This window comes from Ferrovibrio terrae, assembly GCF_007197755.1.
Taxonomy (GTDB): Bacteria; Pseudomonadota; Alphaproteobacteria; order Ferrovibrionales; family Ferrovibrionaceae; genus Ferrovibrio; species Ferrovibrio terrae.
Map to the genome: position 1 here is coordinate 1 of NZ_CP041636.1, position 56,242 is coordinate 56,242.

The 56,242-nt window shown below is 64.0% G+C and carries 53 protein-coding genes (1 of these 53 cut by a window edge); 25 read left to right on the forward strand and 28 right to left on the reverse strand.

Annotation, left to right across the window (positions count from 1 at the left end):
- From FNB15_RS00005 to FNB15_RS00015, 3 genes are all read left to right on the forward strand, one after another.
- Positions 1-3,495, forward strand: a complete 3,495-nt coding sequence (locus tag FNB15_RS00005; protein ID WP_144066744.1) for an indolepyruvate ferredoxin oxidoreductase family protein — start codon at positions 1-3, stop codon at positions 3,493-3,495.
- Between the two features lie 114 nt (positions 3,496-3,609).
- On the forward strand, positions 3,610-4,470 hold the full coding sequence (locus FNB15_RS00010) for an alpha/beta hydrolase family protein (RefSeq protein WP_144066745.1): 861 nt from the start codon (positions 3,610-3,612) through the stop codon (positions 4,468-4,470).
- Positions 4,471-4,509: 39 nt separating this feature from the next.
- Entirely contained in the window at positions 4,510-4,998 is a 489-nt protein-coding gene (locus tag FNB15_RS00015) for a GNAT family N-acetyltransferase (RefSeq protein ID WP_144066746.1), read from the forward strand.
- A gap of 9 nt (positions 4,999-5,007) precedes the next feature.
- Here the strand turns inward: FNB15_RS00015 and FNB15_RS00020 are convergent, their stop codons facing one another.
- From FNB15_RS00020 to FNB15_RS00040, 5 genes are all read right to left on the reverse strand, one after another.
- Positions 5,008-5,397: a hypothetical protein gene (locus tag FNB15_RS00020; protein ID WP_144066747.1), complete on the reverse strand. Its 390-nt coding sequence runs from the start codon at positions 5,395-5,397 to the stop codon at positions 5,008-5,010.
- A 2-nt stretch (positions 5,398-5,399) separates the two neighbouring features.
- On the reverse strand, positions 5,400-5,678 hold the full coding sequence (locus FNB15_RS00025) for a DUF2312 domain-containing protein (RefSeq protein ID WP_144066748.1): 279 nt from the start codon (positions 5,676-5,678) through the stop codon (positions 5,400-5,402).
- 125 nt (positions 5,679-5,803) lie between these two features.
- Entirely contained in the window at positions 5,804-6,118 is a 315-nt protein-coding gene (locus FNB15_RS00030) for a DUF1244 domain-containing protein (RefSeq protein WP_144066749.1), read from the reverse strand.
- A 9-nt stretch (positions 6,119-6,127) separates the two neighbouring features.
- Positions 6,128-7,264: a carboxylate-amine ligase gene (locus FNB15_RS00035; protein WP_246068750.1), complete on the reverse strand. Its 1,137-nt coding sequence runs from the start codon at positions 7,262-7,264 to the stop codon at positions 6,128-6,130.
- 23 nt (positions 7,265-7,287) lie between these two features.
- Positions 7,288-8,076, reverse strand: a complete 789-nt coding sequence (locus FNB15_RS00040) for an N-formylglutamate amidohydrolase (protein ID WP_144066751.1) — start codon at positions 8,074-8,076, stop codon at positions 7,288-7,290.
- A gap of 95 nt (positions 8,077-8,171) precedes the next feature.
- On the opposite strand from FNB15_RS00040, the gene FNB15_RS00045 reads away from it, so the two are divergent.
- Positions 8,172-9,464: an NAD(P)-binding protein gene (locus FNB15_RS00045; protein WP_221932705.1), complete on the forward strand. Its 1,293-nt coding sequence runs from the start codon at positions 8,172-8,174 to the stop codon at positions 9,462-9,464.
- A gap of 19 nt (positions 9,465-9,483) precedes the next feature.
- Positions 9,484-10,131, forward strand: coding sequence for a glutathione S-transferase family protein (locus FNB15_RS00050; protein ID WP_144066752.1), 648 nt, complete (start codon positions 9,484-9,486; stop codon positions 10,129-10,131).
- Positions 10,132-10,134: 3 nt separating this feature from the next.
- Here FNB15_RS00050 and FNB15_RS00055 read toward each other — a convergent pair whose 3' ends face one another.
- Positions 10,135-11,016 carry a hypothetical protein gene (locus tag FNB15_RS00055; RefSeq protein WP_144066753.1) on the reverse strand — a complete coding sequence of 294 codons (882 nt, stop codon included), beginning with the start codon at positions 11,014-11,016 and terminating at the stop codon, positions 10,135-10,137.
- 109 nt (positions 11,017-11,125) lie between these two features.
- On the opposite strand from FNB15_RS00055, the gene FNB15_RS00060 reads away from it, so the two are divergent.
- From FNB15_RS00060 to FNB15_RS00070, 3 genes are read left to right on the forward strand one after another with little or no spacing between them, the layout of a single operon-like run.
- A complete protein-coding gene (locus tag FNB15_RS00060; protein ID WP_144066754.1) occupies positions 11,126-13,228 on the forward strand; it encodes a 3-hydroxyacyl-CoA dehydrogenase NAD-binding domain-containing protein in 2,103 nt (700 codons plus the stop codon).
- Positions 13,229-13,267: 39 nt separating this feature from the next.
- Complete coding sequence (locus tag FNB15_RS00065) at positions 13,268-14,878, forward strand: peptide chain release factor 3 (RefSeq protein WP_144066755.1); 1,611 nt, start codon at positions 13,268-13,270, stop codon at positions 14,876-14,878.
- On the forward strand, positions 14,856-15,338 hold the full coding sequence (locus tag FNB15_RS00070; RefSeq protein ID WP_144066756.1) for a hypothetical protein: 483 nt from the start codon (positions 14,856-14,858) through the stop codon (positions 15,336-15,338). The genes FNB15_RS00065 and FNB15_RS00070 overlap by 23 nt, the downstream gene beginning before the upstream one ends.
- Positions 15,339-15,341: 3 nt before the next feature.
- Here the strand turns inward: FNB15_RS00070 and FNB15_RS00075 are convergent, their stop codons facing one another.
- The 9 genes from FNB15_RS00075 to FNB15_RS00115 are packed head-to-tail and all read right to left on the reverse strand — an operon-like array spanning position 15,342 to position 24,276.
- Complete coding sequence (locus FNB15_RS00075; RefSeq protein WP_144066757.1) at positions 15,342-15,818, reverse strand: PLP-dependent decarboxylase; 477 nt, start codon at positions 15,816-15,818, stop codon at positions 15,342-15,344.
- Between the two features lie 15 nt (positions 15,819-15,833).
- Positions 15,834-16,613: an aldo/keto reductase gene (locus FNB15_RS00080; RefSeq protein ID WP_144066758.1), complete on the reverse strand. Its 780-nt coding sequence runs from the start codon at positions 16,611-16,613 to the stop codon at positions 15,834-15,836.
- Complete coding sequence (locus FNB15_RS00085) at positions 16,589-17,746, reverse strand: FAD-dependent oxidoreductase (RefSeq protein ID WP_144066759.1); 1,158 nt, start codon at positions 17,744-17,746, stop codon at positions 16,589-16,591. Before FNB15_RS00085 ends, FNB15_RS00080 begins: the two co-directional genes overlap by 25 nt.
- Positions 17,747-17,753: 7 nt before the next feature.
- On the reverse strand, positions 17,754-19,211 hold the full coding sequence (hldE, locus tag FNB15_RS00090; protein WP_144066760.1) for a bifunctional D-glycero-beta-D-manno-heptose-7-phosphate kinase/D-glycero-beta-D-manno-heptose 1-phosphate adenylyltransferase HldE: 1,458 nt from the start codon (positions 19,209-19,211) through the stop codon (positions 17,754-17,756).
- Between the two features lie 51 nt (positions 19,212-19,262).
- On the reverse strand, positions 19,263-19,994 hold the full coding sequence (locus FNB15_RS00095; RefSeq protein WP_144066761.1) for a metallophosphoesterase family protein: 732 nt from the start codon (positions 19,992-19,994) through the stop codon (positions 19,263-19,265).
- Between the two features lie 3 nt (positions 19,995-19,997).
- A complete protein-coding gene (locus FNB15_RS00100) occupies positions 19,998-20,525 on the reverse strand; it encodes an ActR/PrrA/RegA family redox response regulator transcription factor (protein ID WP_144066762.1) in 528 nt (175 codons plus the stop codon).
- A 45-nt stretch (positions 20,526-20,570) separates the two neighbouring features.
- Positions 20,571-21,878, reverse strand: a complete 1,308-nt coding sequence (locus FNB15_RS00105) for an ActS/PrrB/RegB family redox-sensitive histidine kinase (protein ID WP_144066763.1) — start codon at positions 21,876-21,878, stop codon at positions 20,571-20,573.
- 33 nt (positions 21,879-21,911) lie between these two features.
- The gene (gene zwf, locus FNB15_RS00110; protein WP_144066764.1) at positions 21,912-23,384 is read right to left on the reverse strand and encodes a glucose-6-phosphate dehydrogenase; all 1,473 of its coding nucleotides are present in this window, start codon (positions 23,382-23,384) and stop codon (positions 21,912-21,914) included.
- Between the two features lie 40 nt (positions 23,385-23,424).
- Complete coding sequence (locus FNB15_RS00115) at positions 23,425-24,276, reverse strand: phytanoyl-CoA dioxygenase family protein (protein WP_144066765.1); 852 nt, start codon at positions 24,274-24,276, stop codon at positions 23,425-23,427.
- A gap of 215 nt (positions 24,277-24,491) precedes the next feature.
- On the opposite strand from FNB15_RS00115, the gene FNB15_RS00120 reads away from it, so the two are divergent.
- Positions 24,492-25,022 carry a GcrA family cell cycle regulator gene (locus FNB15_RS00120; RefSeq protein WP_144066766.1) on the forward strand — a complete coding sequence of 177 codons (531 nt, stop codon included), beginning with the start codon at positions 24,492-24,494 and terminating at the stop codon, positions 25,020-25,022.
- A gap of 78 nt (positions 25,023-25,100) precedes the next feature.
- On the opposite strand, the gene FNB15_RS00125 is transcribed toward FNB15_RS00120, so the two are convergent.
- Both FNB15_RS00125 and FNB15_RS00130 read right to left on the reverse strand, forming a co-directional pair.
- Positions 25,101-25,565, reverse strand: a complete 465-nt coding sequence (locus FNB15_RS00125) for a VOC family protein (RefSeq protein ID WP_144066767.1) — start codon at positions 25,563-25,565, stop codon at positions 25,101-25,103.
- A 75-nt stretch (positions 25,566-25,640) separates the two neighbouring features.
- Positions 25,641-26,105: a MarR family winged helix-turn-helix transcriptional regulator gene (locus tag FNB15_RS00130; RefSeq protein WP_144066768.1), complete on the reverse strand. Its 465-nt coding sequence runs from the start codon at positions 26,103-26,105 to the stop codon at positions 25,641-25,643.
- Between the two features lie 49 nt (positions 26,106-26,154).
- Between FNB15_RS00130 and FNB15_RS00135 the strand changes: the two genes are divergently transcribed.
- The 3 genes from FNB15_RS00135 to FNB15_RS00145 are packed head-to-tail and all read left to right on the forward strand — an operon-like array spanning position 26,155 to position 28,150.
- Positions 26,155-26,940: an SDR family NAD(P)-dependent oxidoreductase gene (locus tag FNB15_RS00135; RefSeq protein ID WP_221932706.1), complete on the forward strand. Its 786-nt coding sequence runs from the start codon at positions 26,155-26,157 to the stop codon at positions 26,938-26,940.
- Positions 26,941-26,960: 20 nt separating this feature from the next.
- Entirely contained in the window at positions 26,961-27,764 is an 804-nt protein-coding gene (locus tag FNB15_RS00140) for a DUF899 domain-containing protein (RefSeq protein WP_144066769.1), read from the forward strand.
- A 23-nt stretch (positions 27,765-27,787) separates the two neighbouring features.
- Positions 27,788-28,150 carry a DUF1428 domain-containing protein gene (locus FNB15_RS00145; protein ID WP_144066770.1) on the forward strand — a complete coding sequence of 121 codons (363 nt, stop codon included), beginning with the start codon at positions 27,788-27,790 and terminating at the stop codon, positions 28,148-28,150.
- A gap of 55 nt (positions 28,151-28,205) precedes the next feature.
- On the opposite strand, the gene FNB15_RS00150 is transcribed toward FNB15_RS00145, so the two are convergent.
- The 4 genes from FNB15_RS00150 to FNB15_RS00165 are packed head-to-tail and all read right to left on the reverse strand — an operon-like array spanning position 28,206 to position 32,275.
- Positions 28,206-29,006 (reverse strand): phosphodiesterase, encoded by an 801-nt coding sequence (locus tag FNB15_RS00150; RefSeq protein ID WP_144066771.1) that lies wholly within the window; start codon positions 29,004-29,006, stop codon positions 28,206-28,208.
- A gap of 33 nt (positions 29,007-29,039) precedes the next feature.
- Positions 29,040-29,897 carry a phytanoyl-CoA dioxygenase family protein gene (locus FNB15_RS00155; protein ID WP_144066772.1) on the reverse strand — a complete coding sequence of 286 codons (858 nt, stop codon included), beginning with the start codon at positions 29,895-29,897 and terminating at the stop codon, positions 29,040-29,042.
- 24 nt (positions 29,898-29,921) lie between these two features.
- Positions 29,922-31,049, reverse strand: coding sequence for an acyl-CoA dehydrogenase family protein (locus FNB15_RS00160; RefSeq protein WP_144066773.1), 1,128 nt, complete (start codon positions 31,047-31,049; stop codon positions 29,922-29,924).
- Between the two features lie 35 nt (positions 31,050-31,084).
- Positions 31,085-32,275 carry an acyl-CoA dehydrogenase family protein gene (locus FNB15_RS00165; RefSeq protein WP_144066774.1) on the reverse strand — a complete coding sequence of 397 codons (1,191 nt, stop codon included), beginning with the start codon at positions 32,273-32,275 and terminating at the stop codon, positions 31,085-31,087.
- Positions 32,276-32,405: 130 nt separating this feature from the next.
- On the opposite strand from FNB15_RS00165, the gene FNB15_RS00170 reads away from it, so the two are divergent.
- Positions 32,406-32,828, forward strand: coding sequence for a PaaI family thioesterase (locus FNB15_RS00170; protein WP_144066775.1), 423 nt, complete (start codon positions 32,406-32,408; stop codon positions 32,826-32,828).
- An 18-nt stretch (positions 32,829-32,846) separates the two neighbouring features.
- Here the strand turns inward: FNB15_RS00170 and FNB15_RS00175 are convergent, their stop codons facing one another.
- A complete protein-coding gene (locus FNB15_RS00175) occupies positions 32,847-33,698 on the reverse strand; it encodes a crotonase/enoyl-CoA hydratase family protein (protein WP_144066776.1) in 852 nt (283 codons plus the stop codon).
- A 102-nt stretch (positions 33,699-33,800) separates the two neighbouring features.
- Between FNB15_RS00175 and FNB15_RS00180 the strand changes: the two genes are divergently transcribed.
- A complete protein-coding gene (locus FNB15_RS00180) occupies positions 33,801-34,667 on the forward strand; it encodes a MaoC/PaaZ C-terminal domain-containing protein (protein WP_144066777.1) in 867 nt (288 codons plus the stop codon).
- Here FNB15_RS00180 and FNB15_RS00185 read toward each other — a convergent pair.
- The gene (locus FNB15_RS00185; RefSeq protein ID WP_144066778.1) at positions 34,664-36,394 is read right to left on the reverse strand and encodes an EAL domain-containing protein; all 1,731 of its coding nucleotides are present in this window, start codon (positions 36,392-36,394) and stop codon (positions 34,664-34,666) included. The genes FNB15_RS00180 and FNB15_RS00185 overlap by 4 nt on opposite strands.
- 203 nt (positions 36,395-36,597) lie before the next feature.
- On the opposite strand from FNB15_RS00185, the gene FNB15_RS00190 reads away from it, so the two are divergent.
- On the forward strand, positions 36,598-38,301 hold the full coding sequence (locus FNB15_RS00190) for an AMP-binding protein (protein WP_144066779.1): 1,704 nt from the start codon (positions 36,598-36,600) through the stop codon (positions 38,299-38,301).
- An 80-nt stretch (positions 38,302-38,381) separates the two neighbouring features.
- On the opposite strand, the gene FNB15_RS00195 is transcribed toward FNB15_RS00190, so the two are convergent.
- On the reverse strand, positions 38,382-39,323 hold the full coding sequence (locus FNB15_RS00195) for a dihydrodipicolinate synthase family protein (protein WP_144066780.1): 942 nt from the start codon (positions 39,321-39,323) through the stop codon (positions 38,382-38,384).
- 13 nt (positions 39,324-39,336) lie between these two features.
- Positions 39,337-40,122 (reverse strand): HpcH/HpaI aldolase family protein, encoded by a 786-nt coding sequence (locus tag FNB15_RS00200; protein WP_144066781.1) that lies wholly within the window; start codon positions 40,120-40,122, stop codon positions 39,337-39,339.
- A 137-nt stretch (positions 40,123-40,259) separates the two neighbouring features.
- Here FNB15_RS00200 and FNB15_RS00205 point away from each other — a divergent pair, with 137 nt between their 5' ends.
- The 7 genes from FNB15_RS00205 (at position 40,260) to FNB15_RS00235 (ending at position 50,135) form a co-directional block, all read left to right on the forward strand.
- Complete coding sequence (locus tag FNB15_RS00205) at positions 40,260-40,850, forward strand: chemotaxis protein CheW (protein WP_144066782.1); 591 nt, start codon at positions 40,260-40,262, stop codon at positions 40,848-40,850.
- A 140-nt stretch (positions 40,851-40,990) separates the two neighbouring features.
- Positions 40,991-43,495, forward strand: a complete 2,505-nt coding sequence (locus FNB15_RS00210; protein ID WP_144066783.1) for a methyl-accepting chemotaxis protein — start codon at positions 40,991-40,993, stop codon at positions 43,493-43,495.
- A 109-nt stretch (positions 43,496-43,604) separates the two neighbouring features.
- On the forward strand, positions 43,605-45,617 hold the full coding sequence (gene tkt, locus FNB15_RS00215; protein ID WP_144066784.1) for a transketolase: 2,013 nt from the start codon (positions 43,605-43,607) through the stop codon (positions 45,615-45,617).
- Positions 45,618-45,730: 113 nt separating this feature from the next.
- Positions 45,731-47,509 (forward strand): lipid A export permease/ATP-binding protein MsbA, encoded by a 1,779-nt coding sequence (gene msbA / locus FNB15_RS00220; RefSeq protein WP_246068751.1) that lies wholly within the window; start codon positions 45,731-45,733, stop codon positions 47,507-47,509.
- A 2-nt stretch (positions 47,510-47,511) separates the two neighbouring features.
- On the forward strand, positions 47,512-48,249 hold the full coding sequence (locus FNB15_RS00225; RefSeq protein WP_144066785.1) for a lysophospholipid acyltransferase family protein: 738 nt from the start codon (positions 47,512-47,514) through the stop codon (positions 48,247-48,249).
- A complete protein-coding gene (lpxK, locus tag FNB15_RS00230) occupies positions 48,242-49,240 on the forward strand; it encodes a tetraacyldisaccharide 4'-kinase (RefSeq protein ID WP_144066786.1) in 999 nt (332 codons plus the stop codon). The genes FNB15_RS00225 and lpxK overlap by 8 nt, the downstream gene beginning before the upstream one ends.
- Positions 49,233-50,135: a lysophospholipid acyltransferase family protein gene (locus FNB15_RS00235; protein ID WP_246068752.1), complete on the forward strand. Its 903-nt coding sequence runs from the start codon at positions 49,233-49,235 to the stop codon at positions 50,133-50,135. The genes lpxK and FNB15_RS00235 overlap by 8 nt, the downstream gene beginning before the upstream one ends.
- Position 50,136: 1 nt before the next feature.
- On the opposite strand, the gene FNB15_RS00240 is transcribed toward FNB15_RS00235, so the two are convergent.
- From FNB15_RS00240 to xseA, 3 genes are read right to left on the reverse strand one after another with little or no spacing between them, the layout of a single operon-like run.
- Positions 50,137-50,964, reverse strand: coding sequence for a M23 family metallopeptidase (locus FNB15_RS00240; RefSeq protein ID WP_144066788.1), 828 nt, complete (start codon positions 50,962-50,964; stop codon positions 50,137-50,139).
- Positions 50,961-51,182: a DUF2093 domain-containing protein gene (locus FNB15_RS00245; RefSeq protein ID WP_144066789.1), complete on the reverse strand. Its 222-nt coding sequence runs from the start codon at positions 51,180-51,182 to the stop codon at positions 50,961-50,963. The genes FNB15_RS00240 and FNB15_RS00245 overlap by 4 nt, the downstream gene beginning before the upstream one ends.
- Positions 51,182-52,654, reverse strand: coding sequence for an exodeoxyribonuclease VII large subunit (gene xseA, locus FNB15_RS00250; RefSeq protein WP_144066790.1), 1,473 nt, complete (start codon positions 52,652-52,654; stop codon positions 51,182-51,184). Before xseA ends, FNB15_RS00245 begins: the two co-directional genes overlap by 1 nt.
- Positions 52,655-52,749: 95 nt before the next feature.
- Between xseA and purD the strand changes: the two genes are divergently transcribed.
- The 3 genes from purD to FNB15_RS00265 form a co-directional block, all read left to right on the forward strand.
- Positions 52,750-54,018, forward strand: a complete 1,269-nt coding sequence (gene purD / locus FNB15_RS00255; protein WP_144066791.1) for a phosphoribosylamine--glycine ligase — start codon at positions 52,750-52,752, stop codon at positions 54,016-54,018.
- A 192-nt stretch (positions 54,019-54,210) separates the two neighbouring features.
- Entirely contained in the window at positions 54,211-55,278 is a 1,068-nt protein-coding gene (locus FNB15_RS00260; protein ID WP_144066792.1) for a phosphotransferase, read from the forward strand.
- Between the two features lie 3 nt (positions 55,279-55,281).
- Positions 55,282-56,242, forward strand: the 5' portion of a protein-coding gene (locus FNB15_RS00265) for a phosphotransferase (protein WP_144066793.1). 101 nt of this gene lie beyond the right edge of the window; the window shows 961 of its 1,062 coding nt (coding positions 1-961); the start codon lies at positions 55,282-55,284; its stop codon lies beyond the right edge, outside the window.

The following is a 56,242-nucleotide window of genomic DNA, read 5'->3' on the forward strand; positions in this document are numbered from 1 at the left end:
ATGCTGGCGAATGTCACGCTGGACGACAAGTACACCCTCGAGCGCGGCCGGGTTTTCCTGACCGGCACGCAGGCGCTGGTGCGCCTGCCGATGCTGCAGCGAAAGCGCGACCTGGCCGCGGGCCTCAACACCGCTGCTTTCATTTCCGGCTATCGCGGTTCGCCGCTCGGGCTGTTCGACCAACAGCTCTGGAAAGCCCGCAAATTCCTCAAAGAGAACCACATCCAGTTCCAGCCCGGCGTGAACGAGGATCTGGCCGCCACTGCTGTCTGGGGCAGCCAGCAGCTCAATCTCTTCCCTAAAGCGAAATACGACGGCGTCTTCTCGATCTGGTACGGCAAGGGCCCCGGCGTCGACCGTTCGATGGACGTGTTCAAGCATGCCAATTCGGCAGGCACCTCGCCGCATGGCGGCGTGCTGGCGCTGTGCGGCGACGACCATGGTGCGGCCTCGTCCACCGTGGCGCACCAGTCTGAGCACATGATGATGGCCGCGATGATGCCGATGCTGCATCCGGCCAACGTGCAGGAGTTTATCGATTACGGCCTCCTGGGCTGGGCGATGTCGCGCTATGCCGGCATCTGGGTCGGCTTCAAATGCCAGACCGAAACGGTGGAAAGCTCGGCCAGCGTGTCGATCGATCCCGACCGCCTGCAGATTGCCTATCCCACCGATTTCCAGATGCCGCCGGGCGGACTGAATATCCGCTGGCCCGATGCGATCCTGGAACAGGAAGACCGGCTCCAGCGCCACAAGGCCTATGCCGCACTGGCCTTCGCGCGTGCCAACAAAATCGACCGTATCGTGATCGACAGCCCGCGTCCGCGGCTGGGCATCATCACCACCGGCAAGTCGTATCTGGACGTGCGTCAGGCGCTGGAAGACCTGGGTATTACCGAAGAGATGGCTGCCGACATGGGTATCCGCCTCTACAAGGTCGGCATGGTCTGGCCGCTGGAGCGCGAAGGCGCCCGCCACTTCGCCGAGGGCCTGGAGGAAGTGATCGTCGTCGAGGAAAAGCGCGCGGTCATCGAAAACCAGCTGAAGGAACAGCTGTATAACTGGCGCGAAGACGTGCGTCCGCGCGTGATCGGCAAGTTCGATGCCGAGGGCAAGTGGCTGCTGCCGTCGTCCGGCGAGATTTCTCCGGCGATTGTCGCCAAGGCGCTCTACACCTGGCTCAAGCGTTACGGCACCAACCCGCGCATCGAGGAGCGCATCGCCTTCATCGAGCAGAAAGAGCGCGAGGCCGCGGCCAGCAGCATCGGCAAGACACAGCGCACGCCGTATTTCTGCTCGGGCTGCCCGCACAACACCTCCACCCGCGTGCCGGAAGGCAGCCGCGCAGTGGCCGGCATCGGCTGCCATTTCATGTCGCTGTGGATGGACCGTTCGACCGCGACCTTCACCCAGATGGGCGGCGAAGGCACGCCGTGGATCGGCCAGGCGCCGTTCACCGAAGACAATCACATTTTCGCCAATCTGGGCGATGGCACCTATTTCCATTCCGGCCTGCTGGCCCTGCGCGCCAGCATCGCCGCCAAGGTGAACATCACTTACAAGATCCTGTTCAACGACGCAGTCGCCATGACCGGCGGCCAGCCGCATGATGGCCAGCTAACCCCGCAGCAGATTTCGCTGCAGGTCTATGGCGAGGGCGTGCGCCGCATCGCGCTGGTCAGCGACGAGCCGGACAAGTATCCGGTCGGCACCGAATGGGCGCCGGGCACCACCTTCCACCATCGCGACGATCTGGATGCCGTGCAGAAGGAACTGCGCGAGATCGAAGGCTGTACCGTGCTGATCTACGACCAGACCTGCGCAGCCGAGAAGCGCCGCCGCCGCAAGCGCGGCACCTTCCCCGATCCCGATCGCCGCATCTTCATCAATGAAGCGGTCTGCGAGGGCTGCGGCGACTGCTCGGTGAAATCCAACTGCGTCTCGGTCGAGCCGCAGGAAACCGAACTCGGCCGCAAGCGCAAGATCAACCAGTCGTCCTGCAACAAGGACTTCTCCTGCGTGAACGGCTTCTGCCCCAGCTTCGTCTCGGTGCAGGGCGGCAAAGTGAAGCGCGCCAAGGTGAAGCTGCAGCAGAATCCGGCCGACAAGACCGATGGGCTTTTCGCAAGCCTGAAGGCTCCTGAGATCGCGCCGCTGGACCAGCCCTACAACATCCTGATCACCGGCATCGGCGGCACCGGCGTTGTCACCATCGGGCAGATCCTCGGTATGGCGGCCCATATTCAGGGCTACGGCACCAGCGTGCTCGACTTCACCGGTCTGGCGCAGAAGAACGGCGCCGTGCTGAGCCATGTGCGCATCGCGATGAATCCGGACGACATCCACGCCGTGCGCGTGGCGGCCGGCGGCGCCAATCTGGTGCTGGGCTGCGACATGGTCGTGGCCGCGGGCGATGCCGCGCTGGAGAAGATGCAGAAGGGCCATACGCGCGCCCTGATCAACACGCATCTGACCCCGACGGCTGCATTCCAGCTCAATCCCAATCTGGTGCTGGATGACAACCAGATGGCGCAGGCGATCCGCAATTCGGCCGGCGACAACCTGTCGGAATTCGTCGAGGCCACCCGCATCGCCACGGCGCTGATGGGCGATGCCATCGCCACCAACATGTTCATGCTGGGCTACGCCGTGCAGCGCGGCCTGATCCCGGTCTCGCTGGATGCCCTGCTGCAGGCCATCGAGCTGAACGGCACGGCGATTGAGAGCAACAAGACGGCGCTGAACTGGGGCCGCCTGTACGCGCAGGATGCCAAGGCGGTGGAAGACATCGCCCGGCCGAGCGTCGCCACTTTCGAGCCGAAGGCGTTTGCCAAGACCACCGACGAACTGCTGGCCGACCGCGCGCCGCGTCTGGTGCAGTACCAGAACCAGGCTTATGCCGAACGCTACAAATCGCTGGTGGAACGGGCGCGTACCGCCGAGCAGAAAGCCAGAGGCATGACCGGTTTCGCTGAAGCGGTTGCGCGCTATGCCTACAAGCTGATGGCCTACAAGGACGAGTATGAGGTCGCGCGGCTCTACACCGATGGCGATTTCCTCAAGAAGCTGAACACCCAGTTCGAGGGCGATTTCACGCTCAGCTTCCATCTTGCGCCGCCGCTGCTCAATCCGCCTGATCCGGAAACCGGCATCGCGAAGAAGAAGCAGTTCGGTCCGTGGATGTTCAAGGCGTTCCAGCTGCTGGCCAGGTTCAAGGGCCTGCGCGGCACGAAGCTGGATGTGTTCGGCTATACGCATGAGCGTCAGACCGAACGCCAGCTGATCGTGGACTACTTCGGGCTGATCGAGGAGCTCTGCACCAGGATGACCCCGGAGAACCATGCGCTGGCCGTGCAGCTGGCGAAAATCCCGGAAGATATCCGCGGCTACGGCCATGTGAAGGTGAAGCACCTGAAGGCGGCGAAGGAGAAGGAAGCCAAGCTGCTGGCGACCTTCCGCGACCCGACCGCTCCGCTGGCGACAGCGGCGGAGTAAGGGGGCGGAGTAAGGGGGCGGAGTAACCGCCGTCACAGTGCCGCAGCGGCATGCCGCTGCGTTACGACCATAAAGGTAATTGCGGACGGCTGAGCGTCATGGCTTGATCGCGCCATGACACTGTCGGCCGCAACACCTGAAATCATCCGCCTGCAGAGAAGCGAAGGCACCAGCTTCGCGCTGCAGGTTTATCCTGCTGCTGATCCGGCAGCCGCCGCCATCCTGATCCAGCCGGCGATGGGCGTGAAGGCCGGCTACTACGCGCCGCTGGCCACTGCGTTGCGCGAGGCCGGGTACAACATCGCCGTGGCCGAACTGCGCGGCCATGAGGACAGCGGCGGGCGCAAGCCGGGCCGCGACTATGACTTCGGCTATCATGAATTGCTGACTGAAGACTGGCCGCAGGCGGTGGCGGCCGTGAAGGCGCGCTTTCCCGCTGCGCCGTTTTATCTCTACGGCCATTCGCTCGGCGGCCAGGTCAGCGCGATCTATGCAGCCCACCATCCGCAGCAGCTCGATGGTCTGATCCTCACCGCTGTGAGTTCAGTGCACTGGAAACTCTGGCCGCTGCCCTTCTGGCCTTATAGCCAGACAGCCGTGCTGGTGTCGAAACTGCTCGGGCATTTCCCCGGCGAAAAATTCAAATTCGCCGGCCGCGAGGCGCGCAGCGTGATCGCCGACTGGGGCCGCCAGGCCCGCACAGGTCGTTTTTACTTCGGCAAGCCCGCACGCACCGACCATGATGCCGTGCTGGCGACGATGGCCATTCCTGTTCTGGCGATTTCGCTGCAGGGCGATTTCTTTGCGCCCAAACACGCGATGAACGACATCGTGCGGCGTTTCCCCAAAGCGACACTGACACGCCAGCATCTCGATCCCAGGGCCATGGGGATCGAGGGCATCGACCATTTCCGCTGGGTGCGCAAACCGCAGGTGGTGCTGCCCACCCTGCTGGACTGGCTCAAAAGCCGCTGAGGCCTTGCGCAACCGGGCGGGATCGGCCAAACCCGCAACATGCTCACGCTCAAACCGCTCTACACGCCGTATCTCGAAAGCCTGGTCGCCAATCCGCTGGCGGTTCTGGCCGAGCATCCGAACCATGCCGAGGTGGCAGACCTCGCCGCCGAAGTGGCGACCGCCACGCTCGATCTCTATGCGCAGACCGGCGCGACCGAACCCTGGCTGAGCTATTTCGCTTTCCGCGAGACCGACAATGCCCTGCTCGGCACCTGCGCCTTCAAGTCACCGCCGGTGCAGGGCCTGGTCGAAATCGCCTATTTCACCTTCCCGGGCTACGAAGGCCAGGGCGTGGCGAGCGTGATGGCGCGCGAGCTGCTGAAGATCGCCTTCAACGAATACGAGATAAAGGCCGTGCTGGCGCATACCCTGCCGGAGGAAAATGCCTCGACGGCGATCCTGCAGAAACGCGGTTTCACATTGGTGGAAGCCGTGGACGATCCCGACGACGGTCCGGTCTGGCGCTGGGCGCTGCTGCGGCCGTAAGACGACGGATTACCGTCCCCCGTAGCATTTCACCCGGGTGACTTCGCCGCTGTCGGTCTCGGTGCTTTTCTCGCGGTAGATTTCCATCGTGCCGCGGTTTTTCAGCTCGCATTCCCCCAGCGGGAACCAGCTCGATTTGAGCTGCACGCGAATATACTCGTCGGCGCCGAGCCGGTCGGGCGCGCAATAGCGGTTCACCTCGCGCGGCTTGGCGATCACGGTGGAATTGACCCGGCCCTCGCGGCGGATGCCGATCGGCCAGTTGTATTCGGTGAGATTGGCGATGGTGACGCAGGCCTGTGCGTCATCGGTGACCGGACGCTGCGGCTGCGCCGCTGCCGCCCCGCACAAAAGAAGCGCGGCCAGACCTGCGAGGATGCCGGACTGGCCGCTGCGCATGCTTACTCCGCCGCGGCGCTGTGGTCGGTATCCATGCCGAGCGCCTCCATATAGACCTGCAGCAGGGTTTCCTGCTCGGCCAGATCGGCCTTGTCGAGCTTGCGCAGGCGGATCACCTGGCGAAGGATCTTGATATCGAAACCATGCGCCTTCGCTTCGGCATAGACTTCCTTGATGTCGTCGGCGAGCGCCTTCTTCTCTTCCTCCAGCCGCTCGATGCGGGCGACGAGCTGGTTGAGCTGCTCGGTCGAGAAGTTGCCGGAGTTGAGTTTCTTGGCCATGACTGCCTCTGCAAGGGAATGGGCTGGGGATTGGCGCGGATTATAGCCGCCACAACACTGTCGCCTATGCCTGCCCGCCACTTATCCACAGGAATGCGCCGCCTGTGGACAGATACCTGTTTTCCTCAGTGTTTATGGTTTTTCTGCGACTCGGCGAATGCCTTCTGCTGTTCCGGCGAGGCGTCCTTCTGATATTTCGCCTGCCACTCGGGATAGGGCATGCCGTAGATCTCTTCGCGCGCCGCCATTTTATCGATGGCGATTCCCTTACCTGTGGCCGCCTCCTGATACCAGTTCGACAGGCAGTTGCGGCAGAAGCCGGCGAGATTCATCAAATCGATATTCTGCACATCGGTGCGGGTACGCAGATGCTCGAGCAGCCGGCGGAACGCGGCGGCTTCGAGTTCGGTTTGCGTCTTGTCGTCGATCTTGTCGGCCATAGCAGCCTCCTAATTCGGAACCTGGAAATTGACGGTCTCGGCGATCAGCCAGTCGACCACGGCGCGCAATGCCGCAGGCTTGTCCGCTCCTGACTCTAGGGCGGCGCGGTAGACTTGCAACTGCCGCTGGGCCGATGTGCCGCGCGACAGGATGCCACGCGCCCGCTCGACCTCGGCCAGGCAGCCCAGTTGCACGGCCTCCTCGCGCACCAGTTCGATCAGTTCCTCGACCAGGGCCGCGTAAGGCACGGCCTGGCCCTTGCCGAAGTCGACCAGCTTGCCCTCGGCGCCATAACGTTGCGCCAGCCAGCGGTTTTCGTCGATCAGCGTATTGGCATAGATGCGCCAGCGCTGGTTCTTCTGTTTCAGCCGCAACAGCGCCGCGAGCAGGCAGCGGAACAGCGCCGCCACCGTGATGCTGTCATCCACCCGCGTACACACATCGGTGATGCGCAGTTCCAGCGTGGGATAACGCGCCGAGGGCCGGATGTCCCACCACAGCTTGGTGGCATCCTCGATCAGGCCGGCCTGCAGCAGGCGGTTGACCAGCCGCTGGTATTCGCCCCAGGTCTCCAGCCGTTCGGGGAGACCCGTGCGCGGCAGGCTGTCGAAGACCGACAGGCGATAGGAATGCAGCCCGCTTTCCTCGCCCTGCCAGAAGGGCGACGAGGTGCTGAGCGCCAGCAGATGCGGCAGGAAATAGCTGACCTGGTTCATCAGGTCGATGCGCAGATCTTCATCCGCGATGCCGACATGCACATGCAGGCCGCAGATGATCAGGCGGCGGGCCACACCGGCCAGATCCTTGGCCAGCCGATCATAGCGTTCGCGGTCGGTGTGCTTCTGCTCGCTCCATTTCGCAAACGGATGCGTCGAGGCGGCAATCGGCGCGAGATTATGCTTGCCGGCCACATCGGCAATGGCGGAGCGCAGGCGTACCAGATCGGCGCGCGCCTCACCCATGTCGCGGCAGACCCCGGTCACGATCTCGATCTGGCATTTGAGGAATTCGGGGTTGATCTGACCAACGGCCAGCGTATCGCATTCCTCCAGCAGAGCGGCCGGCGGATCAATCGCCAGTGCGCCCGTGGCGCGATCCACCAGCAGATGCTCTTCCTCAATGCCGATCGTGAAATCTTCGGCCACGCTTCCCCCTGACAAAAAACTCGTTACGCAGCCGTCGCGGCCGGCGCCAGCACACCGGATTCCACCAGCATGCGGCGGAAGCAGCGTTCCAGCCGTTCGACCCATTCATCCACGCCGGCATCATGCGAGACCAGATCCTGTCGGACCTCGATCATCACATGATGCAGCCCGCGATTCTGGCCATGCTCGAAGATCGAATAGCCCGAATGATCCTTGCCGCTATAGGGCAGATTGTCGCCCACCACCAGATCGCCTTCATCGCGCAACGCCTGCAGCAGCGGCTGGGCCAGCCGGCCGTCGCGATCCCAGACCACGCCGATATGCCAGGGCCGCGCCTCGTCCTTGGCGCGCAGTTTCGGCGTGAAGCTGTGGATCGACAGCAGCGCCGGCTGCGGGCTGCGCTGGCGCGCCGCCTCCAGCGTATCCGACACAGCAGCGTGATAGGGACGGAAATAGCGTGCCAGCCGGCGCTCGCGTTCGGCTTCGGGCAGATCTCGATTCCCCGGTACAATCGTGCCGTCGCTCACTTCGCAGATCAGGGTCGGATCGTCGGGCCGGCGGTTGCAGTCGACCACCAGCCGAGACACGCCTGAAAAGACCGCCGGGGCATCCAGCCGATGCGCCAGTTGTTCGGCGATCGCCGCCGTGCCGGGATCCCAGCCGATATGCCGCAGCAGTTCGTCATCCGGCAGGCCAAGATTGTTCAGCGCCGGCGGCACGGCACGGCTGGCATGGTCGCAGATCAGCACCGCAGGTGAGCGGCCCTGCGGATTCAGCACGCGAAAACTTGGAGGTTCTGACGGCTCAGTCATGGGCAGACAGGTTTTTCAGCCGGTCTGACCGTGCGGAAATCGGGGCGGCAGGTTTGCATAACCAAGGCAGGCTGCACTAAGGTTGCGGCGACAATTTGTCCAATCATAGCCGAAACGAAGCCGTGCTGCACCATATCGCCATAGTTGGCAGCGGTCCCTCCGGGCTGTTTTGTGCCGACGCCCTGCTCCGCCAGCGTCCCGACCTGAAAATCGACGTGTTCGACCGCCTGCCCACGCCATTTGGCCTGGTGCGATTCGGCGTCGCCCCCGACCATCAGGGCACCAAGGCGGTGACGCGGCAGTTCGACCGGCTGTTCGCCGGCGGCAACTTGCGCTTCCTTGGCCATGTGCAGGTCGGCCGCGACCTGCCGCTTGCCGACCTGCGCAACCATTACGACGCCGTGGTGCTGGCGGTGGGCGCCCATGCCGACCGGCCGCTCGGCCTGCCGGGCGAGGACCTGCCGGGCCGCTACGGCTCGATGGCCTTCGTCGGCTGGTATAACGGCCATCCTGATTTCCGCGATCTCGAACCTCTGCTCGACAGACCCGGCGCGGCCGTGATCGGCATGGGCAATGTCGCCATCGACATCGTCCGGGTGCTGGGCAAAACCAAAGCCGAAATGGCGAGCAGCGACCTGACGGCGCATGCAACTGAGGCAATCGCCGCCGCGAATTTCACTGATCTCTACATCCTCGGCCGCCGTGGCCCGGTGGAAGCCAGCTTCACCAGCACGGAGCTGGCCGAACTCGGCAGGCTGGAACGCGTGCGTCCCGTCGTGAAAAAAAGCGACCTGCCGGATGTCCTGCCCGCTGGCCTCGACGTGAACGAAGCGCGGGTGAAGGAAAAGAACTTGTCGATCCTGCATGAGTTTGCGGATCGCACGGACGACAGGCCGATCAAGCTGCACTTCCTGTTCAACACCTCGCCCGAGGCGATCATCGGCAACGGCCGCGTGGAAGGCCTGAAGATCAAGGGTGGCGCCACGCTGGACGTTGGCACGGTGATCAGCGCCATCGGCTATCGCACGGCGGCCGACGGCGACCTGCCGCAAAGCGATGCCCAGGGCGTGATTGCCAACACCGATGGCCGCATCGAGCCGGGCCTCTATGTGGTGGGCTGGGCCAAGCGCGGTCCTTCGGGCACCATCCCGACCAACCGCGCCGAGGCGAAGACCGTCGCCGACCTGCTGCTGGCCGATTACGCCAGTGACACCGCGCCACCGAAGGAAGGCTCGGCTGCGCTGGATGCCTGGCTGACCGGCCGTGGCGTCCACGTCATGGACTGGGCCTGCTGGAAGCGTATCGAGGCGGCGGAAATCGCCGCCGCAGTGCCTGGCAGCCCGCGCGCCAAACTCGCGGCCTGGGACGAGTTGAGAAAACACAAATAATCATAAAAGGCGGGGAAACATGAAGCTCTACAACAACGACGGATCGCCCTTTGCCGCGCGCGTCCGCATGCTGCTGCGTGCGAAGAATGCCGCACCCATCGAAATGCTGAAGCCCGGCGCCGATTACAAGACCATCGCGCCGATCGGCAAGATTCCGGCGCTGTTGCTGGATGACGGCACGCTGCTGCCGGAATCGGAAGTGATCTGCGGCTATCTCGATGCCACGCTGCCTGGTCCGTCGCTGTATCTCGACACACCGGAAGCGCGCGCCCGCGTCACCCTGATGGTGCGGCTGTCGGATCTTTATCTGGCGCCGGCGCTGCATGATTTCTTCGTGCTGCTGTTCACCCAACCGGGCAACCGGGAGGCCATCGAAGCTCTGGCCCCTGCTTTTGCGCGCGGGCTGAAATTCCTCGATATCTACGTGGCGAAAGATGGCTGTGCTGCCGAGGCGCGCTTCAGCCAGGCCGACTGTACGCTCAGCCCCATGCTGTTCTATGTCGACGAGGTGCTGCCCGGCCTGATCGGCCAGAACCTTTTGGAAAAGCGTCCCGCGCTCAACACTTACTGGCAGCGCATCAAGTCGCATCCCACGGCGGCGCCGGTGCTGGATGAAGTCCGCAAGAGCTGGAGCCGCTATCAGCAGAAACTGCAGGCGTCGCAGTAGCGACTACAGATCACCCACACGGAAGTTGAGTTCCAGCACCTTCGGATAGCCTTCCGCATTTGGCGGCATCTTCAGCGGCTGTGCCAAGCGCATGGCGCGCAGGAAGGTTTCCACCGCTGTACGGAAGGCCGCGGCCTCAGGCCGCGGATCGTTGGCGATGCGGTCCCAGTTCTCCACCATCTTCCTCATATCCCAGGGATCGTCCTTGCCGAATGGCGGCGCCAGCATACCGTCGGCCAGCACGCGATAGCGGCCGAAAATGCGGATATCGGCAAAGCGCGGCGCGTCGAAATCGAGCACCCAGGCGCGCTGGATCTGACTGAGGAAAAAATCGCTTTCCGACTGCGTCATCGACGCGCCGGTCTCTCCGGCGGCTGCACCCGGTGCGCCGCGCTGGCGGTTGCCGGTGGTCTGCTGCGAGGGCAGCGTGCGCTGCGCCTGTTGTGGCGGCGCCGGCGTCGTGGTGGGACCCGACTGACCCAGCATCGGCGCGGGCTGCGGCCGGTCGCTAGCCTGCGGACGCGCGCGCTGGCCAGAGCTGGGCGGTGCGCGCGACGGGTCCTGCGTCACCGGCGCCTGCTGCAGCTGCGGCACCGATGGCGGCGGCACGTCTTTCAGTTCCTCCACCACGCGCGGCTGCGTGGGGGGTGTCGGTGCGGGTGGTGGCGGCGCAGCTTGGGGCGCGGGCGGCGGTGCCGGTTTCGGCGCTGGCGGCATCACGAACTCGGCCAGCACCGGGGGCGGCTCGGGCTGAACCCGCCAGGTCCAGGGCTCGATCAGCAGCAGGATGGCCACCAGTCCGTGCAGCAACAGGGACAGCGCCAGCGCCACCCAGAGGCGACGATTGTCCCAATCTTGCGAGCGATATTCTAAAAAGCTGGCCATACCCAAAGACTTAGCGCTGACGTAGCGGCAGGCCAAGGCTTTTGCCCGCGCAAATCGCCTCGGCTATAACCGATTGTCCGACAAACTATAAGACCAAGCGGAGAGAAACGTGTCCGAACCAGTCGCCGTTACCCCAAACGCCGTCAGCTATGCTGTCCGGGATGGCATCGCCGTCCTCACCATCGAAAACCCGCCGGTCAACGCACTGGGCCAGGCGGTGCGCGCCGGGATCATCGCAGGCCTGGATCAGGCCGATGCCGATGCAAGTGTGCAGGCCGCGGTGATCATCGGCGGCGGACGCACCTTCATTGCCGGTGCCGACATCAAGGAATTCGGCAAACCGCCGACACAGCCCTATCTGCCCGACGTGCTGAAGCGCATCGAGGCGATGACCAAGCCGGTCGTGGCTGCGCTGCATGGCACGGCACTGGGTGGCGGCTTTGAAGTGGCGCTGACCTGCCATTGGCGTGTCGGCATCGACAGCGGCCAGGTCGGCCTGCCGGAAGTGAAGCTAGGCCTGCTGCCCGGTTCAGGCGGCACGCAGCGCCTGCCGCGCGTGGTTGGGCCGAAGGTGGCGCTCGACATGATCGTGTCGGGCAATCCGATCCCGAACAAAAAAGCCGCCGAGCTTGGCGCCATCGACGAGATCGTGAACGGCGACCTGCTGGACGGTGCGCTGGCCTTTGCCAAAAAGGTCGTGGCCGAGAAGCGCCCGCTGCGGCTGGTGCGCGACATGAACGACAAGGTCAGCAATGTCGATCCCGCGCTCTTTGCCGACTACCGCAAGAGCATCGAGAAGAAGGCCAAGGGCTTCCTCGGTCCCTGGCGTTGCATCGACGCGGTGGAAATCGCCACCAAACTACCGATCGACGACGGACTGCTGAAGGAGCGCGAGTTCTTCTTTGAATGCATGGCCAGCCCGCAGCGCGCCGCGCAGATCCACGCCTTCTTCTCCGAACGCGAGGCCACCAAGATTCCCGGCCTGTCCGAAGACGTGAAGCCCAAGCCGATCAAGTCGGCGGCGGTCCTCGGTGCCGGCACGATGGGCGGCGGCATTGCGATGAACTTCGCCAATGCTGGCATTCCGGTGAAGCTGCTGGACGTCTCTCAGGAAGCGCTCAGCAAGGGTCTGGGCACGATCGAGAAGAATTACGCGACGTCTGTTGCCCGCGGCAGCATGAAACAGGAGGCGATGGATCGGGCGATGAAGCTGATCTCCGCCACCCAGCATTTCGAGGATATCGGTGACGCCGATATCGTGGTGGAAGCCGTGTTCGAGGAAATGGGCGTCAAGAAAGACGTGTTCGGCAAGCTCGACAAGGTGATGAAGCCCGGTGCCGTGCTGGCCACCAATACCTCGACGCTGGATATCGACGAGATCGCAACCAGTACCAAACGGCCGCAGGACGTGATCGGCACGCATTTCTTCAGCCCGGCCAATGTGATGAAGCTGCTGGAAAACGTGCGCGGCGCGAAATCCTCGCCCGAGACCATCGCGACCGTAATGGCGCTGGGCAAGCAGCTGAAGAAGGTCTCGGTGCTGGCCGGCAACTGCGACGGCTTCATCGGCAACCGCATGCTGCACGGCTATCTGCGTGAGGCAAATTTCCTGCTGGAAGAAGGCTGCAGCCCTGAGCAGATCGACCGCGCGCTGGAGGAATTCGGCCTCGCCATGGGTCCCTTCCGTATGGGCGATCTGGCCGGCCTTGATGTCGGCTGGCGCATCCGCAAGGGCAAGGCACATCTGCGGCCCAAGGACGAGCGCTATTCCAGGGTGGCCGACCGGCTCTGCGAGCTTGGCCGCTTCGGCCAGAAGACCGGCGCCGGCTTCTATACATACGAAGGCCGCGATGCCCGTCCCGATCCGGTGGTAAAAGACATCATCCTGGAGGAATCCAAAGCGCAAGGCATTGAACGGCGGGAGATTTCCGACGAGGAAATCGTGCAGCGCTGCATGTATCCTCTGGTCAACGAGGGCGCGAAAATCCTCGAGGAAGGCATCGCCATCCGGTCCAGCGATATCGACATCGTTTACCTTTTCGGCTATGGCTTCCCCGTCTATCGCGGCGGGCCGATGTTCTGGGCTGAACAGATCGGCCTCGACAAGGTGCTCGCCACGATCCGCGGTTTCCACAAGACCCACGGCAAGTTCTGGGAGCCGGCCAAACTGCTGGTCCAGCGTGCCGAAGCCGGCAAGGGATGGAAGGGCTGACAAGCTCCCGTCCGGAGTCAGAGGTAGCTCAAGAGTCCGATGTCCGAATCTGCAGTCTCATATCCGGGCGCCAATGATCCAATTGGCGCCCGGCGTACTTTCGCCATCATCGCGCATCCTGACGCCGGCAAGACCACGCTGACCGAAAAGCTGCTGCTGTTCGGCGGCGCGATCCATCTGGCCGGTGCCGTGAAAGCGCGTGGCGAAAACCGTCGTGCCCGCTCCGACTTCATGAAAATCGAGCAGCAGCGCGGCATCTCGGTCTCGACCTCGGTGATGAATTTCGAGTTCAAGGGCTGGACCTTCAATCTGCTCGACACGCCGGGCCACGAAGACTTCAGCGAAGACACCTATCGTACGCTGACTGCGGTTGATAGCGCGGTCATGGTGCTTGATGCGGCCAAGGGTATCGAAACCCAGACCCGCAAGCTGTTCGAAGTCTGCCGCCTGCGCGACGTGCCGATCACGACATTCGTGAACAAGATCGACCGCGAAAGTCAGGACCCTTTTGCGTTGCTGGACGAAGTCGGCTCGACACTGGCGCTGGAATGCGTACCGGTGAACTGGCCGATCGGCATGGGCTACGAATTCAAGGGCTGCTACGACCTGATCGGCAAGCGCCTGCTGCTGGTCGGCAAGGAAAACAAGAATCTCGAGCCAGAGGTGATCATCCTCGACAAGGGGCTGGACGATCCGCGCGCCGCCGAGATGATCCCGGCCGCGCAGCTCGCCAAGCTGCAGGAAGATATCGCACTGATCGAAGGCGCCTGCCCGCCGTTTGATATCGAGAGCTATCGCCAGGGCCATATGACGCCGGTTTACTTCGGCTCGGCGCTGAAGAATTTCGGCGTCGATGAACTGCTGAAGGGTCTGGGCGAATTCGCGCCGCCGCCGCGACCGCAGCCGACCGACAAGCGCATGGTGCAGCCGACCGACAAGGGCGTTACCGGTTTCGTGTTCAAGGTCCAGGCCAATATGGACAAGAACCACCGCGACCGCGTCGCCTTCCTGCGGCTCTGCTCGGGCCATTTCAAGCGTGGCATGAAGCTGAAGCAGGTCTCGACCGGCAAGTCGATCACGGTGAGCAACCCGACGCTGTTCTTCGCACAGGACCGTTCGCTGGCGGATGAAGCCTGGCCCGGCGACATCATCGGCATTCCCAATCATGGCGTACTGCGCGTCGGCGATACGCTGACCGAGAGCGAAGACCTGCGCTTCACCGGCATTCCCAACTTCGCGCCGGAAATCCTGCGCCGCGTGCGGCTCGGCGATCCTATGAAGGCCAAGCATCTGCAGCGCGCGCTGGAGGATCTGGCCGAGGAAGGCGTGACGCAGGTGTTCCGCCCCCGGATCGGCGCCGACTGGATCGTCGGCCTGGTCGGCCCGCTTCAGCTGGATGTTCTCGCGGCCCGACTGAGCGAGGAATACAGCCTTCAGGCCGGCTTCGAGACCGCGCCCTTTGAAACCGCCCGCTGGGTGGACGCCGAAAATCCGCGCGATCTGCACGACTTTGTCGAGCAGAACCGCGGCACTATCGCGGATGATCGCGAGGGCAACCCGGTCTTCATGGCGCGCAACACCTGGGAACTCTCCTATATCGAGAAGAAATGGGATAAGATCCGTTTCCATGCGACGCGGGAACGCCATTAACCATATCGATCGCCGCCGCCTGCTTGTTGTGCTGGCGGCCGGCAGCCTGCTGCCCGTAAACGTCTGGGCGCAGGAGAAGAAGGAAAAGAAGAAGAGCGATACGCCGGTGGAAAAGCCGCTGGTCAACACGCCGCTTCTGGTGATCGACGCGGTCACGGCGCCGATCTCGGGTCCGCCGGGCTCCAAGGTGATCATGACGCTGACCGTGGATTGCGGCAACGTCGAGACCGCGCGCAAGGTCGATGACCTGATGCCGCGCGTCTACAACGCGGTGATCCTGGAACTGAACCGCGAACCGCTTGGCCGTGACGGCCGCATCTACGACAATGATATTGAAGGGCTGAAGCGCCGGCTGGTCTACCAGATCAACCGCTCACTGCAGGGCCCGCAGGTGGTCGGCGTCTATATCCGCTCGATGCAGGAAGTGCCGCTGCGCGCCCCCAGCAGCGGCCGCTCATAAAGACTAGTCGTCGCGCGAAAACAGGATCGACTTCGCGTGGATGTCATCGATGCTGCTCAGCAGATCGTCGATCTTCGCTTCCAGCATGTCGGCCGCCTGACGCGCCATGCTGAGCTCTTCCTCCACCGCCTGCAGCATCGCCTGACGTGCCGCACCGATAATGGCGCCGTTCGGCTGGGCCGGGAAACTGACGCATTTCGTCACAAACCGGCGCACCGCGGAGGCCGAGGGCAAAGTGCCCAGCACCAGCTTCGCCGGCAGCGCCACCACCATCCAGCCCGGATTGGCGTGCATCACGGCGAAGTCGCCGTGGCTGAAACCGGGTCGCGACGGCGCATCGGGGGCTGAACCCGGCAGCTGGACCTCAGCGGCCTGCCAGCCAAACGCAAGGAATTCCTGCTCGGCCGCCACCCGCATGTCCTGCAGGGTCTCCTGCTCTGTCCGTTCATCTGATTGCTGGTCGGGGGACTGTTCGATCACGCTTCGCTCCGCTCATTACCGCGTTGCCCGCAGGGCCGCCGCATTGGCCCGCAGATTGGCCGGCGACAGCGTGCCGACCACGATACTGCAAGTGCCGGGCAAAGTCGCGGCTGCCTTCAGCGCGGCCGCAGGATCGATGGCATGGCCGCTGGCCAGCGCCTTCTTGATCAGCACGCCCCTGCCCTGCGCCGCCGCCCGCGCGATCAGCGGCGCTTCTTCCGTGTAACCGGGATTCCAGGTCGCCATCAGCAGATCGACATGCGGCAGCAGGCGGTCGCCGCCGGCCACGGTCTTGCCTGAGAAGCCGGTGGCGCGGATCAGGCCCTTCCGCTTCAGCCGGGCCAGTTCCTCGGCCGCTGGCAGGAAGCGGTCGCCCGCCTCGTCCACGCCATCGGAATGTAGCAGCACGGCATCGAGATAGTCGGTTCGTAACAGGCGCAGGCTGGTCTCGACCGAGGCGCGGATCGCCGTGGCCGAGAAATCGAAGCGCGAAATAGAGTTTTCGAAAAATTCGCCGGCTTTGGTGGCGATCACCCAGTCCTCGCGTTTGCCGGGCCGCAATAGCCCCAGCCGCTGCTCGCTGAGGCCATAGGCCGGCGCGGTATCGAGCAGGTTGATGCCAAGCTCTCGCGCGGTTTCCAGCAATGTCACCACGGCCGCATCGTCCGGCAGGTCGAAGGCCTGCGGATATTTCACGCCTTCATTGCGGCCGAGCTTCACGGTGCCGAGCCCAAGCAGGCTGACCTGAATGCCGGTTGTGCCGAGCGCCCTCATCTCCACGAGACGGTCTCCCATGGTGCCGGCGCAATCGCAGGCGATGACCAGTCGGCCCAGTCAGGCTGTGCATGGCCTGATGGTGCTGAAAGATCGGCCAGGACCAGATCGGCCAGCCGCGGCGCCAGCGCCAGCTTGGTCGGCCAGGCCAGCATGATGCGGCCCTTGCGCTGCAGCACCGGACCATCAGGTTTATGCCCGCTTTCCGTCGCCCCTTCGGCGCGGTCGACACGATGGCCGGCAAAGCGGCTTTGGCTGAAATCCAGCTTCGGCAGCAGCGTGGCAAATTCCGTGCGCGCCGTGGCGATCAGTTCGGTTTCACTTTGCTGCACGCCGTTTTCGGCAATCAGCCCGCCGACATTCCAGACCAGTGTACCGTCTTTCTGCCGATGCGTGGTGATGGTGACGCGCGGCTTGTCGCTGGTGTCGAAGCAATGCGCCCAGAGCGGCGCTGGTGCATTGCCGATCAGCACCTGATGCAGCGGCCGGCGCTGCGCGGCATGCGCCGGCAGCCCGAGTTGCGACAACAGCGCCTCGTTGCCGGCACCCGCCGCGGAAATCAGATGACCCGCAATGATTCTGCGCCCGGCAACATCGAGAATGACATGATCGCCGCGATCCTCGATCTGCGCCTTGCCAGCCTTGATGCAGCCGGCATGCAGAGCGGCCAGCGCCGTCAGCAGCGACGGCACATCCAGCACGCATTCATCCAGCGCATAAACCGCGCCGACATGGTCGGGATCGCGCAGCGCCTGCGGCCAGGCGGGCTGGTTCAATACCTCGACACGACCACGCACCAGCCTGCTGCCGAAGAAACCGGCGACACGGCTGGCCAGCGTGCGCCGCGCCCAGAACAGATGGTTCTCGGCCGCCAGCGTTGCACCGCGCAGGTCGATCTCGCCAGTATCATTCAGGGCAGCGCGCCAGCGCGCCGGCATGTCGGCCAATGCTGCGCTGTCCTGCCCCAGTTTGAGGTCGATGGCGTATTTCAACCCGCCATGGATGATGCCCTGCGAAGCCAGCGTCTGCCCCGCGCCCAGCGCGGCGCTTTCGATCAGCAGGGCGGAATAGCCGGCGCGTTTCAGCCGCGCCAGCAGCCAGAGGCCGGCAATGCCGCCGCCGAGGATCGCGACGTCGACATCAGGTCGCGTCATCGCGCGCTCAGCTTTGCAGTTTCTTGATGGTCGCCGTGGTGCTCTGCCCGGCGACAAGGCGTGACACCTTCACCTCGCCGCCATAGGCCCGCACGATATCGGCGCCCACCACCTGATCGACCGTATAGTCGCCGCCCTTCACGAGAAGGTCGGGCTTCAGCAGGTCGAGCAAAGGCTCCGGCGTGTCGTCGGCGAAAATCACCACGAGATCTACCAGACCGAGCGCGGCCAGAATCTGGGCACGATGGCGCTCGTCCTGCACGGGACGGGTCGGCCCCTTGAGCTTCCGCACGGAAGAATCGGCATTGATGGCCACCACCAGCCGGTCGCATTGCGCGCGCACTTCCGAGAGCAGCGCGAGATGGCCGGGATGCAGCAGATCGAACACGCCGTTGGTGAAGCCGATACGCTCGCCGCGGCTGCGCCACAACGTGACGCGTTCGGCGGCCTGCGGCGCTGTCGCCACCTTGGCCGCGATACCATGCGGATCAGGCATATGCAGCGCCAGCCGCAATTCCTCGGGATGCACCACGGCGGTGCCGATCTTGCCCACCACGATGCCGGCAGCGGCATTGGCAAGGCGGGCGGCCTGTGGCAGCGAACGGCCCACGGCCAGCGCCGCGGCAATCGTCGCCACGACGGTGTCGCCGGCACCTGACACATCGAACACTTCGCGCGCCTCGGCTTTGAGATGCAGTGGCGCAGAGTCTTTACCCTGAACCAGAGTCATGCCGGCACTGCCGCGCGTGACCAGCACATTGGCGATGCCAGCGTCATTCACCAGCTTGCGCGCAGCATTCACGGCACTGTCATCGTCGGCACAGCTTTCGCCAGTGGCAAGTGCGGCCTCGGCGCGGTTCGGCGTCACCAGCGTAGCGCCCTTGTAACGGCGATAATCAGTGCCCTTGGGGTCGACCAGGATCGGCTTACCGGTCTTTGCGGCGGCCTTGACCAGTCTGGACAGCACGCGATCACCGACAGCGCCCTTGGCATAATCCGACAGCACCAGCACGGCATTGTCGGCCAGCGCATCAAGTGCCGCCTTGATCAGGGCGTCGACGGCCTCGTCCGACGGCTGCGCTGAACTTTCGCGGTCGACGCGCAGCAACTGCTGACGGCTGCCGATGAAGCGGGTCTTCTCGATGGTATGCCAGGCCTCGTCGATGACGAGATGCGCCTCGACACCGGGTTCGAGCGCCAGCACCTCGTTGAGCTGGTCGGCGGCAACGTCGTCGCCGGCCAGGCCGAGCAATGCGACCTTCGCCCCGAGCGCGGCCAGATTTCGCGCCACATTGCCGGCGCCGCCGGGCATGACGATCTCGCGCTCAATCCGCATGATCGGGATCGGCGCCTCGGGCGAAATGCGGTCGACGCCGCCATACACGAAGCGGTCGAGCATCACATCACCCACCACCAGCACGCGGGCGGCGGTGAAATCGGCGGGATCGGCGGCGACGTCGGACATGGCTTTTCGATACACCGACAGGGGGTTAAACGCCAGCCTTTAAAGGGATTTTCAGGTCTGGAGCAGGCGCCGGCCGGCCCCTTCCAGCACCAGCGCGGTCAGCCGGCCGGTGGTATAGGCCCCGGTATCGACGCCGATGCGGTTCGGCCGCCATTCCACCTCATGCACGATGGTATGGCCGTGCACCACGATCAGGCCGTGGTCTGTTTCGGAGTTGAGGAAGGCGTCGCGAATCCAGATCATCTGTTCGCGGCTCTGCCGGTCGAGCGGCAGGCCCGGCTTGATGCCGGCATGGACGAACAGGTAATCGCCATACTGCGCCTGCTCCGGCAGGCTGCTGAGAAACTGCTTGTGATGCCGCGGCATGGCGCCGAGCAGCGCGCGCTGGGTGAACAGCAGTTCGTCGAAGGATGCCGGCACCTTCACCTTGTAGCTGCTGAGCGTGGCATCGCCGCCATTGCTGAGCCAGAGCGAAGCGCCATAAGGCGCATCCATAAACTGCAACAGCATGTCTTCGTGGTTGCCGAGCAGCGCCACGGTTTCGACGCCGGAGAAGCGCGGGCCGGTAAAGCGCGGGCGGGTCAGCCGTTCGATCACGCCATGCGAATCCGCGCCGCGATCGACATAATCGCCGAGATAAACGATGACGGTTTTTTCCGGAGCGGTACTGAGATCGGTTTCGATCTTGTCATGCAACTGATCCAGCAGATCGGCGCGGCCATGGATATCGCCAATGGCGTAAACACGGAGTCCGGGCGGCAGCCGGGCCTCCTCGATCAGCATGGATTACTGCGGCGAACGCTTGGCGAGGATGCGCTGCAGGGTGCGGCGATGCATCTTCAGCCGGCGTGCCGTCTCCGACACATTGCGGTCGCAGAGTTCGAAAACGCGCTGGATATGTTCCCAGCGCACACGCTCGGCCGACATCGGCTCGTCCGGCGGCGCTGGATGCGCGGCGTTGCCCACACGCAACGCACGATCCACATCGTCGGCATCGGCCGGCTTGGGCAGGTAGTCAGCCGCACCCGCCTTCACGGCAGCCACGGCGGTGGCGATGTTGCCATAGCCGGTGAGCATGACCACGCGGGCATCCTGCCGCACCTGACGGATGGCGGTGACGACATCCAGGCCGTTGCCATCGCCCAGTTTGAGATCGACCACGGCATAGGCCGGCGGCTTGGCCCGGGCCATCTGGATACCGATCGCAACCGATTCCGCAGTCTGCACCACGTAGCCGCGCTTTTCCATTGCGCGCGCCAGGCGCAGGCGCAGCGGTTCATCGTCATCAACGATCAGCAGGGACATATCAGTCATGCAGGCAATGTACCGTAGCGGAGCAGCAGCGCAACCCTTGCGACGCTACCGCCCCAGCTCACGCGGCCAGTTCACTTCAACCTGGGTGCCACCAGCAGCGGGTCGATTGGCGAAGGCGACCGAGGCCCCGCTGCGGCGCAGCAGGTTCATGGCAATGAATACGCCCAGCCCCATGCCGCCGCTGTCGGGACGGCTGGTCACGTAAGGCTCGCCGAGCGCGGACAGAATGTCGACATTCATGCCCGGGCCATCATCGAGAATCCGCAGGCGGATCAGCCGGTCGTCCCAGTCGACCTCGACATCCACGCTGCCGCGGGCGAATTCCATCGCATTCTGCATCAGGTTGCCCAGGCCATGCAGGATTTCCGGCCGGCGCGGCAGTAAAGGCGGCGTGCCGGTGCCGATCAGGCGCACGGCAAAGGCAATGTCGTCACGCCGCCAGGGCTGCGCCACCATTTCCATCATGTTGGCGATGCCGAGATCGGCAAAAGCTTCGGGGTCGGAGGTGGCCGAAGGCCGGCGCGACAGGCGTGCAAGAATCTCCCTGCAACGATCGACCTGACTCTGCAGCAGCGCAACGTCTTCCGACAGCGCATGTTCCGCCGGCAGGTCGCGGCCGATCTCTTTCACCACCACGGCGATGGTGCCAAGCGGCGAACCCAGTTCATGCGCGGCTGCCGCCGCCAGCCCGCCCAGAGCCGAGACCTGCTGTTCGCGTGCCAGCGCCATCTGCGTGGCGGCCAGCGCGTCCGACATGCGGCGGGCTTCTTCCGCCACCTGCCAGGCATAGGCGGCAAGGAACAGCGTGCCGAGCACCAGCGCGATCAGGTTACCCCATTGCAGCAGCTGCGGCTGCAGCACTTCCGCCGGATTGCTCCAAGGCAACGGGAAATGATGGATGGTGATGACGACCGTCAGCGCAAAAGCCAGCAGGCCCAGCATGACGGTGGAGCGCAGGGTGAGAATGGTGGCCGAAACCGTGACCGGCACCAGGATCAGCACCGTGAAGGGATTGTCGATGCCGCCGGTGAGGAACAGCAGGATGCAGAGCTGCACCAGATCGAAAGCTAGATAGGCCGTGGCGCCCTTCTCGCTCAGACGCTTTGCCGTCGGATAGACGACGAACAGCAGTATATTAAGCATGGCCGAGATGCCGACCACACCCAGTGCCGGCAGCAGCGGCAGCTTGAAGTTCAGGCCGAAATGTACGAACAGGATCGCCAGCAGCTGGCCGATGATGGCGATCCAGCGCAGCAGCACCAGCGTCTGCAGGCGCACGCGACCGGCCGGCTCGTCTGCCGCGCTCAGATGCGGACCGAGACGTTCGCGCAGGCTGTCGAGCAGCGTCGTCATCAACGCCAAGCTTTCATCAGCGCCAAGCTTTCATCAACGCATGTCTTCGTGCCAGTTGCGGCCATCACGCTCGATCAGGCCGATGGCGGCAGATGGCCCCCAGCTGCCGGCATTGTACGGTTTCGGCGCGTCGTCCTGCCCGGTCCAGGCTGCCAGTATCGGCTCGGCCCAGCGCCAGGCGGCTTCTACCTCGTCGCTGCGCATGAACAGCATCGGATTGCCGCGCACCACATCCATCAGCAGGCGTTCATAGGCATCGGGCTGACGGCCCCGGAAGGCTTCGGCGAAGCTGAGGTTCAGCGGCGCGGTGCGTAACCGCATGCCACCTGGTCCCGGCACCTTGCTCATCATATGCAGCGCAATGCCTTCGTCCGGCTGCAGCCGGATCACCAGCCGGTTGGGCACCACGTCGCGTGCGGCGGCCGGGAAAATCAGATGCGGGACGGGCCGGAACTGCACGACGATTTCGGAATGCCGCACCGGCAGGCGCTTGCCGGTGCGTAAGTAAAACGGCACGCCGGCCCAGCGCCATGTCTCGACTTCGGCCTTCACGACCACGAAGGTTTCCGTATTGCTCGAATGGCCGAGTTCGTCGAGATAGGAGGCCGCAGCAGCCCCCTCGACGCTGCCGCGGGCATACTGGCCGCGTACCGTCTTATCGCCCACTTCGCGGTCGGTGATCGGGCGCAGCGCTTCCAGTACCTTGAGTTTCTCGTCGCGCACCGCATCGGCGGCGAATTCGTTCGGCGGCTCCATCGCCACCAGGCAGAGCAGCTGCAGCAGGTGGTTCTGGATCATGTCGCGCAATGCGCCGGCATGATCGTAGTAATCGGCGCGGCCCTCGACGCCGATCCTCTCGGCCACCGTCACCTGTACATGATCGACGACGCCGCGATGCCAGATCGGCTCAAATAATGCATTGGCGAAGCGCAGCGCCATCAGATTCTGCACCGTCTCCTTGCCGAGATAATGATCGATGCGGAAGACGCGGTTCTCGGGGAAGGCGGCGGCGACAGCCTCGTTGATGGCGCGCGCCGAGGCGAGATCCTGGCCGATCGGCTTTTCCAGCACGACGCGGGCTTCGGCGCTGTTGAGTCCGGCCCTGGCCAGCTGCGTGCAGATCGGGCCGAAGAACCGCGGCGCCATGGCGAGATAGAAGACGACGATGCGCTCGTCGCCGCCATCGAGTGCCGATTTCAGGCTCTGATAGTCGTCGCTCTTCTGGGCATCCAGCGTGAGATAGCGGAAGCGCTGCAGGAAGCGGTCGGCGCGCGCGGCATCGAAGTCATCCGCCGCGACATGCTCCCTAAGGGCGGCAGCCGCCATCTCGCGGTAATCCGCATCGCTCATGGCACCGCGGGCGACCGCGAACAGCCGCGCATCGTCATTCAGCTGTCCGGCCACGTCGCGGTGGTACAGCGCCGGCACCAGCTTGCGCAGCGACAGGTCGCCGGTGGCGCCGAAAATGACAAGATCGAAGGAGAAGCTGCCGCTGGGGTTTGTCATGCCGATACCGTGGCAAACTCGGCGCGCCTAATCAATTGCCCTAACCCTCAATGAAATGCGGTTCGGGCTTTTCATGCAGCGCGTCAAAATGCACCAGCGCCGGCTTTGACCCGAGCGGCTGCGGCCGGCCATGTGCGAAAGCCACCTCGCCGCGATCGCAATCCACACTACGGACATAGCCATTGATGTAGAGCCGCCGGTCGGCCGGCGTGACATTGATGCCCGAGCCATGCACCAGATAGGGCGACCACAGGGCCAGATCGCCCGGCGCCAGTTCGAGATCCACCGCCGCTGCCGGATCGAGGCCGACAGCCCGCAAGGCTTCGTCCTGCATGGTCTGGGCGAGGATCGGGCCATCTGACCCGAGGCCGAGATCACCCATCAGATGGCTGCCCGGAATCACTTTCATAGCGCCGCTGGCGCGCGTATGCGCATCGATCGCGAGGCCGGTCTGGATGTAGGAATTCGCCAGGTCGCGGAAGGCTGTGGCCGGGCGGCGGAAGCGGCTGTCCTGATGATAGGCGAATTCCACTTTCGCCGCGCCCGGCGGCTTCCAGTGCATCTGGTTGATGACCTGCTTGAGATTGTCGCCGAGCAGCGGTTTCAGCACAGCGACGAAACGCAGATCGAGGCGCACGCGATCCAGCAGCGCATTGCGCCAGGAGGGCCACTGCACCATGCGCAGGATGCGCCCCAGATGCGGATCGTCGCCCAGCCGGAACAGCAGGTTGCCATGCCGGAAGCTGCGGCCCAGTGCGAGGCCTTCGGCCTGCAGCCGGTCGAAGGCGGCGGCGATCTCGGCCACCTCCCCGGTCGAAAACAGGCCGCGGACCACCGCATAGCCGTCGCGGGCATAGGCCCGGCGGAACATGTCGGGGTCCGGCAGGGCCATCGGCCAGTCATGGCCAAGCTGCCCTTGAGGGTTATTTGTCGCGGAATTCGGTACAGGCACTTGTGGATAACTCCGAGTCGGCCCCGTCGGGCTAAGAGCTTAGCTGCAGCATTTCCATAGATTCTTGTGGATAATGGACAGAGTCCGGTTGACCAAATCTCAATTTTGGAGCCTTTACTCGATCTAGCGGCCAACGCCGATCAAGGGGGCTAGATATGGTATGGACTGACGAAAAGGTTAAACTCCTGGTGCAATACTGGGAATCCGGCCAGTCGATCACCCAGATCGGCAAGCAGCTGGGCATGACCCGCAACGCTGTGGTGGGCAAAGCCCACCGCATCGGCCTGGCCAAGCGCGCCTCGCCGATCATGCGCAGCGAAAAGCCTGCCCAGCCGCGTCCGGCGGCCACGCATGGCGGCGGCTCGAGCAGTGGGGGCGGACATACGGCTGCAGCACCCGCCCCCGCCCGAGCCCCCGTGCAGGTGCGCGAAGACGCAGCCACTCCTGTAAGCCATAGTCAGGCTTCGCAGGCTCAACTGACCGCCGCGATGCTCGCCGCGCTGACGCCGTCGACCGGCCCGCGCTGCAAGTGGCCGATCGGCGACCCGAAGAGCTCTGAATTCGATTTCTGCACGCATGTCGCGCTGCCGGGCAAACCCTACTGCGCCTCGCATTGCGCTGCTGCCTACACCAATTGGAATCCGGAGAGCGCCGTCGAGGCGGTCAAGGCGATCAACGCCGCCTGATCCCTCGGGGACCGGTTTCCATAAAAAAGCCCGGCTGGGGAAACCCGCCGGGCTTTTCCTTTTGTGGTGACGCTGCGCTTATGACGCGGCCTTCATCTCCACCGCGTCCATGCAGTTCACCATCCAGGGCGTACCGAAACGGTCGGTGACCGTGCCGAAAGCCTTGGCCCAGAAAGTCTGCATCAGAGGGCTGGTGACAGTGCCGCCCTGCGACAGCGCGTCGAAAATACGGCGCGCTTCCGCTTCGCTGGTGAGGTTCAGCGTCACCGAGATGCCCTGCATCTTTTCCTGCGGCATGTTCGGCGGCGCATCAGACGCCATCAGCGAAACACCGCCAACTTCCATGCAGGCATGCATGATCAGGTTTTCCGCGCCGGTCATGTCGGGCGCGCAACCGGTGTCGGGCTGCGCTTGACCTTCGGGCATCGGCGGCGCATCGCTGTATTTCATCATGGCGACGACCTTGCCGCCGAGATGCTTCTCGTAATAGCGAAATGCCTCTTCGCAATTGCCGCTGAACATCAGATAGGGATTGATCTGCACGCTACGTTCCTCCTCATGTGACTCTCTGGGTTTGAATACTGCAGGCCGCTGACAGCTACGGTCAGCATGATGATGTCAGGACAAGGCGCGCAGATCGGTGCGCAACTCGTCCAGGCCCGTCGCCGTGACCATTCGATCCAGCACGGCATGGGTCGCGGTCCAGATCGGCATTGCCTGCACCATCAGGTCGCGACCGGCACGCGTCAGCGTCAGATGCTTGCTGCGACGATCGTCCGCATCGGTTTCGATTTTCAGCAGGCCACGCCGCTCCAGCGGCTTGAGATTGGCGGTGAGCGTCGTGCGGTCCATCGCCAGCAGACTGGCGACCTGGCGCATCGGTGCCGGCTCCGGACGGTTCAGCGACATCAGCAGCGAGAACTGCCCGTTGGTGAGATCGAGTGGCCGCAAGGCTTCGTCAAACCGTCGCGCCACGGCGCGTGCCGCGCGCTGCACATGCAGGCACAGGCAGGTGTCGCGCACCATGATGGTGGTTTCATATGGCAGTGGGTTGGCAGCAGTGTCTGGAGAGGCCTTTGACATCCAGTCATTATGTTGATATCAACTCTTTTGTCAAGCGGAGGGCCTTTAAGTGCTCGGCGGCAAAACTGCAGTGATTTACGGCGGCGGCACCATAGGCGGCGCGGTCGCCCGCGCCTTCGCCCGCGATGGCGCCCGGGTTTTCCTGGCCGGCCGCAATCCGGCCAAGCTCTCGACTGCGGCCAATGACATCCGCGCTGACGGCGGGCAGGCCGACATCACCGAACTCGACGCGCTGGATGAAATTGCCGTCACCCGCCATGCCGAAAGCGTGGCGGCACAGACCGGCGGCATCGACATCACATTGAACGCAGTCGGCATCGCCCATGTGCAGGGCGTGCCGCTAGCCGAACTCTCGCTGGAGGATTATTTCCTCCCCGTCTCGGTCTATACCCGTACCAACTTCATCACCGCCAAGGTAGCCTCACGACATATGCGGCGCGACGGAGTGCTGTTCCTGCTGGCCACGCCCGCCGGCAGCATGCCCGGCCCCGGTTTCATGGGGCATAATTCAGCCTGCGCCGCCATCGAGGGCATGACGCGACACCTGGCCGGCGAACTGGCCTCCAGCGGCATCCGCGTGATCTGCCTGAAAAGCCATGCCATCCCCGAAGCGGCGAAGGCCGGTTCGCACAGCGCCGGTGTTTTCGCCGAGGTGGCGACGCGCATGGGCAGCGATGTCGACACTATGCTGGGGGGCGCGGCACAATCCACGCTGCTGCAGCGTTTGCCCACACTGGAGCAGATCGCCGAGACTGCCACTTTCCTCGCGTCCGACCGTGCCGGCGCCATCACCGGCGCCATCGTCAACCTGACCTGCGGCGCGCAGGTCGATTGATCCTGTCCAGGAGCAAGCCCATGAACGTTCTGCCGGATGTCGTTTCGCGTGCGCAGTGGCTCCAAGCCCGTCACGCTCTGCTGCTGAAGGAAAAGGAAATCACCCGTGCGCGCGATGCGCTGAATGCCGAGCGCCGCCGCCTGCCCGTTGTCGCCGTGGACAAGGACTACAGCTTTGAAACTCCGCAGGGCCGCAAGAGCCTGCTGGAGCTGTTTGAAGGCCGCAGCCAGCTGGTGGTCTATCACTTCATGTTCGATCCCGCAGATCCGCCGCCGGGCCAGACACACCCCTACAGCGAAGGCTGCCCCGGCTGCTCGCATGTCGCCGACAACATCCCGCATCTGTCGCATGTTCATGCCCGCGACACGGCTTTCACCATGGTCTCGCGCGCACTGCTTACCAAGATCGCGCCGTTCAAGCAGCGCATGGGCTGGACCATGCCCTGGGTGTCATCCTTCGGCAGCGATTTCAACTATGATTTCGGCGTCACCATCGACCCTGCGGTCGCGCCACCGGAATACAACTACCAGGATGCTGCGGCATTGCAGGCCAAGGGCCAGCTTGAGCATGTGAAGGGGGAGTTGCCGGGCCTCAGCGTGTTTCTGAGAGACGGCAAACGCATTTATCACAGCTATTCCACTTTCGGCCGCGGCCTGGATGGGCTTTTGAATACCCATAACATTCTCGACCTGACGCCCTATGGCCGTCAGGAGGGATGGGAGGACTCGCCGGCCGGCTGGCCGCAAAGCAAGGACTTCTGGCTGCGGCATCACGACAAATACGATGGCCAGACCAAGGTCGCGCCGGAATGTTGTCAGGATTAACAAGAGAGAAGGACGAAAGAGCGATGAGTTATGTGGATGGTTTTCTGATCCCGGTGCCGAAGAAGAATCTGGCTGCCTACATGAAGATGTCGAAGAAGGCTGGCAAGATCTGGCAGGAATACGGCGCCGTTGGTTATTACGAATGCGCCGGCGATGACATGAATGCCGCCTTCGGCCTGCCCTTCCCCAAGCAGATGAAGCTGAAGAAGGGTGAAGTGCCGGTCTTCTCTTTCATCATCTACAAATCCAAGGCCCAGCGCGACAAGGTGAATGCCAAGGTCATGAAGGACCCGCGCATGGAGGCGATGTGCCCGGATCCGAAAAAGATGCCCTTTGACGTCAAGCGCATGGCTTTCGGCGGGTTCAAGACGATGGTTCAGTACTAAAGCCACTGCAATGCACGGAAAGCCCGGCGGAACAATCCGCCGGGCTTTTCGCATTTCAGGCGAAGGGATACGGCCCCTGGAAAGTGCCGATCGGGCAATGATGCGTGATCAGCCCGGTCTCCACGCGCCAGTGATGCAGCAGGAAGGCCGGGGGCTCAAGATAGGAAGCCGGTTTCGCATCGGGCTGCAGCTGCAGGGCAATCGTGGTCGTGGTGCTGGGCGCCGTGCAGAGCGCCGTTCCGCCAAAGCGCAGCTGCATGAAACGGTGTACATGGCCGCAGGTGATACGTTCGACATTGGGGAAACGGTGGATCAGCGCCGCCAGCGCTTCGCCGCCTTCACACCAGTACGGATCCATGTAGGGGATGCCGGTGGCAAACGGCGGCTGGTGCAGCATCAGGATGGTCGGCCGGTCCGGCGCGGCTGACAGAACTTCGTCCAGCCAGGCAATCGCGGGCCCATCCACCAAACCATGATGCTGGCCGGGAATTGTGACGTCCAGCGCGACAATTCGCACCGGGCCGCGATCATCAACCACATAATGAAGCGGGCCATCGCCACGGGGTAGATAGGCCTGATCGGCAAAGGCCGTACAGAAGGCCCGACGCTCGTCGTGATTCCCAGGAATGACCAGATACGGAATCTGCAGCACGGCCAGCAAGGCCCGGGCCATGGCATATTCCGTCGGATCGCCATGATCGACGATATCGCCGGTCAGCAGCACCAGATCGGGACGCGGATCAAGGCCATTCAGATGCTGCACGGCGGCAGAAAACATCGCGTTGGAATCGACGACGCCCTGATAGAGCTGGCCCTGTGGCCGGATATGGGGATCGGAAATCTGGGCGATCAGCATGCCTGGCCAGTATAGCCGGGCAACAGGCCGAAGTCAGTCTTCGAGCAGCCGCTTTGGATGCAGGCCGTTCACAAAGCCCATGAAGGGCGGGTGGATGCTGTAGCCCAGCAAGCGGCGCATATGCTCGCTGCACTGTTTCACACGTTCACGCGAGACCGACAGGCTGAAATTCTCCTGCTGGCGGCACCAGGGCGCGCAATACTGCGCCGTGACGCAGAGCCGGCTGCGGTCGGTGACATTGGCACCGCCGCCATGCCACAGCGTGCCGACGAAGAACAGCACCGAGCCGCTCGGCATCACCGCCGGGATGGCGCGTGCGATATCCTCCGGCCCGGGCATGCGGCCATCCCATCGGTGGCTGCCAGGAATCAGCAGCGTCGCACCATTCTCGAAGGTGAAATCGTCGATCGCCATGATCGTGGCCGCGCCAAGTGCTGCACGGGGTCGGGCCACACGATAAAAGGCATCGTCGTGGTGCAGCGGTTGTGCCGCCTCCCCTGGCTGGATGTCGATGGCCTGCAATTGCGACAGCAGATAGTTCGGCTCCAGTAAACGATCCAGCAGCGCCAGAATCACCGGATGCTCGGCCAGCGCGTTGCAGGCCAGCGTCTTCTCAACCACGGCGTATAGCCGCCTGGTGCCGAAGCCCTCGAAACTGTTGCGACCAAGATGCTGGTGGAAATGCGGCTCCAGTGCGGCGCGCATTTCCGCAGTCTCCTCGGCTGTGAACAGGTTCTGCAGGATCACATAGCCATCGCGCTCGACCTGCGCCATCAGGCCGTCGACCAGCGCAGGATCGACCGGATCCTGGCTGCCCGCCGTGGAGCGGTATTTGCGGGCGAGCTCGGCATTGAAATATTCGCTGACGTCTTTGACGATCATCTTTTCCATGCCGAGCCCTTCCCGTCTCGATGCCTAGTCGCTGAGAGCAGCAAAGCGCCGCTGGTGGAAATCGGCATTGCCGAAAGTGGTGTCGAGCATCATCAGCCGCTTCATGTAATGGCCGACATTGAGTTCGTCGGTCATGCCCATGCCGCCATGGATCTGCACCGCCTGCTGGCCGACGAAACGCCCCGAACGGCCGAGCTGGACTTTCGCCGCAGCCGCCGCCTTGGCGCGATCTTTCGGCTCGGCAGCGGCCTTGAGCGCAGAGAGCAGCGCCAGCGAGCGCGCGCTTTCGACCTGCATCATCATGTCGACCAGGCGATGCTGGATCACCTGGAAGTCGCCAATGGGGCGGCCGAACTGCTTGCGGGTTTTCGCATAGGCCAGCGTGGTCTCGTGCAGGGCCGCCATGGCGCCGACGGCTTCGGAAGCCATATAGGCAATCGCCTGGTCGATCACCGCCTCGACAGCCGGCATCGCATTCGCCGGATCGCCCAGCACGGCCAGCACCGGTGCATGATCAAGCTGAATGTCTGAGGCGCGACGATTGTCGACCGTGCGGTAGTCATGCCGCGCCACGCCGGCGCCCGAGGCATCGACGACGAACAGCCCGAGGCCTTTCGCGTCGGTGTCGCCGCCGGCCGAACGCGCCAGCACGATCAGCTTGTCGGCGCTGGCAGCATCCCAGACCACGATCTTCTTGCCGCTGAGCGTCCAGCCGTCGCCGGTCTTCGTGGCCTTGGCGCGGGTTTCATTCAGCGCGAAGCGCGAGCCGTGTTCGGCATGGGCGAAGGCCCATTTCGCCTTGCCTTCGGCGATGGCAGGCAGCCATTCGGCCTTCTGCCTGTCGTCACCCGCGGCCTGGATCAGTCCGGCGCCGAGGATCACGGTAGAGAAATACGGCTCGGCCACCATATGACGGCCGAAACGCTCGGCCAGCAGCATGGCATCGACCGCGCCGCCGCCCAGGCCGCCAGCTTCTTCCGGCAGCGGGATGGCGAGCCAGCCGAGATCTGCCATGGTCTTCCAGTTTTCTTGTGCATAGCCGAGATCGGTCTTCACCAGCTTGCGCCAGCGTTCGAAATCGTACTTGTCCTGCAGCCAGCTTTCGACGCTGTCGGCCAGCAGGGTCTGTTCTTCGGACAACTGGAAATCCATGGGACGTTCTTTCCTGTCTTAGCTTTTCGTCGCGATCAGAGGCCCAACACCATCTTGGCGATGATGTTGCGCTGAATTTCGTTCGAACCGCCGTAGATCGTGGTGGCGCGATAGTAGAGATAGCTTTCCATGCGGCCCTGCGCGTAGTCAGGCCCGACCGGCGGCTGGTTCGAACCATCCGGGCGGTGCTCGTAAGGCGCGGCGTAATAGCCAAGCGCCTCGCAGGCCAGTTCGCTCAGGTTCTGCTGGATTTCCGAGCCGCGGATTTTCAGCATGCTCGCTTCGGGCCCCACGCCCTTGCCGGCATTCTCGGCCGCCAGCATGCGCAGGTTGGTGTATTCCAGTGCCAGCAGGTCGATCTCGACCGCCGCCACCTTGGCGCTGAAGTCGGCGTCTTCCAGCAGCGGACGACCGCAGGCCTGTTCGGCGCGGGCAATTTCCTTCAACCGCTTGAGACGCTGTTTCGACGTTGCGACTTCGGCGATGCCGGTACGTTCGTTGCCGAGCAGGAACTTGGCATAGGTCCAGCCCTTGCCTTCCTTTCCGATCAGATTGGCCTTGGGCACGCGCACATTGTCGAGGAACACCTCGTTGACGCTGTGGCCTTCATCGATCGAGATGATCGGCCGCACCTTCACGCCCGGATCGGTCATGTCGAGCAGCAGGAAGGAAATGCCCTCCTGCGGCTTGGCGTCGGGATCCGTCCGCACCAAGCAAAACATCATGTTCGCGTGCTGCGCCTGGGTGGTCCAGATCTTGTGGCCATTCACCACGTAATGATCGCCGTCGCTTTCGGCGCGCGTGCGCAGGGAGGCGAGATCAGAGCCCGAGCCCGGTTCGGAATAGCCCTGGCACCACCAGTCTTCCATGCTGACAATGCGCGGCAGGTATTTCTGTTTCTGCTCTTCAGTGCCGAAGGTGTAGATCACCGGACCGACCATGCTGATGCCGAACGGCACCAGCGGCGGCGCATCGGACGACGCGCATTCCTCATCGAAGATATAGCGCTGCACGGGAGTCCAGCCCGGACCGCCATATTGCGTCGGCCAGTTCGGCGCACCCCAGCCGCGCGCGTGCAGAATCCTGTGCCAGGCGACGAAGTCAGCCTTGTCGAGATGGATGCGTTGCCGCGTCTTTTCCGCCAGCGTGGGCGGCAGACTGCTGCGAATGAATGCGCGCACCTCTTCGCGGAAGGCGCGTTCGTCGGCCGTGAATTCGAGATCCATGGCGTTTCTCCCTGTAACGGCGGCAAGGTTAGGACCAGCGGCCGGATCAGGCAAGCACGTGACGCTGCGGAAGGCCTTGCAATCAGGTGATTCGCTTGCTCAAGTCGCGCCGTAACGGAAGGACAGTGTGATGACGTTTGATCCTGCGGCAGCGGGCTGGAAACTGCGGTCCGGCCAGGGGCCGTTCACCCGAGAGGTCGGCCCGATCTGGGTGAAACGCGAAAAAGACGGAGCGGACGGTTCGGCTTACGCCCTGCAGGCGGAAGAACGCCACACCAATTCGCTCGGCGCGGTGCATGGCGGCATGCTGATGACGCTGGCCGACCATGTGCTGGGCTGGATGGTCTGGGATGCCGTGGAGCGCGCCCCTGCCGTCACCGTATCGCTGAACAACCAGTTCATCGCCTCCGCCAAGGCCGGCGATTTCATCGAGATGCGCGGCCGCATCGTGCGCAAGACCCGCAGCCTGATTTTCATCCAGGGCGACGCCACGGTGGACGGCAAGATTGTGCTCACCGCCGAAGGCATCTGGAAGGTGCTCGGCCAGAACTGAGCTCTGGACTGGCCCCTCTTATCTCTGACGCTTGCGCACGATCTTCCTGGCCGGCAGCAGATCGGCGAATGTCGGCTCGCGCTTCTGCTGCTGCGCCGTGATCGCCTCCATCAAGTCGGCGGTGAGGAACATGCCCGACTGCCACACCTGCATGTAGTTCAGCGCATCGGCGACGCTGTGGTCGCGCGTGTAGTTCAGCATTTCCTTGGTGCCATGAATGGCCAGCGGCGACTTCGACGCGATGCTGCGTGCGGTGTCCAGCGCATGCGCCAGCATCGCCGCCTGGCTGTCGAACAACTGGTTCACCAGGCCGGATCGCAAGGCCTCGTCAGCCATCATGCGCCGGCCGGTATAGGCCAGTTCGCGCACCAGCCCCGACGGCATCAGATGCGGCAGACGCTGCAGCGTACCGACATCGGCGGTCATGCCAATGTTGATTTCCTGGATGCAGAACCAGGCATCCGTCGTGCCGTAGCGCATGTCGCAGGCCGAGATCAGGTCGACACCGCCGCCGACGCAGCCGCCCTGAATTGCAGCGATCACCGGCACGCGGCATCTGTCGATCACCGCGAAGCTTTCCTGCATTTCGGCCACCGCGCGGCGAAACTGCTCGCCGACCCGGCCGCGGTCGCCGGTCAGCATGTCGCCGGCGATGGTCCCGAAAGCGGACAGATCGAGCCCGCCGGTGAAATGCTTGCCGGTGGAGGAGATCACCACGGCGCGGATTTCGGGCCGATCCTCGATCTCGGCGAAGACATCGACCATCTCCTGCCAGAAGGGCAGGATCATCGCATTGGCCTTGTCGGGCCGGTTGAACACGATCTGCGCGACATGGTCGGCGGTGGTGAAATCGAAGGTCTTGTAGCTCATCGTTTCCTCCATTGAGGCCTGACGCTGCGTCAAGGCTGGCGACCGGCGGTCTGCGCCGTTAGAGTCGCAAAAAATATCTCGCAAGGATTAAAGGGAAGAACCATGCCGATTGTCTATGACGAACTGCTCGCGCTCGACATTCCGGTCCGCGAGGTCAACTACAGCGACCGCGAGACCATGCTCTATGCGCTCAGCGTGGGCATGGGCCAGGACCCGATGGATCTCGCCGAACTGCCCTTCGTGTTCGAGAAGAGCCTGAAGGCGCTGCCGAGCCTCTCCACCGTGATCTGCTGGGACGACAGCTGGACGCCGCGCACCGGCATCAACTACGTCATGGTGGTGCATGGCGAACAGCGCATCACCATCCACAAGCCGCTGCCGGCCAGCGGGCGCGTGAAAGCGAAGGTCCGCATCAAGGACGTGTTCGACAAGGGTGCCGGCAAGGGCGCAATCATGCTGGTGGAAAACACCATCACCGACGCGACGAGCGGTGAGAAGCTGGTCACGCTGCTCTCCAGCACCTTTGCCCGCGGCGACGGCGGCTTCGGCGGGCCGGTGCGTAAACCCGAGGACCTGCCGCCCAAGCCGCATGCAATCCCGGACCGCAAACCTGACGCCGGCGTGACGCTGAAAACGCAACCAAACCAGGCGCTGTTCTACCGTTTATGCGGCGACCGCAATCCGCTGCATGCCGAGCCGGCCTTTGCCGAGGCGGCCGGCTTCCCGCGCCCGATCCTGCATGGCCTGTGTACCTATGGCATCGCGGTGCGCGCCGTGGTCAAAGCGGTCTGCGATCATGATCCGTCACGCATCGCTGATATCAATGCGCGCTTCACCGCACCGGTTTTCCCCGGCGAGACGATCCACACCGAAATCTGGCGCGACGGCAATATCGTGTCGTTCCGCGCCCGCCTGATGGAACGCGACGTGGTGGTGCTCGACCATGGACGGGTGGAACTGCGCGACTAGCGCTTCAGCTTGACGTCGCCCGGCTTGCGGTGATTGCCGGGCTTGTCGTCGAGGCGCAGCGGCTCCATCTGCGGCACAGGCTCCGGGTAGCCAAACAGATAGCCCTGGCCGTAATCGATGCCGAAATCGAGCAGCAGGCGCGCCTGGTCTTCGGTTTCAACCATCTCGGCCACCGTGCCGATGCCGAGCTCCTTGCAGAGCCAGACCATGCCCTTGAGGATGGCCTGATCGCGCATCTGGCCCGCGCTCTGCAACGCCTTCACATAGGCGCCGTCGATCTTGACGTAATCGACCTCGAGCGCCTGCAGATACGGGAATGACGCAGCACCCGCGCCGAAATCGTCGAGGCAGACAGAATGACCATCATCACGCAGCTGCCGCACGGCATTGGCGGCATGCACCAGATTGGTGATCTGGGTCGATTCCGTGATCTCGAAAATCAGCTGCTTGCGCAGGCCCGGATCGTCAGCGAGAATTTCACGCAACGCGGCCATAAAGACCGAACTTTCCAGGCTGTGGCCAGACAGATTCACCGCCACGTCGAGGATTTCGCCCTGGCGACGGCGCTCGGACAGCAGCTCGACCACGCGATGCACCACGGCCAGATCGAACTCGCCGATCATATGCACGCCTTCGGCCAGACGGATGGTCTCAAACGGCGAGCCGCCGTCTTCAAAGCGCGACAGCGCCTCGTAATGATGCAGCGTGCGGGTATCAAGCCGCACGATGGGCTGAAACACCAGGTCGAACTTCCGGCCAGACACGGCCGAGCGCAGCGCGCGCACCCGCGACACGGTTTTCTGCAGCAGCGCCTTCAGGCTTTCCTCGGTGGAGTGCAGCGCAAAGGCCGCAGCACCCTCGCTGGCGAAACGATCGACGGCAAAGGCCATGGCGCTGGCGGCATCCTCGTCGCTCATCGCTTTCTGGTGCAGGTCCAGCGTCGCGCCGCGCACGCCAACACCCTTCGCGGCGTCTTCGGCGGCCGGAACGCCGCTCTGCTTGATCAGTTCGCGCACCTGCGCAGCGACGGCTTCCTGGTCGATGCTGTTGGCATGCAGGATGCCGTATTTCTCGGTGTCGATCAGGCCCGCGGTGTCGCCGCTGATCGACTTGGCGCGGATCAGCGCGCCGACATCGCCCATCAGGCTTTCGCTCTCGTCGGGCGGCAGGCTGTCGACCAGTTCTTTCAGGCCGACGATCTCGATCAGCGTCAGCTTCACTTCCGAGCCAAGTTCGCGCGCCAGTTTCAGGCGGTCGCCGGCCAGGGTTTCGAAATCTTCCGCCGCCAGCAGGCCGGTCTGGTAGTCGCGTTTGTTGGCCAGCGCGGTTTCGGCCAGCGGCAGGCGCGCATTCGACAGCGTGATGTAATAGCGCCCGTCCTGGCGCGGCAGGCAGCAGCCGCCGAGGATGCAGATCGCGCCGGCAGTGCCATCGGCCTGCAGCAAGCGCACCGTGACCGGCTCGATGCGGCCGCCAACCGCGAGGCCGCCCAGCAGGTTCATCAGGAAATGGCGATCGCCGTCATCGATCAGTTCGGCGAATTTCTGGCCGACCAGCCCTTCGGCCTCGCAGCCGGCAATCAGGCGGGCGGCACCGGATGCGAAGGTGATCAGGCCGTCGCCGGACACTTCGAGCATCAGGTCGGCCGCGGAGAAGGCGAAGGCGACGAAACGGTCGCGCTCCGCCCGCATGTCCTTGGCGCCCATCCTGGCCTCACCTGAAAGCATGAAAATCTGCCCCGGAGTGTGCCAGCCAGCGCGATTCCGCGCAACCCGGCGGCCGCTTTATGCACAGGCGTCTGCCGGGGTGTCGAATGAACCGAATTGGCCTGACGCTGCGCCACGTTGCGCTGACCCCGCCCGGTTCCTAGAATGGCGGGCAGAAGGCTGGCGCTAGCCGGCCGCGTGTTTGAGGTCTAGGGGGACAAAGAATGACCGCTCCGTTTTGGGAAAAATCCTATCCGGCCGGCGTAACCTGGGCGCAGAATTTCCAGGCCAAGCCGATCTGGACCATCTTGGACGACGCGGTTGCCCGCTTCGCGCCCAACCCCTGCCTCGACTTCATGGGCAAGGGCTATTCCTATGCCGCCGTGTCCGATCTGGTCGATCGCGCCGCCAAGGGTTTCCAGCAGCTGGGCGTCGGCCCGGGTGTGCATGTCGGCCTGTTCCTGCCCAACACGCCGCATTACGTGATCTGCTTCTTCGCCATCCTCAAAGCCGGTGGCCGCGTGGTGAATTACAGTCCGCTCGATGCCGAACGCGAGCTGCGCTACAAGATCGAAGACAGCCAGACCGACATCATGGTCACGCTCGACCTCAAGGCACTGTATCCGAATATCGGCAAGATGCTGGGCACCACGCGACTGAAGAAGGTGGTGGTCTGCCGCCTGCCGGATGTCCTGCCCTTCCCCAAGAACCTGCTGTTCCCGCTGGCCAAGGGCAAGGAAATTGCCCAGGTGCCGAAGGACGACAAGCATATCCGCTTCACGGATCTGGTTGCCAATGACGGCCGCTACACGCCGCATCCGGTGAAGGACCCGGCCGAGGAAGTGGCGATCCTGCAGTATACCGGCGGCACCACCGGCCAGCCCAAGGGCGCCATGCTGACGCATGGCAACATCACCGCCACCGTGCATATGTACGGCGCCTGGACCGAGAAGAACGACGCCCTGCAGTTGGAAGATGGCAAGGAACGCGTGCTGATGGTCCTGCCGATGTTCCACATCTACGGCCTGAGCGCCGTACTGCTGCGTATGCTGACCATTGGTGCGCAGTTCTTCCTGCATCCGCGCTTCGAGCTGAAAGCGGTGATCGAGGATCTGCACAAGAAGAAGATCAGCATCTTCCCCGGCGTGCCGACCATGTATGCCGCCATCGTCAACATGGCGACCCTGAAGGACTACGATCTCTCGGCGCTGAAGTTCTGCGCCTCGGGTGGCGCGCCGCTGCCCGTGGAAGTGCAGGACAAGTTCGAGCAGGTCACCGGCCACAAGATGATCGAGGGCTGGGGCATGACCGAAACCTCGCCGGCCGGCACGCAGACCATCTATGGCGGGAAGCGCAAGCGCGGGTCCTGCGGCCTGCCGCTGCCCGGCATCATGATCGAGATCGTTGATGTTGATGATCCGCTGAAGCTGAAAGGCGTCAACGAGACCGGTGAAATCTGCATCACCGGCCCAAATGTGATGAAGGGTTACTGGAACAAGCCGGAAGCGACGGCGGAGGCCTTTGCCGGCGGTCGGTTCCATACCGGCGATGTCGGCTATCTCGACGAGGAAGGCTATGTCTTCATCGTCGACCGCAAGAAGGACATGATCCTGTCGGGCGGCTTCAACGTCTATCCGCGCAACATCGAGGAAGCGATCTACGAGCATCCTTCGGTGGAGGAATGCACCGTGATCGGCATTCCCGACCAGTATCGCGGCCAGTCGGCCAAGGCCTTCATCAAGCTGAAGCCCGACGCCAAGCCATTCACCTTCGACGAGTTGAAGACCTTCCTGAAGGACAAGCTGGGCAAGCACGAGATGCCGGCGGCGATGGACATCCGTGACGCCCTGCCCAAGACCCTGATCGGCAAGCTGTCGAAAAAGGAACTGGTCGAGGAAGAAAAGCAGAAGGCAGCATCGGGCAACTGACGCCGCTGAAGAGCCCAAAAGAAAAAGCCCCGGGATGACCGGGGCTTTTTTTGTTTCTGCGCCGCCGCTATTCCGCAAGCCTATTCCGCAGCTTGGGCCTTGCCCAACCCCTCGTCCCAGGCCCGCAGCGCCTGCGCCGCCGGCTGCACACGCTGGCGCTCGGCTGCATTCAGCCCTGTCAGTAACGGCAGCATCGGGCCCATATCGGCAATGCCGGCAAGGGTAACGGCATCGTGCAGCGTGCGGATCGGGCTGATGCCGTCGCGCAGGTCTTCCAGCGGCAGGAAGGCTTCGCGCAGTCGCTCGGCCGTGGCCCAGTCCCCGTGCTTGATTGCTCCCAGAATGGCCATCGAGCCGCGCGGCGCCAGGCAGACCGAACCTGACGTGAAACCGCCGAGGCCGAACTGGCGCAGATGCGTGATCGCCGGCCGCTCGCCGATGCCGCTGATCACCAGCCTGGAATCGACATGGTCGAGCAACTGCTTCAGATAATCGTCCTTGGCCGGGTCGGCACGCACCGTGCCGTATTTGATGGCGCAGACCGAGCCGTCCTTCATCAGGCGGCCGGCGGCGGCCGGCGCGATGTAATTGTCGGATTTGATGTAGAGCAGCAGCGGCTTGCCCATGGTGACCGCAGCACGACGCAGGCCGGTTTCGATCCCGTCCGACGTGGCCGGGAAGGTCATCGGCAGCGCCATGGCTGTTGGCACCTTGGACCCACGCAGAATGCGGGCCTGGTCGATCAGCTTGCCATAATCCGGACCAAACGACGGGATCAGCCATGTATCGGAGCTGACGGCATCGACCAGGAAGTCCAGCACCTCGGCATATTCGCTGACCGAGATGTTGTAGAAGTTGGCGTTACCGCCATACATCAAACTGCGCACGCCGCCGGCTTCCATATAGCCAATCAGCTGGCGGTTGGCGTCCTCGTTCAGGGTCAGGTCGGCATAGCGCGCCAGTGGCGGTACTGCGAACACTGATGCGGCAAGGTCGGCCGCAACAACGGGCGAAGTCTTCATTCTGCTCGCCCCCTCAGCTGCGGCCGATATGGCCGCGGAACCGCTTGGCCAGATCGCGCGTGGCCTTGGTGAGCAGGCTCTGATCGACGCCGACGGCGACGAAGGTGAAGCCGGCATCGAGGTAGCGCCGCGCATCGTCTTCATTCACCGCCAGGATGCCGGCCGGCATGTTGGCGGCCTTGCAGAGTTCCAGCGCGCGCATGATCTCAGCCTGCGCTTCGGGATGCGCGGCATTGCCCAGATGGCCAATGCTGGCCGAAAGGTCGGCCGGCCCGATAAAGATGCCGTCTACGCCGTCCACAGCCGCCATTTCCGGGATCTTGTTCACGGCATCGCGGGTTTCGGCCTGCAGGATCACGCCGAGTTCGTTTTCCACCGTGGCGTAATAGTCGGTGATCAGGCCATAACGGTTGGCCCGCGTGTTGCCCGCCACGCCGCGCACGCCCTTCGGCGGATAGCGGGTTGCCGCGATGGCCTTCTTGGCCTCTTCGACATTCTGCACGAACGGCAGCAGCAGATTCGGCGCGCCGATATCCAGAAACCGCTTGATCATCACCGTATCGTTCCAGGCCGGACGCACCACCGGGCTGGCGGTGTTGGCGTCCACCTGCATGGCCTGCAGCTGCTGCAACACCATGGGCACTTCGTTGGGCGCGTGTTCGGTGTCGATCACGATCCAGTCGAAGCCGGCCGTCGCCAGAATTTCTGCGGCGGTATTGCTGCAAAGCGAACACCAGAGTCCGATCTGCTGCCGCCGCTCCTTAAGCGCGCGTTTGAACGTGTTGGCGGGCAGTTTCATGGTTTTTGTTTCCTCCGGCGATCCTTGAACGGACGATGATACAACAAAGAATAAATGGCGGCGATACAAGGGTGAACTGTGCTAAAAACGCACAATAGGTCCGGCCGGGACAGGAACCCGGGCCGGCAGGAGGAGTTATGGATCAGCTACCCGCAACCGCCGGCACGCAGACCGGCATCCAGACCGCGCAGGGTAACGGCAACCGGGGCCGCGGCGCACTGCAGGGAGCCGATCCAGTGAGCAGCAACGAGTACCTCACCTTCGCCATCGACAGCCAGCAATACGGCATCGACATCCTGAGCGTACGCGAGATCCGCGCCTGGACCGAAGTGACCAACCTGCCAAACACGCCCGATTTCGTACGCGGCATCATCAACCTGCGCGGCACGATCGTGCCGATCTACGACCTGCGCGTTCGCTTCGGCGGTGGCCGCACGACGCCGACCCGGATGCATGTGGTGATCGTGGTGGTGGCGGTGAACGGCACCTTCGGCCTGCTGGTCGATTCCGTGTCCGATATTCTGTCGATCGATCAGCGCGACCTGCAGGGCGTCCCCAACACCGGCATGGCCGACGACCACCAGTTCCTCAGCGCCCTGGTGGCCCGTGAGGAACGCATGGTCTCGATCCTCGATCTCGACCGGCTGGTGAACCAGGCCACGGCGTCGCAGATGGAGCAGATCGCAGCGCAGCAAAGCGGCCAGGCCGGGATTGCGACGGCGTCTTAGTTGCAACTACAAACAGCTTGCCGCTGCCAGCAGGTAAATTTTCGACAACCTTGTCGTTATCCCCGCAGGCAAGCGAACCCGGACACGCTAGTTTAATCCCCATGGAGTAAGGCCTTATGGGCTTTTAGGGGGGATTGAGCATGAATTTTTCCATTCGCACCACGCTGGGACTGGTCATCGGCATTCTGGGCCTGATGCTGGTGGCCGGCAGCATCAATGCCCTGCTCAACGCACTCGACCGCAATGCCGCCGCCAAACGGGTGGCGCAGCTGGCGCCGATCAGCCAGGCCTTTTTCCAGAGCCTGCAGCAGCACCGGCTCGAGCGTGGCAACATCCTGATCGTCTTCCGCGCCGAAGCTCCGGCTTCCAAAGACAGCATCGACAGCATCACCACACAGCGCGACAACACGATAAAGGCCTACAATACCGGCTATGCCATGTTGTCGGCGCTCAGCAGCGATCTGCCGGGCGCCACCCCGTTGCTGACCAAGCTGAAATCCGCAAATGACGCGGTCGACGCCATGCGCCCGAAGGCCATGCAGATGATCGCTCAGCCGCGCGCCCAGCGCGAAGCGCAGACCATGCAGGACTGGCCGCGCGTGACGCAGAACTACCTCACCGCCGTGCAGGAGGCGTCCGATTTCCTCGAAGCCTCGCTGCAGCTGGTGGATCCCGCCGTCGACCAGCTGCTGAGCGTGAAGCAGAATGCCTGGACGATCCGCAACTATGCCGGCTCGATGGTGCTGCGCATCCTGACCACCATGTCGGCCGGTCAGACCTGGGGCATCGCGGAATCCATGGCGCATGCCGATGATTCCGGCCGCGTCGCCACCGCCTGGGACATCGTCACTGTCATCGCCACGCGCAGCGACACGCCGACGCCGGTGCGCGACGTGGTCAACACCGCGAAAGGCTTCTTCACCGGTCCGCTCGGTACCGAGCGCGAGACAATCGTGAAGGCCTTCACCGCCGGCCAGCCCTCGCCGGTCGAACAGGCGAAGTATCAGCCGACCGTGACCGAAAGCCTGAACATGCTGAACGCGGTGGCCAACACCGCACTGAATGAGCTGATCAAGCGCGCCGATGCGCAGACGGCGCAGACGCAGCGCAGCGTGTTCCTGAGCATCGGTACCCTGGTGGCCGCCGTTGCCTTCACTGCTTTCGGCTTTCTGATCGTGCAATGGCGCGTCACCGGACCGATCAATCGCATGACCGGCGCGATGCAGCGCCTCGCCAATCGCGACCTCGACGTCGAGATTCCCTTCGTCGATCGCGGTGCTGAAGTCGGCCAAATGGCCAAGGCCGTGCAGATCTTCAAGGACAGCATGATCGCGCGCGAACAGGCTGAAGCCGATATCGCGCGCCAGCGTGAAGAGTCGGAAAGCCGTCGCCTGGAGCGCGAAGCCCGCGAAAAGGCCGCCGGCGAGGAAATCGCCGCGCTGGTCAACAAGGTGGCGCAGGGCGATCTCAGCGGCCGCATCAGCGAAAGCGGCAAGGATGGTTTCTTCCTCTCCACCAGCCAGGAGCTCAACCGTCTGGCCGGCACACTGCAGACCATGACCAGCGAACTGGCCGGCGCGATGAGCGCCATGGCCGGCGGCGACCTGACCAAGACGGTACGCGGCGAATACCAGGGCGTGTTCGGCGAGATCAAGGGCGCGGTCAACGGCATGTCGGAGCGCATGCGGGACTTTGCCGGTCGCCTGACCCAGACGGCGCAATCGGTGAAGGTGGCATCGGACGAAATCTCGACCGGGAGCCAGGATCTGGCCAGCCGCACGGAATCGCAGGCCGCTTCGATCGAGGAAACCGCTGCCTCGATGCACGAGATCACCACCACGGTGAAACAGAATGCGGACAATGCGCAGGCAGCCAACCAGCTGGCGGTCGCGGCGCGCGATACGGCGGAGAAGGGCGGCAGCGTGGTCGGCGATGCGGTCGGCGCAGTGACGCGGATCGAGGAAAGCGCACAAAAGATCAGCGACATCGTCGGCCTGATCGACGAGATCGCCTTCCAGACCAATCTTCTGGCGCTGAATGCCTCCGTCGAGGCCGCCCGCGCCGGCGAGGCCGGCAAGGGCTTTGCCGTTGTCGCGCAGGAAGTGCGCGCCCTGGCGCAGCGGTCTGCCAATGCCTCGAAGGACATCAAATCGCTGATCAACGAGTCGAATGCGCAGGTGAAGACCGGCGCGGCCCTGGTCAACCAGACCGGCCAGTCCCTGACCGAGATCGTCACGGCGATCAAGAAAGTGTCGGATATCGTCGCCGAGATCGCTGCCGCCTCGCGCGAGCAGGCCACCGGCCTCGACCAGATCAACACCGCCGTGGGCAGCATGGACGAAATGACCCAGCGCAACGCAGCCCTGGTGGAAGAAACCACGGCCGCCGCCCAGAGCCTGTCCGGTCAGGCCAACGAACTGGCCAATCTGGTCGGCTTCTTCAAGCTGGACGGCAGCGCCCGGGCGCTTCCCCCTACGGCCACGCCGGCAGTGGCCCCCAGGCCTGCCCCGACAGCTGTGCCGAAACCGGCTGCCCCTGCCGTGGCCCGGAAACCGGCGATTCCCCCCGCCGCACCAACCCCGGCTCGGCAAGCTCCGGCAGCCTCGGCCAAGGCCGCTGACGACGACGATTGGCAGGAATTCTGAGCATCTGCACCACATCTAGACGGGGGCAGCCGGGCATGGGTTGACGTGCCCGGCTTTGCTCGGCAAGGTCCGGCCACTTTCGCCGCCTCTGACGCCGGATTCCCCCGCAATGCTGCAGCCTGCCGCCGCCCCCCGCCATTCCGCCCCGGTCAGCCATGCCGAGATGGCCAATGCCATCCGCGCGCTGTCCATGGATGCCGTCCAGGCCGCCAATTCCGGCCATCCCGGCATGCCGATGGGCATGGCCGACGTGGCCACCGTGCTGTTCAGCCGTTTCCTGAAATTCGATCCGAAGAATCCGGCCTGGCCCGACCGCGACCGCTTCGTGTTGTCGGCCGGCCATGGCTCGATGCTGATCTATTCGCTGCTGTACCTGACCGGCTATCAGGACATGACACTGGACGAGCTGAAGCGCTTCCGCCAGATCGGCGCGCGCACGGCCGGCCATCCGGAATTCGGCCATGCCGGCGGCATTGAAACCACCACTGGTCCGCTCGGCCAGGGCATCGCCACCGCCGTGGGTATGGCGCTGGCTGAGCGCGCGATGGCCGCGCAGTTCAACGACAAGCTGGTCGACCACTACACCTATGTGATCGCCGGTGACGGTTGCCTGATGGAAGGCATCAGCCACGAGGCGATCTCGATGGCCGGCCATCTGAAACTCAACAAGCTGATCGTGCTGTGGGACGACAACCTGATTTCCATCGACGGCCCGACGAGCCTGTCGGTGTCCGATGACCAGATCAAGCGCTTCCAGGCCAGCGGCTGGGCCACCATTGCCGTCGACGGCCATGATCCGGAAGCCGTGGCCGGCGCCATTGCGGCTGCGCAGAAGAGCGACAAGCCGAGCCTGATCGCCTGCCGCACCGTGATCGGCTATGGCGCGCCGACCAAGGCCGGCACTGCCGCCACGCATGGTTCGCCGCTCGGCGCCGACGAAATCAAGGGCGCGCGCGAGAAGCTCGGCTGGCCGCATGCGCCGTTTGAGATTCCCGATGCCATCCTGAGTGCCTGGCGTGGTATTGGCGCTGCCGGCACGGCCAAGTCGGCTGCCTGGGAAAAGCTGCATGCCGCCCTGCCGGCCGAACAGCGCGCCGAATGGGATCGCCGCCTCAAGGGCGACCTGCCGGCGAATTTCGACAAGACGATCTCTGAGTACAAGCAGAAGCTCGCGGCCGACAAGCCGAAATGGGCGACGCGCAAGTCGTCGCAGATGGCGCTGGAAGTGATCAATCCGGCGACACCGGAAACGCTCGGCGGTTCAGCTGACCTCACCGGTTCGAACAACACGAAGACCGCCGGCCTCAATCCGGTGAAGCCGGGCGACTACAGCGGCCGCTACGTGTATTACGGCGTGCGCGAGCACGGCATGGCGGCGGCGATGAACGGCATCGCCCTGCATGGTGGCCTGATCCCTTATGGCGGCACCTTCCTGGTCTTCACTGACTATTGCCGCCCGTCGATCCGCCTGTCGGCCCTGATGGAACAGCGCGTGATCTATGTGATGACGCATGATTCGATCGGCCTGGGCGAAGACGGCCCGACGCACCAGCCGGTCGAGCATGTCGCAAGCCTGCGCGCCATTCCGAATCTGCTCGTGCTGCGTCCGGCCGATGCGGTGGAAACCGCCGAAGCCTGGCAGGTCGCCCTGCAGCAGAAGCATCGCCCCAGCGTGCTGGCCCTGACCCGCCAGGACCTGCCGGCGGTGCGCACCACGCATACGGAAGAGAATCTGGTCGCCAGGGGCGGCTATGAACTCGCCGCTGCCGAAAGCGGCGCCGCCAAGGTCACCCTGCTCGCCACCGGTTCGGAAATCGCCATCGCGATGACGGCCCGCGACCTGCTGCAGAAAGACGGCGTCCCGACCCGCGTGGTCTCGATGCCGAGCTTCGAGCTGTTCGACGCCCAGGACGAGGCTTACCAGGAAAAGACTCTGGGCCCCGGCACGGTGCGAATCGCGGTCGAAGCCGGCGTCCGCCAGGGCTGGGACCGCTATCTCGGCATCAAGGGCGGTTTCGTGGGCATGAGTGGCTTTGGCGCCTCGGGCCCCTACGAGCAGTTGTACAAGCATTTCGGCATCACGCCGGAAGCAGTGGCCGCAGCCGCCAAACAACGGTTGTAAAGCCCCTTTCCGACTGCCATATCCGGTTTCCGGCGCCAGCCGTACTGGCCGCAGCGGCTGTCGCGTGCTATAGCACGCGAGCATTTAACGCCTTGGATTAAGACGGATTTCCGGTGACTACAGCGGCCTCGCCCGATAGCTCCCAGCCGGCCCATGCCAGCAGCGGCAAGCTGCTGCGTCGTCTGCTGGCCGAACAGGTCAGGCCGCATCTCGCTTCACTGGCGATTGCGCTCGTCGCGATGATCGTGGTGGCTGCCATGACGGCCGCCACCGCCTGGCTGCTGAAACCGGCCATCGACCAGGTCTTCACGGAGCGCGACCCTTACTGGACGATGATGATCCCGCTCGCCGTGGTGATTGTGGTCGTGATCAAGGGCGTGGCGACCTATTTCGAAAGCACGCTGATGATCGGCTTCGGCGAGCGGGTGATCGCCGATACCCAGATTCGGCTGTACAGCCATCTGATCCGTGCCGACCTTGCCTGGCTGCATGACATGCATTCCGGCCGTTTGATCTCCAGTTTCCTCTTCGATGCCACGCTGCTGCGCGAAGCCGTCACCAAGGCGCTGACCGGCATGGTGAAGGACACGCTCAGCCTGATCTTCCTGACCGGCGTGATGTTCAGCATGAACTGGCAGCTCGCGCTGATCGTCTGCGTGATCTTCCCCTTCGTGGGCCTGAGCACGCGCCGGCTGGGCCGCAAGACGCGCAAGAGCTCTGCCAAGGGTCAGCAGGAAACCGGCAAACTGACCACGATCCTGAGCGAAACCTTCGAAGGCGCGCGCATGGTCAAGGCCTATGGCATGGAGCAGCGCGAGATCGAGCGCGCCCGCCTGTCGGTCGACACCCGCCTCGGCCACCTGATGAAGGTGGTGCGCGCCCGCGCCGCCGCCAGTCCGACCACCGAGGCGCTTGGCGGCATTGCGGTGGCGGTGGTGATCTATATCGGCGGCAGCAGCGAAACGCTGACACTCGGCACGCTCACGGCCTTCATCTATGCGGCGCTGACCGCCTATCAGCCGCTCAAGTCTCTCGCCACCATGCAGACTGCCATGCAGGAAGGCCTGGCTGCGGCCGACCGCATCTTCACCATACTCGACATCAAGCCGGCCATCGAAGAATCCGGCGATGCGAAGCCGCTGCAGGTGAATGGCGGCGAAATCCGCCTCGATGCCGTCAGCTTCCGCTATGCCTCCGACAAGACAGCACTGGATGGCATCAGCCTCGTGGTCCCGCCGGGCAAGAAGGCCGCGCTGGTGGGCGCCTCGGGCGCCGGCAAGTCGACGCTGCTCAATCTGGTGCCGCGCTTCTACGACGCCAGCCAGGGCAGCGTGAAAATCGACGGCCAGGATGTGCGCGATGTAACGCTGACTTCGTTGCGTCGCAGCGTCGCTCTGGTCAGCCAGGAGCTGACGCTGTTCGACGACACCATCCGCGCCAATATCGCCTATGGACGGCCCGAAGCCAGCCAGGCCGAAATCGAAAATGCCGCACGTAATGCAGCCGCGCATGATTTCATCATCGCCCTGCCGCAGGGCTATGATACGGCAGTGGGCGAGAACGGCGTGAAACTGTCGGGTGGCCAGCGCCAGCGCGTGGCCATCGCCCGCGCCATGCTGCGCGACGCGCCGATCCTGCTGCTGGATGAAGCCACCAGCGCGCTGGATACCGAATCCGAACGCCTGATCCAGGTGGCGCTGAGCGAGCTGATGCGCGGCCGCACCACGTTGGTGATCGCCCATCGCCTGTCCACCGTGATCGACGCTGACGTGATCTTCGTGCTCGATCACGGCCGCCTGGTCGAACAAGGCAGTCATGCCGAACTGCTGGCCCGCAACGGTGCCTATGCCCGGCTTTACGCGACCCAGTTCGCCGTCGAGGCTACCGCCTGAGCATGGCCGGGCTGTGGAAACGCATCCAGCGAAGCAAACCCGCCGTGCGGTTCGCGGCGGATGCCATCGCTTTCTATGTCCGCCTGGTGCGCAACACCACGCGATGGGACATTCGTGGCGCCGAATATCCGGAAGCCTTCTGGTCTGAAAACCGACCGTTCATTCTCGCCTTCTGGCACGGCCGACTGCTGCTGATCCCGCCAACCTGGCGCCGCGACCGGCGTATGAACATGCTGATCTCGCAGCATCGCGACGGCGAGCTGATCGCCCGCGCCATGGATCCCTTCGGTATCGGCACGGTCCGCGGTTCCGCCGCCAAGGCCGGCAAAAAAGACAAGGGCGGCAGCGGCGCATTGCGGGTGATGGTGCGCCAGCTCAAGCTCAATGAATATGCCGGCTTCACCCCCGATGGGCCGCGCGGGCCGCGCATGCGGGCCAGTATCGGCGTGATCGCGGCCGCCCGGCTGGCCAAGGTGCCGATCCTGCCGGTGACCTATGCGGTAAGACGCCGCCGTGTGTTAAATTCCTGGGACCGCTTCATCCTGCCCTGGCCATTCAACCGGGGGGTTTACCTCTGGGGCGAACCGATCGACGTGCACAGCGACATCACTGAAAGCCCGGAACAGGCCGCCCTGCGTCTTGAAACGATCCTGAATAGGCTCTGCGACGAAGCGGACCGCCTGTGTGGCCACGCCCCGATCGCGCCGGCCGACCGCCTGCCGGCAGAAGGCGATGGCTAAGACGGCGCCGCATTTCTGGCAGGCCGGCAGCACATCACCGCTGCCCAGGCTGCTGCGTCCGCTGTCGGCGCTGTATGGGTTGGGCAACCGCCTCAACCAGCGCATGACAGCCGCGCAGGAGATCGGCGCGCCGGTAATCTCGATCGGGAATCTGGTCGCCGGCGGCGCAGGCAAGACGCCGACCGCCATCGCCATTGCCCTGCGCCTGGCCGCGCTTGGCCGACATCCGCAGATCGTCAGCCGCGGCTATGGAGGAAAGCTGGCCGGACCGGTGCGGGTCGATCTGACCCGTCACACATCCACCGATGTGGGTGACGAGGCCCTGCTGCTGGCCGCCGCCGCACCGACCTGGATCGGCGGCAACCGCCCCGCCGCCGCCCGTGCTGCAGTTGCGGCGGGTGCCGACTGCATCATCGCTGACGATGCGCACCAGACCTATGCGCTGGCCCGCCGGCTCAGTCTGCTGGTGGTCGATGGCGGCTACGGCTTCGGCAACGGGCTGCAGTTGCCAGCCGGGCCTCTTCGCGAACCCATTGAGGAAGGCCTGGCGCGCTGCGATGCCCTGGTGCTGATCGGTCCGCGCAGCGTTCCGTTGCCTGACTTTGGCCGTCGCCCGGTTTTCGCCGCCACGCTGGACCCCAATCCGGCCGACGCCGTGCGTCTGCGTGGCCGCAGTGTTCTGGCCTTTGCTGGCATCGGCCGCCCGGAGAAATTTTTCACATCCTTGCAACAGCTCGGTGCCACGGTGGTGCAAACGGCCACCTTCCCCGACCACGCCCCCTATTCGCCCGACACTGTGATGCGTCTCGTTGAAACCGCCCATAAGCTGAATGCCATTCCGGTCACCACTGCGAAGGATCAGGTGCGCCTGCCGGCCAAGGCGCGACAGATGGTGGATGTGCTGCGTGTCGTGCTGAACTTTGCTGAACCGCAGCGCGTGGACGACTACCTGCGTTCCAGACTGCATGACGGAGCGACGGCTGGTGCTTAAAAAATTGCTGTTCCCGCATGCAGAGCCGCATGAATACGTTGCCGCCTGGGGTGCCCGGCTGGCGCTGGCGCTGTTTGCCGCCCTGCCGGTGGATCGCGCTTCCGCCTTTGGGGGCTGGATCGCATGCAGGATCGGCCCTCGTCTGGGGGTGCACAGAACTGCGAAAGCCAATCTGGAACTCGCATTGCCTGAACGCAGCGCCGAGCATGAGCGCATCCTGCAGGGCATGTGGAACAACCTCGGCCGCGTACTGGCTGAGTATGCCCATCTGGGCGACATACATATCGGCTCACACGAAGCCGGCGAACAGATCGAAGTCGTGGGCGACGAGCATCTCGCCGACATCCGCGACGGCAAGAAGCCCGCGATATTCTTCTCCGCTCATTTCGGCAATTGGGAAGTGATGAGCATCGCAGGCGTGCATTACGGCATTCACCTGGTGCAGGTCTATCGCGCCGCCAACAATCCACTGACTGAAGAGATTCTGCAGAATCTGCGCAAGCCGGTTGGCGGCCAGCGTGTGCCGAAGGGCATGCAGGCAGCACGCGAACTGCTGAAAGCCCTCAAGCGCAATGAATGCCTGGCGATGCTGGTGGATCAGAAACTCAACACCGGCCGCGCCGTGCCTTTCTTCGGTCATGACGCCATGACCGCCCCGGCGATTGCGGAACTGGCGCTACGTACGGGCTGCCCTGTTGTACCGATCTATGGCGAACGCCTGGGCGATAGCGCCCGCTTCCGCGTCACCATCCAGGCCCCGATCCAGCTGGAAAATACCGGGGACCGCGAAAGCGACATCGACAGCGCACTGCGGATGATCAACCAAAATCTTGAAGAGCGGATTCGCCGGAACCCCGAACAATGGTTCTGGGTGCACAAGCGCTGGAAGCGCTGAGCTACGGCTTTTCCGGCAGCAGGCGCTGCGGATCGAGCCGCACGTCGAACCAGTTCACCCGCCAGTCGAGATGCGGACCGGTCGCGCGGCCGGTCGCGCCCACCGTACCGATCAGTTCGCCCTGTTTCACCTGCTGCCCGACCTTCACGTTGAGGGCATGCAGGTGCGAGAAAGCCGAATTGATCCCCATGCCGTGGTCGATGATGATCGTTCCGCCAGTGAAATAGATATCCTTCTCGGCCAGCACCACTTCACCGGCCGACGGCGCAACGACAGGGCTGCCAGTCGGCGCCGCGATATCGAGACCGTAATGCGGCGTGCGCGGTTCGCCGTTGAGAATCCGCTGGCTGCCATACACGCCGGAGACCGGGCCTTTCGCCGGCCAGATCCAGCCCTGCAGGAAATCCTGCCGCGCCGTGTTGCGCTGGCGCACAGCGGCAATCGCCGCATTCTCGCGCCTGATGCGCTCCAGCACGGCCGGCGGCGGCGTCACCTGCGCTGGCGGCAGGCCATCGATGCGCTGGATGTCATAAGTCTGCGGCGCGATCCGCAACGTCACCGGTTCGCTGCGGCCGCCATCGCGGGTTACGGTCAGCGTCATTGTGGCGGATTCATCGCGGCCGAAGCCAAAGACGAAACGGCCATTCTTTGCTACCGGAACGATCCGGTCGTTCAGCTTGATCAGGATGCCGGGCTCGGCTGCGCCGGTGACTAGGCCGCCTTGGCTGAAATCACCCTGCCAGGTGATGCCGGCCGGCGCCTCGTTTGCTTCAGCGGCAGTCACGTTGCCGGCGGCCATAAGAAGCAATACGGCAAGCCAGCGCCTCATGCGCGCTTCACCGGATCGATGGCCAGTCCGCGCGTGGCAATAACGGCATCGGCATAGGCTTCCTGGCGGTCCACGCTCCAGTAGCGCAATTGCTCCAGTGCGATGCGCTGGCCAGTGACCGCGCAGGTGACATACGAGCCGGGGAAGACGATATCGAAAGTGCCATGCCGGAAATACAGCCGGGCTTCGATGTCGCGCGGCAGCGGTGGCGGCGGCATCAGAACAGACTTTCCTGCTTGGTCGGCTTCGCGGCGGCAGGCGCTGCTTTCTTCGCCACGGGAGGTGCGGAACCGCCGCCGACAATCTGCGCATCGCGGCGGCCATCATGCATCTCGATGGCGACGGCAGCACCCGGCGCCATCGCGTCAGCGCTGTTCAGGGGCGTGCCGTCCGCGCCATGGATCACGGCAAAGCCGCGTGCCAGCACATTGCGGTAGGACAGGCTCTCCAGCAGCTTGGCCGGCTGACTCAGGCGCTGCGCTGCATCGGCCTGACGCTGGCGCATGGCGCGCAGCAGTCGCGCATCGGCATCCTTCAGGCGTCGGCCATACTCTGCCACTTCCCGCCTCAGCAGCGCCGGCCGCAGCCGGGCCATCGCCGTCTCCATCCGCGCGCGCTGCGCCGCCACGCCGACGCGCAACGCATGCCGCAGACGGTCCGAGAGATCGTCGAAACGCTGGCGCGCCATGTCGAGCTGTTCGCGCGGACCACGCAGGCCACGGCCGAGGCTGTCGAGATGCCGGCGCTTGTCCTGCGCCATGCGCGTGATGCTGCGGCGCAGGCGTTCATCCAGCCCGGCGACGCCGGCAACCAAATCGAGCCGCACAGGCACGGCCATTTCGGCCGCCGCCGTCGGCGTCGGTGCACGACGGTCGGAGGCGAAGTCGATCAGCGTCGTATCGGTTTCATGGCCCACCGCCGAGATCAGTGGAATATCTGAAGCCGCGGCGGCGCGCACCACCACTTCCTCGTTGAAGGCCATCAGATCTTCCAGGCTGCCGCCACCGCGCGCGACGATCAGCAGATCGGGCCGCGGCACGCCTGTTGCCCCTGAACCATTCTCCGGAAGGGCATTGAAGCCGCGGATGGCTTTCGCCACCTGCTCGGCGGCACCCTCGCCCTGCACCAGCACCGGCCAGACCAGCACATGGGTGGGGAAACGGTCTGCCAGGCGATGCAGGATGTCGCGGATCACGGCGCCGGTCGGCGAGGTCACCACGCCGATCACGCGCGGCAGATACGGCAGCGGCCGTTTGCGTTCGGCGGCGAAGAGCCCTTCAGCCGCGAGCTTCTGCTTGCGCTGCTCCAGCAGCGCCATCAGCGCGCCCAAGCCCGCCAACTCCATCCGCTCCACGACCATCTGATACTTCGATCGGCCAGGATAGCTGGTCAGCTTGCCCGAGCAGATCACCTCCATGCCGTCTTCGGGTTTGACCCCGAGACGCGCGGCACTGCCCTTCCAGCAGACGCCATCCAGCAGCGAATCGGCATCCTTCAGCGAGAAGTAGAGATGGCCCGACGCCGCCCGCTTGAAACCGGAGATTTCGCCGCGGACCCGCACCCAGCCGAAATTGTCCTCGATGCTGCGCTTGAGGCGCAGCGAGAGCTCGGTAACCGTATATTCCGGCACGTTTCCGGGCGCTGTCGGGGCGCCGGCCGCACCAGGCTGGGAAGGCTCGAAATCGCTCATGGAAAAGCCTCGGGGGGAAGCCTTGCGTCTGTTCCGGCCATGATACAAACATTGCCGCCATTCCTCCAGTCGCCACGACGTTCCCAGAGGCCCCTATGAATCTTCTCGTCATCGGATCCGGCGGGCGCGAGCATGCCCTGTGCTGGGCGCTGAGCGCCTCGCCGCTGGTCAACAAGCTGGTCTGCGCCCCCGGCAATGCCGGCATCGCGCAAGTGGCAAAGCTCGCCCCGGTCGATCCGCTCGATCTGGATGCCGTGCTGCAGCTCTGCCGTGACGAGCATATCGATTTCGTCGTGGTCGGCCCCGAGGCTCCGCTGGTGATTGGCCTGGTCGACCATCTGGAGGCCGCGGGCTTTGCCTGTTTCGGCCCGAACAAGGCCGCGGCCCAGCTTGAAGGCTCCAAGGGCTTCATGAAGGACCTCTGCGCCAAATACGGCATCCCGACCGCGGCCTATGGCCGGTTCAGCGATGGCGCCGCGGCGGAAACCTTCATCCGCAAGCACGGCGCCCCCATCGTGGTGAAGGCCGACGGCCTTGCCGCCGGCAAGGGCGTGGTCGTGGCGATGACGCTGGAGGAAGCGCTGGACGCCAGCGCGGCGTTGTTCGCCGAGCCCGGCGCGCAGGCGGTGATCGAGGAATTCATGGATGGCGAGGAAGTCAGCTTCTTCGCTCTGGTGGACGGAAAACATGCGCTGGCGCTGGCCTCGGCGCAGGATCACAAGCGCGTCGGTGATGGCGATACCGGGCCCAACACGGGCGGCATGGGCGCCTATTCCCCGGCCAAGGTCTTCACTCCTGCCCTGCAGCAGCAGGTGATGGAGCAGATCATCATGCCGACGGTAAATGGCATGATCGCCGAGGGCATGCCGTTCAAGGGCGTGCTGTTCGCCGGGCTGATGCTCACCAAGGACGGCCCGAAGCTGCTGGAATACAATACGCGCTTCGGCGATCCGGAATGCCAGACTCTGATGCTGCGGCTGAAATCCGACCTGCTGCCTGCGCTGATGGCCTCGCGCGACGGCATGCTGAAGGATTTCGACCTGCGCTGGAAGGACGATGCCGCGCTCTGCGTCGTGATGGCCGCCGAAGGTTACCCCGCCGAACCGCGCAAGGGCACCGCGATCGAAGGGCTTGATGCCGCTGCGGCCGAAGCGGATACGATTGTGTTCCATGCGGGCACCAAGCCGGGCGCCGATGGCGCAATACTGGCAAATGGCGGTCGCGTGCTGGGCGTCTGCGGCACAGGCAAGACCATTGCGGCAGCACAGGCGCGTGCCTATGCCGCTGTGGATAAAGTCCGCTGGCCGCAGGGTTTCTGCCGCAGGGACATCGGCTGGCGGGCGATCGCCCGCGAGCAGAAGTAACTGGCGCTGGCGTGCCATCGAGCGTGAAGCTCGGGCCCGTGAACAGAAAAACCGATCGCACACAAGCAGTAACACAGCGTCGGAATGCGGATAACCGGGACTGCCGATAGGCGGTTGCGCCGGGCCACACGGCATGGCTATCGTAGTTGCGGGCATGTCGCTATCGTGCCCCAACAACGAGGAAACATTCGCATGAGCGACCAGGATCGCTTCGTCGGCACCATGCCGGTGCAGGAGCGCCACAAGTTCGATGAAGCCGCGCTGGAACGCTGGCTCAGGCAGAACGTTGCAGACTACAGCGGACCGCTGACCATACAGCAGTTCAAGGGTGGGCAATCCAATCCGACTTTCATGCTGGTGACACCGGGCAAGAAATACGTGCTGCGCCGCAAGCCGCCGGGCAAACTGCTGCCCTCGGCGCATGCGGTCGACCGCGAATACCGCGTGATCACCGCGCTGGGCCAAACCGACGTGCCGGTGGCCAGGACTTACGGGCTGTGCGAAGACGACAGCGTGATCGGCACCGCCTTCTACGTGATGGATTGCGTGGAAGGCCGCATTTTCTGGGACCAACGCCTGCCCGATCTGAACCGCGAGGAACGTGCCGGCATTTTCGATGCCATGAACCGGACCATCGCGGCGCTGCACAAGGTGGACTACACAGCCATCGGCCTCGGCGATTACGGCAAGCCCAGCGATTATTTCGCCCGCCAGATCAACCGCTGGAGCAAGCAGTACAAGGCGTCCGAGACGGAAGAGATTCCGGCGATGGACAAGCTGATCGAATGGCTGCCGGCGCATATTCCGCCCGGCGAGGAAACCAGCATCGTCCATGGCGACTACCGCATGGACAACATGATCTTCCATCCGACCGAGCCGCGCGTGATCGCCGTGCTGGACTGGGAGCTCTCGACGCTGGGCCATCCGCTCGGCGACTTCACCTACCACCTGATGTCGTGGCGGCTGGCACCGGAGACCTTCCGCGGCCTCGCCGGCATTGACTTCGCTGATCTCGGCATTCCGAACGAGCAGGACTATATCGCAACCTATTGTCGCCGCACCGGCCGCGACAGCATTCCGCATCTCGAATTCTACATGGCCTACAACATGTTCCGCATTGCAGGAATCCTGCAGGGCATCATGGGCCGTGTGAAGGACGGCACCGCTACCAGCCAGCATGCCATCGAGTCAGGCAAACGCGCCCGGCCGATCGCAGAGCAGGCCTGGGCCGTGGTGGAGCGGATGACGCGGAGCCAATAAGCGATGGCGGCCGCTGACCTGACCCCCGTACAACCGCAACACCGGTTCGACGAGGCCAGGCTGGCGACGCATCTTGCCGAGCATCTGCCCGATTTCAAAACCCCGCTGACCGTACAGCAGTTCAAGGGACCTGCTGCCAGCCCCGCCTTCATGTTGCACAGTCCGGGCCGCAATCTGGTGCTGCGCAAGCGCAGCCAGCCCCGGAAGGGCTCCAGCCTGGCGGACTCGGTCGAGCGCGATTTCAACCTGCTGCGCGCGTTGCACGCGGCCGGACTGCCGATTGGCCAGCCGCAACTGGTCTGCACCGACGACAGCGTGATCGGCGCGCCGTTCTATCTGCTGGACTACATCCCCGGTCGGCATTTCCGCGACCCCAACCTGCCCGGCCTGGATGCCAAGCAGCGGCAGGCACATTACGAGGCGATGGCCGAAACACTGGCCCGACTACATATGCTCACCCCGGCCCAGATCGGCCTGCCCGCCAATGGCAGCGGCCTCGACTACCTGACCCGCCAGGTCACGACCCTGATCGAACAGTATCGCGCCAATGCCACCGACGAGATCGCGGCGATGGAGCGCCTGCTCGACTGGCTGCCGGCGCATCTGCCGGCCGATGACGTCACCAGCCTGATGCACGGCAATTTCCGCATGGAAAGCCTGGTCTTCCATCCCAGCGAACCGCGTGTGGTGGCAGTGCACGACTGGGACCTTGCGCTGATCGGTCACCCGCTGGCCGACCTGGCGATCAACTGCATGCCCTGGCGCGTGACGATTCCCGGCATGGGCAGCCTGCAGGGCATCGACTTCATCGAGAGCGGCATTCCCGGCGAGCCGGATTATCTCGGCGCCTATTGCCGCCATGCTGCGCGCGACGATATTCCGCACTGGAATTTCTATCTGGCCTTCGCGCTGTTCCGCGTCGCGGTGATGGCGCAGGGCATCGTCAAACGCGGCAGCAATGGCA

Coding starts and splice junctions, on each gene's coding strand:
- FNB15_RS00005 (WP_144066744.1), top strand. CDS start 1: ATGCTGGCGAATGTCACGCTGGACGACAAGTACACCCTCGAGCGCGGC.
- FNB15_RS00010 (WP_144066745.1), top strand. CDS start 3,610: ATGACACTGTCGGCCGCAACACCTGAAATCATCCGCCTGCAGAGAAGC.
- FNB15_RS00015 (WP_144066746.1), top strand. CDS start 4,510: ATGCTCACGCTCAAACCGCTCTACACGCCGTATCTCGAAAGCCTGGTC.
- FNB15_RS00020 (WP_144066747.1), bottom strand. CDS start 5,397: ATGCGCAGCGGCCAGTCCGGCATCCTCGCAGGTCTGGCCGCGCTTCTT.
- FNB15_RS00025 (WP_144066748.1), bottom strand. CDS start 5,678: ATGGCCAAGAAACTCAACTCCGGCAACTTCTCGACCGAGCAGCTCAAC.
- FNB15_RS00030 (WP_144066749.1), bottom strand. CDS start 6,118: ATGGCCGACAAGATCGACGACAAGACGCAAACCGAACTCGAAGCCGCC.
- FNB15_RS00040 (WP_144066751.1), bottom strand. CDS start 8,076: ATGACTGAGCCGTCAGAACCTCCAAGTTTTCGCGTGCTGAATCCGCAG.
- FNB15_RS00050 (WP_144066752.1), top strand. CDS start 9,484: ATGAAGCTCTACAACAACGACGGATCGCCCTTTGCCGCGCGCGTCCGC.
- FNB15_RS00055 (WP_144066753.1), bottom strand. CDS start 11,016: ATGGCCAGCTTTTTAGAATATCGCTCGCAAGATTGGGACAATCGTCGC.
- FNB15_RS00065 (WP_144066755.1), top strand. CDS start 13,268: ATGTCCGAATCTGCAGTCTCATATCCGGGCGCCAATGATCCAATTGGC.
- FNB15_RS00070 (WP_144066756.1), top strand. CDS start 14,856: ATGCGACGCGGGAACGCCATTAACCATATCGATCGCCGCCGCCTGCTT.
- FNB15_RS00080 (WP_144066758.1), bottom strand. CDS start 16,613: ATGGGAGACCGTCTCGTGGAGATGAGGGCGCTCGGCACAACCGGCATT.
- FNB15_RS00085 (WP_144066759.1), bottom strand. CDS start 17,746: ATGACGCGACCTGATGTCGACGTCGCGATCCTCGGCGGCGGCATTGCC.
- hldE (WP_144066760.1), bottom strand. CDS start 19,211: ATGTCCGACGTCGCCGCCGATCCCGCCGATTTCACCGCCGCCCGCGTG.
- FNB15_RS00095 (WP_144066761.1), bottom strand. CDS start 19,994: ATGCTGATCGAGGAGGCCCGGCTGCCGCCCGGACTCCGTGTTTACGCC.
- FNB15_RS00100 (WP_144066762.1), bottom strand. CDS start 20,525: ATGACTGATATGTCCCTGCTGATCGTTGATGACGATGAACCGCTGCGC.
- FNB15_RS00105 (WP_144066763.1), bottom strand. CDS start 21,878: ATGACGACGCTGCTCGACAGCCTGCGCGAACGTCTCGGTCCGCATCTG.
- zwf (WP_144066764.1), bottom strand. CDS start 23,384: ATGACAAACCCCAGCGGCAGCTTCTCCTTCGATCTTGTCATTTTCGGC.
- FNB15_RS00115 (WP_144066765.1), bottom strand. CDS start 24,276: ATGGCCCTGCCGGACCCCGACATGTTCCGCCGGGCCTATGCCCGCGAC.
- FNB15_RS00120 (WP_144066766.1), top strand. CDS start 24,492: ATGGTATGGACTGACGAAAAGGTTAAACTCCTGGTGCAATACTGGGAA.
- FNB15_RS00130 (WP_144066768.1), bottom strand. CDS start 26,105: ATGTCAAAGGCCTCTCCAGACACTGCTGCCAACCCACTGCCATATGAA.
- FNB15_RS00140 (WP_144066769.1), top strand. CDS start 26,961: ATGAACGTTCTGCCGGATGTCGTTTCGCGTGCGCAGTGGCTCCAAGCC.
- FNB15_RS00145 (WP_144066770.1), top strand. CDS start 27,788: ATGAGTTATGTGGATGGTTTTCTGATCCCGGTGCCGAAGAAGAATCTG.
- FNB15_RS00150 (WP_144066771.1), bottom strand. CDS start 29,006: ATGCTGATCGCCCAGATTTCCGATCCCCATATCCGGCCACAGGGCCAG.
- FNB15_RS00155 (WP_144066772.1), bottom strand. CDS start 29,897: ATGGAAAAGATGATCGTCAAAGACGTCAGCGAATATTTCAATGCCGAG.
- FNB15_RS00160 (WP_144066773.1), bottom strand. CDS start 31,049: ATGGATTTCCAGTTGTCCGAAGAACAGACCCTGCTGGCCGACAGCGTC.
- FNB15_RS00165 (WP_144066774.1), bottom strand. CDS start 32,275: ATGGATCTCGAATTCACGGCCGACGAACGCGCCTTCCGCGAAGAGGTG.
- FNB15_RS00170 (WP_144066775.1), top strand. CDS start 32,406: ATGACGTTTGATCCTGCGGCAGCGGGCTGGAAACTGCGGTCCGGCCAG.
- FNB15_RS00175 (WP_144066776.1), bottom strand. CDS start 33,698: ATGAGCTACAAGACCTTCGATTTCACCACCGCCGACCATGTCGCGCAG.
- FNB15_RS00180 (WP_144066777.1), top strand. CDS start 33,801: ATGCCGATTGTCTATGACGAACTGCTCGCGCTCGACATTCCGGTCCGC.
- FNB15_RS00185 (WP_144066778.1), bottom strand. CDS start 36,394: ATGCTTTCAGGTGAGGCCAGGATGGGCGCCAAGGACATGCGGGCGGAG.
- FNB15_RS00190 (WP_144066779.1), top strand. CDS start 36,598: ATGACCGCTCCGTTTTGGGAAAAATCCTATCCGGCCGGCGTAACCTGG.
- FNB15_RS00195 (WP_144066780.1), bottom strand. CDS start 39,323: ATGAAGACTTCGCCCGTTGTTGCGGCCGACCTTGCCGCATCAGTGTTC.
- FNB15_RS00200 (WP_144066781.1), bottom strand. CDS start 40,122: ATGAAACTGCCCGCCAACACGTTCAAACGCGCGCTTAAGGAGCGGCGG.
- FNB15_RS00205 (WP_144066782.1), top strand. CDS start 40,260: ATGGATCAGCTACCCGCAACCGCCGGCACGCAGACCGGCATCCAGACC.
- FNB15_RS00210 (WP_144066783.1), top strand. CDS start 40,991: ATGAATTTTTCCATTCGCACCACGCTGGGACTGGTCATCGGCATTCTG.
- tkt (WP_144066784.1), top strand. CDS start 43,605: ATGCTGCAGCCTGCCGCCGCCCCCCGCCATTCCGCCCCGGTCAGCCAT.
- FNB15_RS00225 (WP_144066785.1), top strand. CDS start 47,512: ATGGCCGGGCTGTGGAAACGCATCCAGCGAAGCAAACCCGCCGTGCGG.
- lpxK (WP_144066786.1), top strand. CDS start 48,242: ATGGCTAAGACGGCGCCGCATTTCTGGCAGGCCGGCAGCACATCACCG.
- FNB15_RS00240 (WP_144066788.1), bottom strand. CDS start 50,964: ATGAGGCGCTGGCTTGCCGTATTGCTTCTTATGGCCGCCGGCAACGTG.
- FNB15_RS00245 (WP_144066789.1), bottom strand. CDS start 51,182: ATGCCGCCGCCACCGCTGCCGCGCGACATCGAAGCCCGGCTGTATTTC.
- xseA (WP_144066790.1), bottom strand. CDS start 52,654: ATGAGCGATTTCGAGCCTTCCCAGCCTGGTGCGGCCGGCGCCCCGACA.
- purD (WP_144066791.1), top strand. CDS start 52,750: ATGAATCTTCTCGTCATCGGATCCGGCGGGCGCGAGCATGCCCTGTGC.
- FNB15_RS00260 (WP_144066792.1), top strand. CDS start 54,211: ATGAGCGACCAGGATCGCTTCGTCGGCACCATGCCGGTGCAGGAGCGC.